At 35.1% G+C, this 40575-nt stretch carries 32 protein-coding genes and 2 tRNA genes; 15 read left to right on the forward strand and 19 right to left on the reverse strand.

Annotation, left to right across the window (positions count from 1 at the left end; all coding sequences use genetic code 11):
• Nucleotides 1-229: 229 nt before the first annotated feature.
• The 4 genes from RMO83_RS09795 to RMO83_RS09810 all read right to left on the reverse strand — a co-directional run bounded on the left by RMO83_RS09795 (nt 230) and on the right by RMO83_RS09810 (nt 7504).
• Nucleotides 230-1114 carry a glucan endo-1,3-beta-D-glucosidase gene (locus RMO83_RS09795; RefSeq protein ID WP_310559500.1) on the reverse strand — a complete coding sequence of 295 codons (885 nt, stop codon included), beginning with the start codon at nt 1112-1114 and terminating at the stop codon, nt 230-232.
• 17 nt (nt 1115-1131) lie between these two features.
• Nucleotides 1132-2748, reverse strand: coding sequence for a hypothetical protein (locus RMO83_RS09800; protein ID WP_310559501.1), 1617 nt, complete (start codon nt 2746-2748; stop codon nt 1132-1134).
• A 101-nt stretch (nt 2749-2849) separates the two neighbouring features.
• On the reverse strand, nt 2850-4160 hold the full coding sequence (locus tag RMO83_RS09805; RefSeq protein WP_409025009.1) for a RagB/SusD family nutrient uptake outer membrane protein: 1311 nt from the start codon (nt 4158-4160) through the stop codon (nt 2850-2852).
• A 221-nt stretch (nt 4161-4381) separates the two neighbouring features.
• Entirely contained in the window at nt 4382-7504 is a 3123-nt protein-coding gene (locus RMO83_RS09810; RefSeq protein ID WP_310559503.1) for a TonB-dependent receptor, read from the reverse strand.
• Nucleotides 7505-7686: 182 nt separating this feature from the next.
• On the opposite strand from RMO83_RS09810, the gene RMO83_RS09815 reads away from it, so the two are divergent.
• The 3 genes from RMO83_RS09815 to RMO83_RS09825 all read left to right on the forward strand — a co-directional run bounded on the left by RMO83_RS09815 (nt 7687) and on the right by RMO83_RS09825 (nt 9749).
• Nucleotides 7687-8559 (forward strand): AraC family transcriptional regulator, encoded by an 873-nt coding sequence (locus RMO83_RS09815; RefSeq protein WP_310559504.1) that lies wholly within the window; start codon nt 7687-7689, stop codon nt 8557-8559.
• Between the two features lie 104 nt (nt 8560-8663).
• Entirely contained in the window at nt 8664-9590 is a 927-nt protein-coding gene (locus RMO83_RS09820; RefSeq protein WP_310559505.1) for a DUF58 domain-containing protein, read from the forward strand.
• 85 nt (nt 9591-9675) lie between these two features.
• A tRNA-Asp gene (locus tag RMO83_RS09825) sits at nt 9676-9749 on the forward strand.
• A 285-nt stretch (nt 9750-10034) separates the two neighbouring features.
• Here the strand turns inward: RMO83_RS09825 and RMO83_RS09830 are convergent.
• Complete coding sequence (locus tag RMO83_RS09830; RefSeq protein ID WP_310559506.1) at nt 10035-10670, reverse strand: 4'-phosphopantetheinyl transferase superfamily protein; 636 nt, start codon at nt 10668-10670, stop codon at nt 10035-10037.
• 228 nt (nt 10671-10898) lie between these two features.
• On the opposite strand from RMO83_RS09830, the gene ahcY reads away from it, so the two are divergent.
• The 4 genes from ahcY (at nt 10899) to RMO83_RS09850 (ending at nt 13560) form a co-directional block, all read left to right on the forward strand.
• Complete coding sequence (ahcY, locus tag RMO83_RS09835; RefSeq protein ID WP_310559507.1) at nt 10899-12215, forward strand: adenosylhomocysteinase; 1317 nt, start codon at nt 10899-10901, stop codon at nt 12213-12215.
• Between the two features lie 127 nt (nt 12216-12342).
• On the forward strand, nt 12343-12552 hold the full coding sequence (locus RMO83_RS09840) for a hypothetical protein (protein WP_310559508.1): 210 nt from the start codon (nt 12343-12345) through the stop codon (nt 12550-12552).
• Nucleotides 12542-12874: a type II toxin-antitoxin system RelE/ParE family toxin gene (locus RMO83_RS09845; RefSeq protein WP_310559509.1), complete on the forward strand. Its 333-nt coding sequence runs from the start codon at nt 12542-12544 to the stop codon at nt 12872-12874. The genes RMO83_RS09840 and RMO83_RS09845 overlap by 11 nt, the downstream gene beginning before the upstream one ends.
• A gap of 164 nt (nt 12875-13038) precedes the next feature.
• Nucleotides 13039-13560 (forward strand): CIA30 family protein, encoded by a 522-nt coding sequence (locus RMO83_RS09850; RefSeq protein ID WP_310559510.1) that lies wholly within the window; start codon nt 13039-13041, stop codon nt 13558-13560.
• Between the two features lie 163 nt (nt 13561-13723).
• On the opposite strand, the gene RMO83_RS09855 is transcribed toward RMO83_RS09850, so the two are convergent.
• Complete coding sequence (locus RMO83_RS09855) at nt 13724-14167, reverse strand: nucleoside deaminase (protein WP_310559511.1); 444 nt, start codon at nt 14165-14167, stop codon at nt 13724-13726.
• 38 nt (nt 14168-14205) lie between these two features.
• On the opposite strand from RMO83_RS09855, the gene RMO83_RS09860 reads away from it, so the two are divergent.
• On the forward strand, nt 14206-15975 hold the full coding sequence (locus RMO83_RS09860) for a 1-deoxy-D-xylulose-5-phosphate synthase (protein ID WP_310559512.1): 1770 nt from the start codon (nt 14206-14208) through the stop codon (nt 15973-15975).
• A 3-nt stretch (nt 15976-15978) separates the two neighbouring features.
• Here the strand turns inward: RMO83_RS09860 and RMO83_RS09865 are convergent, their stop codons facing one another.
• The 7 genes from RMO83_RS09865 to rimP form a co-directional block, all read right to left on the reverse strand.
• Complete coding sequence (locus tag RMO83_RS09865) at nt 15979-17325, reverse strand: deoxyguanosinetriphosphate triphosphohydrolase (protein WP_310559513.1); 1347 nt, start codon at nt 17323-17325, stop codon at nt 15979-15981.
• A gap of 288 nt (nt 17326-17613) precedes the next feature.
• Nucleotides 17614-17949, reverse strand: coding sequence for a hypothetical protein (locus RMO83_RS09870; protein ID WP_310559514.1), 336 nt, complete (start codon nt 17947-17949; stop codon nt 17614-17616).
• Complete coding sequence (locus RMO83_RS09875) at nt 17939-18184, reverse strand: hypothetical protein (protein ID WP_310559515.1); 246 nt, start codon at nt 18182-18184, stop codon at nt 17939-17941. The genes RMO83_RS09870 and RMO83_RS09875 overlap by 11 nt, the downstream gene beginning before the upstream one ends.
• 158 nt (nt 18185-18342) lie before the next feature.
• Nucleotides 18343-18780 carry a hypothetical protein gene (locus RMO83_RS09880; protein WP_310559516.1) on the reverse strand — a complete coding sequence of 146 codons (438 nt, stop codon included), beginning with the start codon at nt 18778-18780 and terminating at the stop codon, nt 18343-18345.
• 170 nt (nt 18781-18950) lie between these two features.
• Nucleotides 18951-21830, reverse strand: coding sequence for a translation initiation factor IF-2 (infB, locus tag RMO83_RS09885; RefSeq protein ID WP_310559517.1), 2880 nt, complete (start codon nt 21828-21830; stop codon nt 18951-18953).
• A 96-nt stretch (nt 21831-21926) separates the two neighbouring features.
• On the reverse strand, nt 21927-23180 hold the full coding sequence (gene nusA, locus RMO83_RS09890) for a transcription termination factor NusA (protein ID WP_310559518.1): 1254 nt from the start codon (nt 23178-23180) through the stop codon (nt 21927-21929).
• A 14-nt stretch (nt 23181-23194) separates the two neighbouring features.
• The gene (rimP, locus tag RMO83_RS09895; RefSeq protein ID WP_310559519.1) at nt 23195-23659 is read right to left on the reverse strand and encodes a ribosome assembly cofactor RimP; all 465 of its coding nucleotides are present in this window, start codon (nt 23657-23659) and stop codon (nt 23195-23197) included.
• Nucleotides 23660-23837: 178 nt separating this feature from the next.
• On the opposite strand from rimP, the gene RMO83_RS09900 reads away from it, so the two are divergent.
• Nucleotides 23838-24662, forward strand: a complete 825-nt coding sequence (locus RMO83_RS09900; protein WP_310559520.1) for a universal stress protein — start codon at nt 23838-23840, stop codon at nt 24660-24662.
• Nucleotides 24663-24803: 141 nt separating this feature from the next.
• On the opposite strand, the gene RMO83_RS09905 is transcribed toward RMO83_RS09900, so the two are convergent.
• A tRNA-Gln gene (locus RMO83_RS09905) sits at nt 24804-24874 on the reverse strand.
• 232 nt (nt 24875-25106) lie between these two features.
• Between RMO83_RS09905 and RMO83_RS09910 the strand changes: the two genes are divergently transcribed.
• On the forward strand, nt 25107-28379 hold the full coding sequence (locus tag RMO83_RS09910; RefSeq protein ID WP_310559521.1) for a DUF2723 domain-containing protein: 3273 nt from the start codon (nt 25107-25109) through the stop codon (nt 28377-28379).
• A 109-nt stretch (nt 28380-28488) separates the two neighbouring features.
• Here RMO83_RS09910 and RMO83_RS09915 read toward each other — a convergent pair whose 3' ends face one another.
• The 5 genes from RMO83_RS09915 to RMO83_RS09935 form a co-directional block, all read right to left on the reverse strand.
• A complete protein-coding gene (locus RMO83_RS09915) occupies nt 28489-31059 on the reverse strand; it encodes a sodium-translocating pyrophosphatase (protein ID WP_310559522.1) in 2571 nt (856 codons plus the stop codon).
• Nucleotides 31060-31192: 133 nt separating this feature from the next.
• Nucleotides 31193-31720, reverse strand: a complete 528-nt coding sequence (locus RMO83_RS09920) for an inorganic diphosphatase (RefSeq protein ID WP_310559523.1) — start codon at nt 31718-31720, stop codon at nt 31193-31195.
• An 83-nt stretch (nt 31721-31803) separates the two neighbouring features.
• The gene (locus RMO83_RS09925; RefSeq protein ID WP_310559524.1) at nt 31804-32406 is read right to left on the reverse strand and encodes a DNA-3-methyladenine glycosylase 2 family protein; all 603 of its coding nucleotides are present in this window, start codon (nt 32404-32406) and stop codon (nt 31804-31806) included.
• Nucleotide 32407: 1 nt separating this feature from the next.
• Nucleotides 32408-34894, reverse strand: a complete 2487-nt coding sequence (locus RMO83_RS09930; protein ID WP_310559531.1) for a DUF5686 family protein — start codon at nt 34892-34894, stop codon at nt 32408-32410.
• Nucleotides 34895-35004: 110 nt separating this feature from the next.
• Nucleotides 35005-35982, reverse strand: coding sequence for a pyruvate dehydrogenase complex E1 component subunit beta (locus RMO83_RS09935; RefSeq protein WP_310559525.1), 978 nt, complete (start codon nt 35980-35982; stop codon nt 35005-35007).
• Nucleotides 35983-36222: 240 nt separating this feature from the next.
• On the opposite strand from RMO83_RS09935, the gene RMO83_RS09940 reads away from it, so the two are divergent.
• The 5 genes from RMO83_RS09940 (at nt 36223) to RMO83_RS09960 (ending at nt 40418) form a co-directional block, all read left to right on the forward strand.
• Entirely contained in the window at nt 36223-36969 is a 747-nt protein-coding gene (locus RMO83_RS09940; RefSeq protein ID WP_310559526.1) for an electron transfer flavoprotein subunit beta/FixA family protein, read from the forward strand.
• A 162-nt stretch (nt 36970-37131) separates the two neighbouring features.
• Nucleotides 37132-38097, forward strand: coding sequence for an electron transfer flavoprotein subunit alpha/FixB family protein (locus RMO83_RS09945; protein ID WP_310559527.1), 966 nt, complete (start codon nt 37132-37134; stop codon nt 38095-38097).
• A gap of 384 nt (nt 38098-38481) precedes the next feature.
• Complete coding sequence (locus RMO83_RS09950) at nt 38482-39105, forward strand: bifunctional nuclease family protein (RefSeq protein ID WP_310559528.1); 624 nt, start codon at nt 38482-38484, stop codon at nt 39103-39105.
• 54 nt (nt 39106-39159) lie between these two features.
• Nucleotides 39160-39519 (forward strand): four helix bundle protein, encoded by a 360-nt coding sequence (locus tag RMO83_RS09955; protein ID WP_310559529.1) that lies wholly within the window; start codon nt 39160-39162, stop codon nt 39517-39519.
• Nucleotides 39520-39593: 74 nt separating this feature from the next.
• A complete protein-coding gene (locus RMO83_RS09960; RefSeq protein ID WP_310559530.1) occupies nt 39594-40418 on the forward strand; it encodes a thymidylate synthase in 825 nt (274 codons plus the stop codon).
• Nucleotides 40419-40575 lie beyond the last annotated feature (157 nt).

Here is a 40575-nt window from a genome sequence, read left to right on the forward strand (position 1 = left end):
TATTTTGCCTAACATATTGCCACTTTTTTATACCGAAATATACACTTTTTGGCGATTTAAAAGTACTGTTTTCAACTGAATTTAATCACAAGTTATTAACAATCAAATTGTTAATTCATTTTTAAGGAATGACTATTTAAATCATTACCTGAAAACGATCGCGTCCCGATTAACATAAAAAGAGGAGTAAAATACATCACTCCTCCTTTTTTAAATTAAAGTATGTGATTTATTCAGGTACTATAATAAACCACCATTCAAAGCCATTGTTGCCATCTGCTGTACTTAAAATCAATTCGTTATTTTCTCTTTTGAATATTCTATATTGGTGGCTTCCTCCAGTATAATAACCAATAAAACCTTTTCCAGAAAGAGTAATAGTCTCTACTCCGTTTGGAGCTGATAATGTATATTTTCCAGAATTTGTAGCAAGCGGATACTGCAAAATATCATCACCGTCTGCAGTGCCGCCTGGTCCATTTAATTGTTCAATTAATACTTTACGACCAAAAACAGTTCCATCAGCTCCAGTATTGTGAGTAAAATCTAATGTTGATGTAAAAGTGTAGCGGTCATCATACATTCCTGAACTTGCTTTTCCTTGTGGAGGTGCGCCATACCATTCTGTTGGAGTATTACCACCAACAGGACCAAGTCCAAAATGGCCAACACCGTCCGCTTTTATTTTCCAAGTTTTTGAACTATTTCCAGTAAGAAGCGTTACCAATTCTGCGGGTGGTACATATACTACCTTTACCTCAAATTCAATAGTTTTAGTAGCGCTTGTACCGCCTTTTCCGCTGGCTACAACAGTAATCGTATATTTATTTGTACCTGTAGTTCCAAAACTATACTTCATCTGTCCTGAGGGTTGTACTTTTGGCTCACCATTATAAATAAACTTATACGACAATGCATTGTCTGCTTTTGCAGTCACATTTACCACACCAGATCCGTCTCCAAAAGGGTTAGTCGCATCTTTCCCCTTTAATTCGGGGGTTATTACCAAGTTTGTTGGAGCTGTTAAATCTCCCATTTTATAGTCCTCTGTTACACAACTACTAAAAAATAGTACTGTAACGAGAAAAGTTAAAAAACACTTTATAATTTTCATCTTTTATTTTTTTTAAATTAAATTCGTACTAATTTGTAGGACCAAAACACTCCTGAACCTGATTCAATAACAACGTTCATGGTGTTATTATTGTCTGTAAGCGTGACGTTGTAAGTTATTGAACTAGGCACCGGTGTTTTAGGCAACTCACCAGCATTATTAGCTTTTGGAATTCCTAAATAAGATCCCGAACCTGTAATTGTTAAAGTTTTTGCAACTGAATCGTACAGATAAGTTGCTCCTGCAGGCCCATTGTGAGGCGCTACAGGCGCTGCGCAAGCATCCTTTGTGACGCCCTGCCAACCTTCAATCCAAGTTTCAGTTCCCAAAACATTACTGAAAGATCCGTTTGAAGAAAAAATGTAGGTATCATCATAAAAACAAGCTCTTTCGGTTACTTGTTGCGCGCTAATTGAAAACCACTCACCACTTCCACTTGAAGGACCTACTTTTAACGAACCTGGTTCAGCAGCTACTTTCCAAGTACCAACTAATCCGCTTGAAGGAGCAGCCGCTCTGTAGAAATAAATATTATCAATAAAAACAGTACCCGCAGCCCAAGGTGTACCAACAAATTTCAATTGAAAAATATCAGCCACTTTAAATCCAGTTTGACTTGTAAATGCCGAAATGGGAATGTCTATGCTAGTCCATTCATTGGCAACAAGGTCTTTCACCACCGGTCTTTCACCGTTCGATTTGCTAATTAATGAGGTTTCGATTTTTTGTGCATCTGCAGTCCAAACATCCATGTGTATAAATTCCATTGCAGATACATCTACTGTTACATTATCGGCCAATGCAATTCCTTGGTAACTGAGCTTAATGTAGTTTAACATTTTATCTCCACTAAGGTCAAATTCACCCCAGCTACTTCCTTGTCCTCCTTGTCCCCAATCCGGGAAATAGTTTGTACCTGCTACATTGGTATATTTGGAACCATAAAGAGAAATTACATTAGCAGCTTGTCTTGTTGGTGGAATCGGAGCAGAAGCAACTGGCTGCACAATAGCTGTGACAGTAAAATCCGTTGAATATTCTGTAGTTTTTATGGCTGCGCTTTTTGCTACTACTTTTATTTTATATGTACCAGCTTTGGCGTATGTATATGAAGCGGTCTGATCAGCATTGGCCGACACTGGCGTATCTTTGCCTGGCTCACCAAAAAACACATCAAACATTGTTGCATAAGCTGCTTTTATTGTAACATTAACTTTTTTAGAAACAAGTAAGTCATTAGAAATTGTAGCAACCAAATTTTGCGGCGCTTTAAAGGACACCACCAGGTTTTGTGTTACTTCTGTTTTACTGCCATTTATACTTGTAGCCACAATTTTCACAGAAAAAGTCCCTTCTCTGTATGTATGGGATGTGTTGTTTCCTGGAGTAACGGTTGCCGGTGTCGATGTACCATCGCCATAGTATATAGCAAAGGATGTAGCGCCATCGCCATTTGGCGTTATGGTTACAAGACCTGTGTTGTCTTGGGTAATATTATACAATGCACTTATATTCGTTGGTGATCCAACTGAACTAACAAATGACGTATCATCATCAATTCCGTCAGGAACACTACATCGGATGGTAACAGCTAGTAGTAACACAAAGCTGAAAATTAATTTTATATTTTTCATATCTAGATATTTTTTGTTTTTAATCGTTCATAAGTAATTCGCATTTCAGTATTGGTGGTTTCCTTCCAATTTCAGAATATGCTCATTTCATATCTTTTAAATTAATTTGGATAATTAGGGTTCTGTTTGATTAAAGTATTTTGCAATTCTTGGAAAGGAATTGGGAATATTTCATTTTTACCAGCCTTAAATCCTCTACTTGCTAGAACAGTTGCTGCATCCCCCCATCGTACTAGGTCAAAGAAACGATGTCCTTCTCCTGCCAATTCAAGTCTTCTTTCTGCTTTAATAGCTGCTAATGAAACCGGTGTGCTTGCTAGTCCGACTCTTGCTCTTACAGCATCAAGTAGGGCTTGTGCTCTTGCTCCTGTACCGCCTAAAGCCTCAGCTTCTAGTAAATAAGTGTCGGCTAAACGCATTACGTAGGTGTTTTGTCTGTAATTTAATACAGGCTCACCTGTTCCTGTAGTAATATCGGCTGTACGTGGAACGAATTTGTTTAAGAAATACCCAGTATCTTGGTAACCACCAATATAGCTTATTTGTTTTGAATCACTTAATGCCTTTAAATCTAATACAGTTGCTCCAAAACGCGGGTCAGTCTTTATCACATCATAAAAAGCTTGTGTAATTACGTTAAAACTCCAGCCTGATGGCAATTCAGGAGCGGTGGCACCAATTTTTGTGTAATTTCTTGGGCCGCACATAATATTAACAACATTTCCCTCCGCATCGTCATTCTGCCAATTACCCCATCCTGTGCTAGATGCATTCGTGTGAGATACTTCAATAATAGATTCGGTATTAAATTTATTATCTATTACCCAAAGGTCAGTGTATTTGTCTAATAATTTATAACCATATTGACTTGTTCCACTTGGAGTTCCATTTACTGCAGCAAATTCAATTGCAGCAAGGGCTTTTTTGTCTCCGGCAGGGTCGTACATGTATACTTTTCCTAATAGAGCGCGTGCTGATCCTTGAGAAAATCTGCCTTTTTCTGCTGCAGTTGTTAAAATTGGTAAATCTGGGATCGCTTCCTTAAGATCTTTTTGAATCTGTGCATAAACAGCAGCTGGAGCAGCCTGTAATACTGTAAAATATTGCGAGGTAGCAAGAGGTTCGGTTATCAGTGGTACGTTTTTGAACATTCGTACCAAATTGAAATAATAATTAGCACGTAGTGCTTTACACTCAGCTGTAAATCTAGCTTTTAGATTTGCATTCATTGGTATAGCCGGTAACTTGGTAAGAAGTACATTAGCTCTAAAAATTCCTCGATAATGATCGCTCCAGAAACTGGCAGGCATAACCGATCCAGTTATTGAATAATTAGAAAAACCTTGAATACCAGCTCCGTCTGTTGCGCCACCGCCACCTGCATAATGGTCGTCAGAGCCAGCGTTCATCATTGTAATCATATTTTCAAAGCCTCCTGAATTTTTTCTCATTATATCATAAACGGCTACGACGCCAGCAAATGCTTCCTTGTCATCTTTGTAGTAGCCGGATTCAAGATTTGTACCTTTCGGTTCCACTTCTAAAAAATCTTGACTACAAGATCCCATTATAAATAGTATTGCAAGTGCAATCAATAGAAATTTGTTTTTTATTGTTTTCATATTTAATTAAATTAAAATTGTACGTTAGCTCCAAACATAAATGATCTAGCTTGAGGGTAAAACCCTCGATCTATTCCGAATACATCACCCCCAATTTCAGGATCAAATCCAGTATATTTAGTAAAAGTTAGTAAATTCTCCCCAGTAACATAAAATCTAATTTTAGAAGCTTTTATCGCTGCTGCAAGATCATTTGGTAATGAATACCCAAAAGAAACGATTTTTAGTCTCAAATAATCTCCATCCTCAAGGTAAAAATCAGACATTTTTCCAAAATTTTCATTTTTATCATCATTGGTAAGTCTTGGATAATCATCTGATGTTCCTGGACCGGTCCAACGGCTTAATGCCTCCGTTTGATAGTTGGCATTTATGATATCCAATCTACGTAATCCCTGGAATATTTTATTGCCAGCTGCTCCTTGCATAAAGGCCATAAAGTCAAAGCCCTTGTATTCTAAATTGAGAGTAAATCCAAAAGTATATTTAGGTAGTGGACTACCTAAAAACTGCTTGTCTGCGGTGGTAATACTTCCATCTCCATTGGTATCTGTCCATCTAAAATCTCCCGGAACTGCAAGGGGTTGAATTAAATCACCAGCACTGTTTTTGTAAGCATTTACCTCTTCCATGGTTTGAAAAATCCCTGCTGTTTTATAGCCGTAAAAAGAATTATAGGCTTGTCCTATTGCTGTTCTAGTAACTCCGCCTTCCATTGATTGAAATTGTTGGCCACCTTCAATAAAAGTTTTTCCTAGACCCAAAAATGTAACTTCATTTTTAAGGTAAGACACGTTTCCATTAGCAGAAACGTTAAATTCTCCAAACTTTCTGCGGTATCCTAGTTCAAATTCAACACCTGAATTTTGCATATCGGCAACATTACCAAATGGTTTTCCATTTGCGCCTATATAACCTGGTAAATCTACCTCTTGCAAAATCCCTGTGGTCTTTTTATCGTAATATTCAATTGTCAAATTAAAATCGTTGAATATTTTTGCGTCAAAACCAACGTTTAATTGGGATGTCTGTTCCCATTGTAAATCTGGGTTTGCAGGTGCATCCGGGCTATTACCTATAAAAATTATAGAACCATCAGCACCAAAAGTATAGTTTCTTCCTGAACCTATCAGTGCTAAAAATCCATTCTCTCTAATCCTATCATTACCTGTTACACCATAACCCGCTCTTAATTTGAAAGTATTTACAACTGAATTTTCTTTCCAAAAATTTTCTTTCGAAAGTACCCAACCGGTTGAAAATGAAGGGAAAATACCATATTTTTTGTTTGGGCCAAAATTGGTAGAGCCGTCTCTACGAACAATTCCAGTAAATAAATATTTCTCTTTATAATCATAGTTTAAACGGGAAAATAAAGATGCAACTTTACGTGGTTGAGCAGTGTATGCACCTCCTAATTTTTTTGCAGCTGGGATATTAAAGTTGAATGATGCATCTTGATAATTATTAGTTGGCAAATCTTGATAGACTACGCTAGTGCCACTAGTTAAATTATCGACATAACTACCTTGTCCTAATAACACAGTGAAATTATGATCTTTGATACTTTCAGTATACGAAACTGTGTTTTCAACATTCCAACTGAAAGTTTCATTAGTAGTTCTGCTCAAACTATTTTGAACGGTATTCCGAACACTAGCACTTAAATGGTATTTAGGAGTAAAAGCCTCATCTCCCCAAAAAGCTCTTTTCAATCCCACCGAAGTACGGAATTTCACCTTTTTGATAGGTGTAAAATCAAGAAAAGCATTTCCAACGAAATCATCAGACCAATTGTAGTTCCCTAGTCTCGTTTTCGCATAAGCAACGGGATTAGTCATTTCTTGTCCAACAGGTGTAGAAATACCATAAGGATTTCCATTTGCATCTCTAATTATATACGGATCACTATATAATGGGCTAGCTGCGACAACTGGATCAGTTACAATCACAGGAGTTAGTGGGTCTAAGTTTATTGCTGAGCTTAGTGGTCCACCAAATTCACTATTTGTATTGCCAAGACCTACTCCTTTTTGATGTGTAAAGCCAAATGTTTGCCCCACTGTAAAAAGTTTTGACAATTTATGACTAGAATTTAATCTAATATTTTTTCGGCCAAAATTAGATATTTCTTTAGAAACAATTCCTTGTTGGTCTTGAATTCCAAAGGAAGCGAAAAAGGTAGAAACATCATTTCCGCCAGTCAAACTAAACTCGTGGTTAGTTCTCAGCGCATTATTACTAAAAATTTGCTTTTGCCAATCTGTTCCTACTCCTAAGCCAGATAGGTTTGGATAAGGAATTGCTTGTCCCGCGGCTCCAGCTTTTTCATTCATGATGGTAGCATATTGACTAGCATTGAGCAGGCTTAAGGTTTTTGAAGGTGCAGAAACAGCAGTAAAGCCATTATAGCCAACAGTAAACTTACCTGATTTCCCTTTTTTGGTAGTAACTAAAATAACACCTGATGCAGCGCGCGCTCCATAAATCGCAAGAGAAGCAGCGTCTTTCAGAACCTCCATAGATTCAATATCAGATTGGTTCACAAAACCTATTCCTCCAGTATCTATAATTACACCATCAACAACCCAAAGCGGATTGTTTCCGCCATTAGTATCAAAAGTTGTTAAGCCCCTTACCCTAACTGTCGAAGCAGCGCCTGGCTGTCCTGATTGCGCAGCAACCACTACTCCAGAAACCCTTCCTTGTAACGCTTGTTCGATACGTCCATTAGGAACTTTTTCTAAATCTTTTGCTTTTACACTAGAGATAGCGCCAGTAGTCACACTTTTCTTTTGAGTACCATAACCTACAACTACGACTTCCTGCAACGATTGCGATTCCGATTTAAGAGAGACATTAATGTTAGCCCGTCCTTTTATGGCTTCTTGAACCGTGCCATAACCTACGAAGCTAAAAACTAAAGTGCCATTAGGATCGGCCTTCAATTGATAATTTCCATCCATGTCAGATGAAGTTGCCTTTGTCGTTCCTTTAATTAAAATGGAAGCGCCAGGAACGGGTAATCCGTTTTCGTCTATTATTTTCCCTTTTATGGAAAGATCTTGCGCTTGCGCATAAACGGAAAATAGAACGGATAAGAAACAAAAAATAAATACTTTTGTTAATTTCATTTTTCTAAAATTTTGGTTAGTTATTTGTTAATTATATTGTTTCTTTATAAGAAAAATCAATATATTTACAAAAGTAATTATATTCTAAATTTTATATTAATCAATTTTTGTCATTTATTAATTGATTTTTTACTAATTACAAAAATAAAAACGGTTTTAATTATCACATTCAAAATTTAATTATGATCAAAGATGCTTACAGAGAAATTACGAGACTAATCCCAGAAGATAGTTTTTTGGTAGAGCAGAGGGTTAAAGATGATTTTGATTTCCCTATACATTTTCATCCTGAGTACGAACTTAACTTTATTTATAGGGGAAAAGGAGTCAGGAGAATTGTAGGAGATCACACTGACGAAATTGATGATTTGGAATTAGTAATGGTGGGTCCAAATGTGGTTCACGGTTGGGAACTTCATAATTGTACTTGTAAAGAGATTTATGAAATCACGATTCATATTCACAATGATTTATTTGACGCAAAAATGTTATCGAGAAGAATCTTCAAGCCTATCCGTGACATGTTTAGCAGGGCTAAACATGGTATTCTATTTTCCCGTGAAACAACAAACTTACTAATGCCTAGAATTATGCTTTTGTCAAGAATTACTGGGCTGCAATATTATTTAGAGTTTATTTCTATTCTGAATGATCTTGCCCTTTCGGAAGGTCAAAAATTACTTTCTGTTTCTATTAATGAAAAAGAAGATTTTCATAATAGCGACAAGATAAAAAAAGTATATGACTACATTCAGGAAAATTTTTCACAAACAATCACATTAAGTGAGATTTCTACATTAGTGAATATGAGCACCGTTTCATTCAATAGGTTTATTAAGCAAAGAACAGGCAAGACGTTTGTACACTATTTAAACGATACTAGAATTAGTTTTGCATCACGGTGGTTATTGGAGAGTGAATTAAGCATTGGGGAAATAAGTTATAAATGTGGGTTTAACAACATTGCTAATTTTAATAGATTGTTCAAACAAGCAAAAAACACCACACCCAAGGAATTTAAAAAACAGTTTATAGGCGTAAAAAGAGTGTTGTAACATTTAGGCATATTTTTTCAATCAAATGTTAAGTATACTCATTTAATGCCGACCTCAAACATTTTTATGCGTTAAAATCTAAAATTTTTATCTATATTTGAAATATGAAAATTGAATCTCAAATAGAAAAAATTTCAAGTTTCCAGCATCTTGAGCTGTTGGCGAACCAAATTGTGGAAGGGTTTATTTCAGGAATGCACAAAAGTCCTTTTCACGGTTTTTCGGCTGAATTTGCGGAGCATAAAGTCTATAATGTGGGCGAAAGCACAAAACATCTCGACTGGAAACTATTTGCCAAAACAGACCGATTGTATACTAAAAGGTTCGAGGAAGATACCAATTTGCGTTGCCACATCATTATTGATAATTCGTCATCGATGCATTATCCGCAGTTGGAAGCAAAAGATGAGTTTTACCAAAATAAGATTGGATTTTCAGTTTTAGCTTCCGCAGTTTTGATGAATCTTTTAAAAAAGCAGCGCGATTCCATAGGGTTGAGCGTTTTTTCGGGTTCTTATGAATATTATTCGCCTGAAAAAGGAAGTGATCGCCATCACCGAATGATTTTGAATGCTCTCGAAAATCTCCTAGAAAAACCCAAGGTTCAAAAAACTACTGACACTATAAAATTTTTGCATCAAATAGCTGAGAAAATACACCGTCGCTCGATGATTATTCTTTTTACAGATATGTTTCAATCAGGCAATGAAGAAGCGCTGTTTACAGCCTTGCAGCATTTGAAACATAACAAGCATAAAGTAGTTTTATTTCACGTTAGAGATAACAAAACAGAAGTGAATTTTGACTTTGATAACGCTCCAAGGAAGTTTATTGATTTAGAAACGGGTGAGGAGATTACTGTTTTTGCCGATAATGTGAAGGAAGAATATGAAAAAGGAGTTAATACTTATTTCAAAAGGCTAGCTTTAACTTGTTCACAAAACAAAATTAAGTACGTTCCTGTTGGGGTTGCTGATAGTTTTGAGAAAGTATTGACAACATATTTAGTTGAAAAACAAAACTTTGGATAATAAGAGTAAATTTTATTATTATTTTTTGAATAAATTATTGTGAAAACGAAATTCTGTAGTATCTTTGCAACCGCAATTAAGCAGAGGTTTGGTAGTTCAGTTGGTTAGAATACATGCCTGTCACGCATGGGGTCGCGGGTTCGAGTCCCGTCCAGACCGCTAATATTGGGAGAAGCGATTCAGAGATGAATCGCTTTTTTGCCCCATAAAAGCATCTAAAATAGTTGTGTTGTTTTTGCTACGACTTTGTAACTCGTAGTGCGGTTTAGTAGTTAGACCAATGAAAAGCTTTCCCGATTCTCGGGATAGCTTTTTTGATTTTTGGGTGTTTCTGTTTTGAAATAAAGGAACAACCAAAATAGGTTTCAATAATTACTTTCGAATTTTTAAAGTTAGCTAAGCTGTTTTAAAAGAGATTATTTTAAATGCAATACTATTGAAAAGTCAAATTTCAAAAGCATAAACCAACATAAATTCTTCTATTGCTGTAAAATAGACTGAAAAATGTTGCTTGGTTTTTTCCATTTCAAGAATTGCGATTGCTTTTTGGTCTTGAATTTCAAATGGATTGACCTGAATGTGATCTTTGAAACTAATTCCTTTTTCGTTTCGAATTTTATAAATGGCTTCTTTAGCGCCCCATTTTACGGTTAGTTTTTTGATGTAATCTTCATTATTGAAACTTCTCAATCGATTCAATTCATTCTCGTTTATGAATTTATCGGCAATGCGGATGATTTTTTCTCTTTGCATTTCGATGTCAATTCCAACAGTCTCATCACTTATTATAATGGCGGAAAAATGATGTGAATGTGTGATCGAAATGTGTTTTCCATAATTAAAATAAGGTTTTCCAAATTCGTCATAATGCAATTCGGAATCCGTATAACCAGCTTCCTTCAAAAGCATCCTAACACTCAAGAATGCCCGTTGGTGCATTTCGGATTTCATTGCCTTTAACCTATTTTCGGTTTTGGGTTTTAAAACTACTTTTGAACGTAATTCCTCGAAGGTTTCGGTAATTTTCCAAATTAGGATTTGGGTTGTGGGGCTAAAGTTTATGATTTTGAATAAAGGCATTTTAGTAACGTGATTTTTAGCCCCGATAGCAGCGGCATCCTTTTTCTAAGCCCGTCAGGGTTAGAAAAAGATATAGCGAATAGCGGGATTAGCTTCTTAAAATAATTATTTCATTATAATTCAAAAGATTACGGAATTAAACAATTCATAAATGTTCAAGAATCCCTTTTTAATTATAAAGTTATTATGTAAATTTGCAAAAATTTTATAATTACAAATATACTATAAATGAGTACAACTACTATGCCTTATGTGGCTTTCAAAGTAAAAGACATTTCTCTAGCAGCTTGGGGAAGAAAAGAAATTGAATTAGCAGAAGCTGAAATGCCAGGTTTAATGGCGCTTCGTGCTGAATACAAAGACGAACAACCGCTGAAAGGTGCTCGTATTGCAGGATGTTTGCATATGACAATTCAAACTGCCGTTTTGATTGAAACTTTGATTGCTCTTGGCGCTGAAGTGACTTGGTCATCTTGCAACATTTTCTCTACTCAAGATCAGGCTGCTGCTGCGATTGCTGCTGCTGGAATTCAAGTTTATGCTTGGAAAGGTCTTGACGAAGAATCTTTTGATTGGTGTATTGAGCAAACTTTATTCTTTGGTGAAGACAGAAAACCATTGAATATGATTCTTGATGATGGTGGAGATTTAACGAATATGGTTATTGACCGTTTCCCAGAATTGGTTGCTGGAATCAAAGGATTGTCTGAAGAAACTACTACTGGTGTACACAGATTATACGAAAGAGTAAAAGCTGGAACGTTGCCAATGCCTGCTATAAACGTGAATGACTCGGTTACTAAATCGAAATTTGATAACAAATACGGTTGTAAAGAATCTGCTGTCGATGCGGTTCGTCGTGCTACCGATATTATGTTGGCTGGAAAAAGAGTAATCGTTTGTGGTTACGGTGATGTTGGAAAAGGAACTGCGGCTTCGTTTAGAGGTGCTGGATCTATTGTAACAGTAACTGAAATTGACCCAATTTGTGCGCTTCAAGCTGCAATGGACGGATTTGAAGTTAAAAAATTGGCTTCTGTTATTCCTACTGCTGATATTGTTATTACTACAACTGGAAATAAAGATATCGTATTGGAAAGTAATTTTCGTGCTATGAAAGATAAGACTATCGTTTGTAATATCGGGCATTTTGATAACGAAATTGATATGGCTTGGTTGAACGGTAACTACGGAAATACAAAAATTGAAATCAAACCACAAGTAGATAAATATACTATTGACGGTGTTGATATTCTTGTACTTGCCGAAGGTCGTTTGGTAAACCTTGGTTGTGCTACAGGTCACCCAAGTTTTGTAATGAGTAACTCCTTTACAAACCAAACGCTAGCTCAAATCGAATTGTGGAAAAACAGCGCGGCTTACAACAATGATGTGTATATGTTACCAAAACATTTGGACGAAAAAGTGGCAATGTTGCACTTGGCTAAACTGGGTGTTGAATTGGAAACTTTACGTAAAGACCAAGCAGATTATATTGGCGTAGCGGTTGAAGGACCTTTTAAACCAGAGTATTATAGGTATTAGTATTAAGACTTTAGTATTAAGACAGAACCCTTGCAGGAAACTGAACTAAATTCAGTTTGAATGTGAGGGTTTTTCGATTTCAAAATATTATTTTTCTTATATTTGTAACACCTTATAAAATAACACCATGCAAGTTTTAGTAGAAATCCCCGATAATAAAGCAGCCTTTGGACTTGAAGTGTTGCGTAGTCTTGCTTTTGTGAAAAAAGTAAATCCTATGACTCCTGAGAAAGCTAGCTTGTTTGCAGATTTAAAAGAAGCTGCTAGCGAAGTTAAATTGCACAAAGAAGGAAAAACTAAGTTGAAAACCGCTCGAGAGTTGCTTGATGAGTTATAGTATTTTACCAACCCATCGGTTTGAAAAAGAACTAAAACGATTGGTTAAAAAATTTCCATCGCTAAAAATTGAGTTTAAAGAACTCATCGAAGAAATCACGAAAAACCCACAATCTGGAACTTTTATTGGCAATAATTGTTATAAAATTCGATTGGCCATTGAAAGCAAAGGAAAAGGTAAAAGCGGCGGTGCTAGAACAATAACTTATGTATATGTTGAAAGTGAAACGGTTTATTTACTTACGATTTATGACAAAAGCGAAAAAGAAAACTTAAAACCCAATGAACTCAAAATGATGATTGCCAATTTGGAATTAGAATAGAACCCTTGCAGTCCCGAAGTTTCGGGATGTGAGGGTTTTTTTTGATTAAAACAGAGATTAATTTGCAATTATTAAACAACTGTTATATTCAATATCCAAATATGTTAAAGTTTTAATGTGTTAGCAAATAAAGGAATACCTTTAAATTGTAAAAATTTAAAACTATGTTTATTATTCTTTTATTTTCTTTAACTATGAATCCTATTGTGCTCTTTGATTTTGATGTAAAAAGCAATATTGATAATTGGAGAGTTGTTGATGACAGTGTAATGGGTGGCATTTCATCAAGTAAATTTTTTGTTGATGCGTCTGGTAATGGCGTGTTTGAAGGAAATATTTCTTTAGAAAACAATGGCGGCTTTTGTTCTGTGCAACATTATCCAAAACCTGTTTCGTTGAAAGAAAAAAAGATTTTCAGTATCCGATTGAAAGGAGATGGCAAAAAATATCAGTTCAGAGTGAAATCAGAACGAAGCAATTACTATTCCTATATTTACGAATTTCAAACTACTACGGATTGGCAAACCATAGAAATCCCAATCACCGAATTATACGCTTCGTTTAGGGGAAGAACAATTGATATTCCAAATTATGATGGCGTTAGTTTAGAGGAAATTGCCTTTTTGGTTGGAAATAAAAAAAAGGAAGATTTTCAATTACTAATTGATAAAATTGAAGTTAAATAGTTCAAGCTCCCAAAACCAATTTGGAGAATGATATTTGAAATTGATATGAATAATCCTGAAGCATATAAATCAAAAGCTTCCAAGCAAAATTTTGTTTCCACACTAATAAAATTTGCGCTGTCTTGAGGTAAATTAATGGTGAAACAGTTTCGGTCATTTATAGCTATTTCCTTTTCTCAGCAAAAAACCGTTTCATCAATTCCGACGCTTCATTCGCTAAAACTCCGCGAACTACTGTAGATTTTGGATGCAATTGTGTTCCCATTTTCTCGAAACCGCGATGTTCATCACTGGCTCCAAAAACAATTTTCGAAATCTGACTCCAATACAAAGCACCGGCGCACATTTGGCAAGGTTCAATCGTGACATATAACGTGCAACCCACTAAATATTTTCCACCAAGAAAATTGGCGGCGGCTGTGATGGCTTGCATTTCGGCGTGAGCAGTAACATCATTGAGCATTTCGGTAAGGTTATGACCTCTGGCAATGACTTTATTATCAATGACAATGACGGCACCAACAGGAATTTCGTCTTTCTCAAAAGCCATTTCTGCCTCTTGCAAGGCCTTCTTCATAAAATATTCGTCGGTGAAAGGATTTTCCATAATTACAAAAATAAGAATTCAATTCGTACATTTGCTTTATGTCAGACAATTTACTTAAAAACATCAACAATCCAACCGATTTACGCTTACTTGACGAAGCTCAACTTCCTCAAGTTGCCCAAGAATTGCGCGATTTTATTATTGATATTGTTTCGGTAAAAGAAGGACATTTGGGCGCAAGCCTTGGTGTTGTCGAACTTACGATTGCTTTGCATTATGTATTTGATACTCCTAATGATTTATTAATTTGGGACGTGGGACATCAAGCGTATGGTCACAAAATACTGACCGGAAGAAAAGAAATTTTCCACACTAATCGGCAACTAAACGGCATTTCTGGTTTCCCAAAAAGAAGCGAAAGTATTTACGATGCTTTTGGAGTCGGACATTCTTCGACTTCTATTTCGGCAGCTTTGGGAATGGCGATTGCTTCGAATTTAAAAGGCGATTTCGAAAAACAGCATATTGCGGTCATTGGCGACGCTTCCATCGCATCAGGAATGGCTTTTGAAGGATTGAATCACGCTGGAGTTACCGACGCTAATTTGTTGGTAATCCTCAACGACAATGCTATTGGGATTGATCCGAGTGTTGGTGCCTTAAAAAAGTATCTCACTGCCGTGAAAGAAGGTAAAAATCCGAAGCAAAATAATATGATTAAATCCCTGAATTTTGATTATTCAGGACCAATTGACGGCAACGATATTTTTGCAGTTATCAGGGAATTGAAAAGGCTGAAAAAAGTAAAAGGCCCAAAATTCCTTCACATCATTACCAAAAAAGGAAAAGGTTTACAACAAGCTGAAGAAGATCAAGTAAAGTACCACGCACCGGGAAAATTTGATGCCTTGACTGGTGAAATAATTCCAAAGTTAGAAGAAAATATACCTCCAAAATATCAGGATGTTTTTGGATTAACGGTATTGGATTTGGCGAAAGCCAATGAAAAAATTGTTGGAATCACACCCGCAATGCCATCGGGAAGTTCATTAAAATTGATGATGGACGCTTTCCCAAAACGCGCTTTCGATGTGGGAATTGCTGAGCAACACGCAGTCACACTTTCTGCAGGAATGGCGACACAAGGAATGGTAGTTTTTTGCAATATTTATTCCACATTTTTGCAGCGCGCGTACGACCAAGTCATACACGACGTGGCTTTACAAAATTTGCCAGTAATTTTTTGTTTGGACAGAGCAGGATTGGTTGGCGAAGATGGCGCAACCCATCACGGCGTTTTCGATTTGGCTTATTTGCGTTGTATTCCCAATATGATTGTGTATTCACCTTTGAATGAAATCGCCTTGCGAAACATTTTATATACGGCTCAATTGGGTTTGAATCATCCTATTGCGATTCGCTATCCTCGTGGTCGTGGTCATATTGTGGATTGGCAAAAGCCTTACGAGAAAATAGAAATCGGTAAAGCAAATTGTCTCCAAAAAGGAACGAAAGTGGCCGTTCTTTCCAATGGAATAATCGGGAATAATGTGACATTGGCTCTAGCTAAATTGAATAATCCAGAAACTATTGCTCATTATGATTTTGCCTTTGTTAAACCATTGGACGAAAAATTATTGCATAACATTTTCAAGGAATTTGAAACTATAATTACCATTGAAGATGGTGCAATCAAAGGTGGTTTTGGAACTGCAATTCTTGAGTTTTCAGCACAAAATAATTACACTTCAAACATAAAAACACTTGGTATTCCTGATGAATTTATTGAACAAGGATCTGTTGAAGAACTACAACACTATTGTAAAATAGATATGGAGAGTTTAGTGACTCTCTTTTCAGTTTATTAATACTTAATTCGTTTTTCTGCCATTGATAGTTTCATATAGTTCCAAAGCATTTCCATCGGTCAAAAGGGAAACGTAATGGCAAATATGCAAAAGCCTTTTATACAAATCATCCTTCTCCTCCAAGAATTTTTCGGGTAACATTTTCAACAATAATTTGTCGTAATTGGACGCATTATCGTTGAATTTATTGTTGAAAGCGGTGATAAATTTATCCAATAAGGTTTGAATAATTTGGTAACCAACAATTTCTTTTTCAATTACTTCTCGACTTTGATAAATATTTTTGACGCTCAATTTAATGATATCATCCATTTGAACTTTATACTTGCTTTTGTCCATCAAAGCATAAGGAAATCTTCCTTGCAAAATTGCTTCTTCGTTTTCGATAAAAACTTTCACGGCATCATTGATTAAACTTCCAATTGCCAACGCTCTCAAATAACTTATTCGGTCTTCTTTTGTGGTTAAAGAATTGTATTTAGCCGAATCTATGCTGTCTTTTACTAATTTTATTAAATATTCTAAGGCGAAATCTTCAGCAACTAATCCTAGATTTATACCGTCTTCAAAGTCGATAATCGTATAGCAAATATCATCGGCAGCTTCGACCAAATAAGCCAAAGGATGTCTTTCGAAACCAATGTCATTTCCGTTTTTGTTTGGAATCATTCCTAATTCCGCTGCTACTTCTTGAAAAAATGCCGCGTCCGATTGAAAGAATCCGTATTTTTTATCGGCGATGTTTTGTGTTGGTTTTTTGGGTAAACTTTCCTTAGGATATTTCATAAAAGCACCTAGAGTGGCATACGAAATTCGTAATCCTCCTTCAATTCCAGGACGACTTGCGGTAAGCACTGAAAATCCATTGGCATTACCTTCAAAATCAATTAAATCTTGCCATTCTTTGTCGGAAAGTTGGTCTTTGAATTTTTGTCCTTTTCCAATACAAAAATATTCTCCAATGGCTTTTTCTCCAGAATGTCCAAAAGGTGGATTTCCGATGTCGTGTGCCAAAGAAGCCGCAGCCACAATTGCTCCAAAATCGTTGGCTTGAAAACCGTGAATTGCCGCCAAATGCGGGTATTTTTCGATTATTTTTTTGCCAACCAATCGCCCAATAGAACGCCCAACAACCGAAACTTCCAAACTGTGCGTCAATCGGGTGTGAACAAAATCAGTTTTCGAAAGCGGAATAACCTGTGTTTTATCCTGCAAACTCCTGAAAGCCGACGAGAATATAATACGATCATAATCTACTTCAAAGCCCAAACGGGTATCGTCTTGTTCAATTCGTAAACGTTTGCTCGTGTCGCCTTGGCGTTTTAGTGATAAAAGTTGTTCCCAGTTCATTGAAGGGTTAGAAGTTAAAAGTTAGCGGTAATAAGCGTACAGATTGTTTTATTTGTGGTTCAAATTTATTAAAAACAAAATTAGAATAATTTCGTAAACAATTTCGTAATTCAGAATAATTTAAAAAGGAAATAGTTTGCATCGAATTATGGTTTTTAAAGTAGTTCGGCAAAAAAAATGATTGAACAATACGTAAAAATAAGAAATCCCGAGCAATCGGGATTTCTTATAAATTATATTGAAATTTTATTTCAATTTCTTTTTGATAGCTACTTCATACAACGTTCGTTAAAAATACTTTTGAATTATTTTAATTATTTCTGATTTCTTTATTGAACTCTCTTCCGATTTATCGTAAATGAGCAATAAATTTATTTCAACTCCATTTTCCTTTTCATCAATCAAATAAGTAATTACTCTAAATCCACCGCTTTTACCAGAATTCTTGTCAGAACTTGCTAATCTTATTTTGTATGCATTTGCAGTAATTAGTATGCCACTTTTTGGATTTTCTAATAATAGCGCTTTCAATGCTAACAATTCATTTTCTAAGGAAGGAAATTTTTTAGAAAATCTTTTATAACGAACATCAAAAATGGGTAAGGTTACAATCTTATTTTTCATTTAACAATTCATCTAAAGTCTTACGTTTTGAATTACTTTGCTTTGACTCTTTTAATTGTTTAAAAGCTAAATCTAAATCTTGTAAAACTTTTGGAGAAGGAATTTTCTTTGCAACAGACTCTTTTTTCAAATTGTTTAACTCTGTTGGGACAACTTCTACAAATGAAAATGTTTTTAGCATTTCTAAGACTATTTTTGCCTGTTTCGAATTTTCTTTTAATTTGATTGTTACCATAACTGCTTTGTTTATAAATGCAAATATACGAAAATCATTAACACGTTGAAAATAACACTTTTCTTTTGGTTACTTTTATAGATAATAGAAGCCAACATTCGTTTTGAAATTCTTAGTATGCATAAGTGCGACGGGTGTCAGCGTTGGGGATTAAGTACCTATCGACTTTTAAAAACAATTTTCTTATTAGTATATATAAATGTATTATTACATTCATCCCCAATATAAATCTTTTCTTTCCCTAAATTAATACTGTCATATTTTTTTTCAAAAACATAATTATTTGTATGTGTATCAAATTTTATCACCCTTAAAAAATAGAATGTATAAAAAGTTTCGTCTTTAGATAAATAGTAATATCCCTCAGCTCTTGATAAAGTATCTAATCTTATACTATTCCTTTTTAAATATTTAAAACGAGGGTCAAGATAAGATTTTTCTGAAATTAAAATTTTTAAAGAATCCGTGGTTTTTATTGAAGAAAAAACGATGTTCCTTTCTGACTTATTATCAAAAACAATATTTACAGGTTTTTCTGCACATTTTGTACTCATCAATGATATTGCTAAAGCAACAATAATTATTATTTTTCTCATTTCCTAAGTAATTTTTTTTGCGAAATAGCAGATTTGCAATCCGCAATACTCTAAATATGACCAAAACAAATTTACTAAATATTCTAATCATTACAGAAAAACAATCAGCCACCATCTACAACAAAAAAAATCCCGAGTAATCGGGATTTCTTATAAATTATATTGAAATTTTATTTCAATTTCTTTTTGATAGCAACTTCGTGATACGATTCGATAATATCTCTTTCTTCGATATCATTGTATCCTTTTATTTGAATACCACAATCATAACCTTTGGCTACATCTTTCACATCATCTTTGAATCGTTTCAAGGCTAAAAGTTCACCAGTAAAGACAACAACGCCGTCTCTAATAATTCTCATTTTAGCATTTTTAACAATTTTACCATCCACAACCATACTTCCAGCAATAGAGCCTACTTTAGATATTTTGAATATCTCACGAATTTCTGCAGTACCAAGCACTTCTTCTTTCATTTCCGGTGCCAACATTCCTTCCATTGCGTCTTTCAAGTCGTCGATAGCGGCGTAAATGATAGAATAATAACGGATATCGATTTCTTCTTTGTCTGCCAATTGTCTCGCATTTCCAGCAGGACGAACATTAAATCCGATGATGATCGCATCTGAAGCAGAAGCCAGCATTACGTCAGTTTCCGTAATCGCTCCAACACCTTTATGAATTATATTGATTTGAATTTCTTCGGTAGATAATTTAGAGAACGAATCCGACAAGGCTTCAACCGAACCATCCACGTCACCTTTAAGGATGATGTTCAATTCTTTAAATTGGCCTAAGGCAATTCTACGTCCAATTTCATCCAAGGTAATATGGCGTTGTGTACGAACCGATTGTTCACGCATCAATTGAGAACGTTTTGAAGCAATTTGTTTCGCTTCTTTTTCGTCTTCAAAAACGTTGAACTTATCACCAGCAGTCGCCGCACCGTCTAATCCTAAAACAGAAACCGGAGTTGATGGACCTGCAACAGTCACAATATTTCCTCGTTCATCGTGCATGGCTTTAATTTTACCGTGGTGTTTTCCAGCCAACATATAATCCCCAATTTTCAAGGTTCCGTGTTGTACTAATATGGTAGAAACGTACCCTTTTCCTTTATCCAAAAAGGCTTCTACAACAGTTCCCTGCGCAGCTTTGTTTGGATTTGATTTTAAATCTAAAAGTTCGGCTTCTAATAAAACTTTTTCTAATAATTCTTTAACCCCTGTTCCAAATTTAGCCGAAATATCGTGTGATTGAATTTTTCCACCCCAATCTTCAACAAGTAAATTCATACCTGCTAATTTTTCTTTGATTTTCTCGACATTGGCATTTGGCTTATCAATTTTATTGATAGCAAATATAATTGGAACATTTGCAGCCTGAGCGTGAGAAATGGCCTCTTTGGTTTGTGGCATAATGTCGTCATCGGCAGCCACTACAATAATAGCAATATCGGTAACTTGAGCACCACGAGCACGCATTGCAGTAAACGCTTCGTGACCGGGTGTATCAAGGAAAGCTATTTTTTGACCGTCTTCTAAAGTCACACCATAAGCACCAATATGCTGTGTAATTCCTCCAGATTCGCCAGCGATAACATTTTCTTTACGGATGTAATCTAGTAAAGAGGTTTTACCGTGATCGACGTGACCCATTACGGTTACGATTGGCGCTCTGAAAACTAAATCTTCTTCTTTGTCTGGAACAATTTGAATAGCTTCTTCGATATCTACGGTGATAAATTCGACTTCGTATCCAAATTCGTCTGCAACAATGGTCAAAGTCTCTGCATCAAGACGCTGATTTTGAGTAACCATAATACCTAATGACATACAGGTTCCAATCACTTTAGTAATTGGCACATCCATCATAATTGCGATTTCACCAACGGTTACAAACTCGGTAACTTTGATAGTTTTGCTGCCTTCGTCTAAAGCTCTTTGCTCGTCATCCGATTTTTGACGATGCGTATCTCTTTTGTCTCTTCTGTATTTAGCCGCTTTCGATTTACCTCCTTTTCCTTGCAGTTTCTCTAAAGTCTCTCTAATTTGATTTTTAACTTCTTCTTCGGTAGGCTCAACTTTGGCAGTAATTGCAGGTCTAGCCCCTTTTACGAAACCTGGTCTTGCACCTCTGTTAGCATTGAATCCTCCACCTCCAGCATTAGGAGTAATTTTATTTGGATTTGGCGCACCCGGAACTCCAGGAGTTGCAGGCGGTCTTGGCGCACCAGGTTTTGGTGCAATCCTTTTTCGTTTGTTTTTATTGGCATTATTAGCCGCACTTCCAGGTGCTGAAGGAGTTCCGGGTTTGTTTGGCGTGATTTTAGGTTCTTCTTTTTTCTTTTTAGGCTTATTAAACTGAGACAAATCGATGGTTTGACCCGTCAATGTAGCTCCAGATAATTTAGTGTATTTTGTTGTGATTGATTCCTCAACAGGAACTTCTGGAACTTCTTTTTTAGAAGGCGTCACTTCTTTTTTGGTCTCTTTTATCTCACGTACAGGTTTAATGTCATCGTTATCTGAAATAATTTTTTCGGATAAAGGTTCTTTTGGAAGTGAGTCTTTTTTAGTGGCTTCCTTGAGATTTGGTTTTTCTTCAGAAATTTTAGCAACTGGAGTTTCAATTTTTTCAACAGATGGCTCCGATGTCGGTAGAGGAGTTGTAGCAGTTTTTTTAGGATTCAGATCAATGTTTCCAATGTGAACCGGACCAGAGATAGTACCTTTAGCTTTGATAACTTCTTGGTTTTTTAACCTTTCTTCATCGTGTTTACGCTTGTCTTCAATTTCTTTTTCTCGTTCAATGCGCAAAGCTTCTTTTTCTTTTCTTTTCTCTTCTCCAACTTCTTTTGAAGCTTCCTTATTTCCCTTATCGCCTGCAAATTGATTTTGCAGGATATTAAATTCCGCCTCAGAAATTTTTGTGTTCGGGTTTGATTCCACAACGATCCCCTTATCTTTTAGATAATCCACAGCTCTTTCTAAAGAAATATTCAATTCCCTTAAAACTTTGTTTATTCTAATAACTTTCTCTTCAGACATAAAACCTTTTTAATATTACCTTCTTTATTGTTCCTCACACTAACTCTCAGTAGGAGAGGAAAAATAAGGTTTAAAATTTATTTTTTGAAGAATTGACTAGCTATCAAATTCTTCTTTTAGTATTCTCATTACATCTAAAATCGTTTCCTCTTCTAGGTCAGTTCTTCTCACCAAATCATTTACATCTTGTTTCAAAATACTTTTTGCAGTATCCAAACCAATTTTAGCAAACTCTTCGATAACCCATTCTTCAATTTCATCTGAAAACTCCGTCAATTCAACATCGTCTTCATCTGCGACAGCACCAGCAACATCTCCTTCACGAATAACGTCAAGTTCATAACCGGTTAATTGACCTGCCAATTTAATATTGTGCCCACCTCTACCAATTGCTTTAGAAACTTCTTCTAATTTCAAGAAAACTTCTGCTCTTTTTGTATCTTCATTTATTTTGATAGATGAAACTTTTGCAGGGCTTAATGCTCTTGTAATATACAATTGAATATTGCTAGTATAATTGATAACGTCAATGTTTTCGTTTCCTAATTCGCGAACAATACCGTGAATACGAGAACCTTTCATTCCTACACAAGCACCAACTGGGTCAATTCTGTCATCATATGAGTCTACGGCTACTTTTGCTTTTTCTCCTGGAATTCTCACTACGTTTTTCACCATAATCAATCCGTCGAAAACTTCTGGAATTTCTTGTTCGAATAATTTTTCTAAGAACTTTTCAGAAGTTCTCGACATAATTATTTGAGGTTTATTTCCTTTCAATTCTACACTTTCAATGATCCCACGAACATTGTCTCCTTTACGGAAAAAGTCAGATGGTATTTGTTTTTCTTTTGGCAAAACAATTTCGTTTCCATCATCGTCAATCAAAATAACAACTCTTGGACGTACGTGATGTACTTCGGCAGTGTAAATTTCGCCAATTAAATCTTTAAATTGTTTGTAAAGATTGGTGTTGTCGTGCTCATGAATCTTAGAAATCAAATTTTGGCGCAAAGCCAAAATGGCTCTTCTTCCTAAATCGATTAACTTAACTTCTTCTGAAACTTCTTCCCCAATTTCGAAATCGGGCTCAATTTTTCGAGCATCTGTAAGCGAAATTTCCAAATGGTCTAAATCTACATCATCATCGGCAACGATAACCCTTCTTTGCCATATCTCCATATCGCCTTTATCTGGATTGATAATAATATCAAAATTATCATCTGAACCAAATTTTTTCTTCAATGCATTTCTAAACACATCTTCTAATATCGCCATAAGCGTCACACGATCAATAAGTTTATCGTCTTTAAACTCTGAAAATGAATCGATTAATGCTAAATTTTCCATGCCAACTAAATTAATTAAAATGTTACTGTAACAATTGCTTCTTTTATTTCTGTATAAGGTATTTCTTGTCTTTTTTGAACCGTTTCTTTCCCTTTTCCTACTTTTTTAGGTTCCCTAGCTTTCCACGACAAAATTATAAAATTATCGTTAGCTTCAACTAATTCTGCTTCAATAGTTTCTGTTGCTAATTTTACTATTAAGGTTCTACCAACGTTTTTTTTGTATTGTCTTCTGTATTTTAATGGTGATCCAACTCCCACTGATGCTACTTCTAAAGAAAAATCCTGCTCTTCTCTGTCTAAATTATTCTCGATTGCACGGCTGATATCAATGCAATCCTGCAAAGCTACGCCATTATCGCCATCTAAATTCACGATAATTTTAAAACTATCGTTTATTGTCAAATCAATCAGAAAAACAGAAGGTTTTTCTAATAATGCGTCAATTATCAGACCATTTACTTTGTCTTTAAATGTCATATTTTATAAAAAGAGGGAAGCATTGCTTCCCTCATTATCTAGTTTATTAATAAATAACTGTGCAAATATAGTGTTTTTTTTATAAATTAAAAATGATTGTTTTTATGTTAAAATAATTTTGTACTTTTCGTTATCCAAATACAACGCTCAATTTATCTAATAATTTAATAATTTTTTTATGAAAAGAATTTTAGTACCCGTTGATTTTTCTGAATTTTCAGTAGAAGCACTAAAAGTAGCCGCACAAATTGCGCGGAAAAACAATTATGAAATCGTCGTTTTGCATCTCTTAGAATTACCCCATCACGGCGGTGATGGCTTTGGACACGGCAATACTATTCCAGAGATTATTTTTTTTAAAAACAAGGCTATCGAGAGGCTTGAGGAATTATTGGATGCTGAATTTTTAGATGGTATTGAGGTATTTGAAAGTATCGAGTTTAAAAAAGTTGATCAAGGTGTTATTGATGTAAGTATAAAAAATGATATTGATTTAATTGTAATGGGTTCTCATGGCACATCAGGTTTCAATGAAATGATAGTGGGTTCGAATACTGAAAAAATCGTAAGGTCTTCTAAAATCCCGGTTCTAGTTATCAAAAAAGGAATGAAAGAATTTGAACCCACCAATTTTGTTTTTGCCTCTGATTTTTCAAATGAAAGTCAAAAGCCGTTCCGAAAAATGCTTGAATATGCAAAAATCTTCAACTCAAAATTATTTTTAGTAACCATTTGTACTCCTGCCAGTTTTAAAGCGACCGCTACCACTGAAAAAAATATGGCAGATTTTGTAGCCAATTTTGATTTAGATAATTATTCAACTCACATCTATAATGACTCTAACATAGAAAAAGGAATTATAAATTTTTCGAATAGTGTACAAGCAGATTTAATAGGCATTTGCACTCACGGAAGAACAGGGCTGGCACATTTTTATAGTGGAAGTATAGGCGAAGACTTGGTAAACCACGCAATGAAACCAGTTATAACTTTCAAGATTTGAGGTTATTACAAAGAAAGTAATTTCAAAGTAGATCAACTGTAGCGCTATTTAGTCTCTAAATTCCATATATTATTGACAAAAATGTATTCGCTACTTATTTTTCATAAAAAAGCCTCTCATTTTTCAGAGAGGCTTTTTTTGTTGGTCTACAAGGACTCGAACCTTGAAAGACTGCACCAAAAACAGTTGTGTTACCATTACACCATAGACCAAAATGGTTGCTGTTAAGCGAGTGCAAATTTAGTACAAATTTTAATTTTTACAAATTTTTAATATGGTTTTATCAAAAAACTTTTAGTTGCAGATTTATTTGTTGAAAATGTTCACAAGCAAAACTTCTGACAGACCATATTTGTTTTTTAGAAATTATTGTTAATGCACGTGTCATTACGTAAAAAAGCATTTTCTTTGTGTCTGAAAAAAAATAAATTTTAGTATCTAAATATGGCAACATTTAATTTCAATAAATGGAATACAATTACAGGCTGGTGTGCGTTTACAGTCGCTTTAATAACTTATACACTAACGGTTGAACCCACAATGAGTTTTTGGGATTGTGGAGAATACATTGCTACATCGGCAAAACTTCAGGTAGGACATCCTCCTGGGGCACCATTATTTCAAATGATTGGCGCTTTTTTTGCCATGTTCGCGATAGATGACAAACATATTGCATTGACGGTAAATATGATGTCGGTATTTTCAAGTGCTTTTACCATTCTATTTATGTTTTGGTCATCTTCGATGATTTTGAAAAAAATAATTTCACAATATTCGGAAGTAAATAAAAATAATGCTATCGTAATTCTTGGAAGTTCATTTGTAGGTGCATTGGCTTTCACTTTTTCGGATAGTTTTTGGGCAAGTGCAGTAGAAGCGGAGGTTTACGCTATGGCTTCCTTGTTTATCGCTTTACTTTTTTGGCTAGGATTACGTTGGGAGCAAGATATGGATTCGCCAAAAGGCAATAAATGGTTATTGGTTATTTCACTGGTGGTCGGACTTACTTTTGGAGTCCATTTTATGGCATTATTAACCATTCCCGCTATCGGTTTTCTTTATTATTTCAAACATTATAAAGAAGTTACAATCAAAAACTTTATAATTGCGAACATTGTAGTTGTTGCTGTTTTATTATTTATTTTCAAATTGTTATTGCCTTTAACTATGGCTTTCTTTGGTAAAACCGAAGTTTTTATGATCAACGAATTGGGAATGCCATTTGATTCGGGAACTATTTTTGTGGTTTTGCTCCTTATTGCTTTCTTTTATTTTAGTCTTAAATACACTCGTGCTAAAGGACTAATAAAATTCAACACACTCATATTGTGTATTCTTTTCATCTTAATAGGATTTTCAACTTGGATGATGTTGCCTATTCGTGCTAATGCTAATACGGTAATTAACGAAAATAAACCATCTGATGCTCGTGAAGTTTTGGCTTATTATAACAGAGAACAATACGGAACAAATCCTTTGTTTTACGGACCGCAATACACCGAAGCTTTTGCAGGTTTGGACAATTACAATCCTTATTTAGACAAAGCTCCCAATTATGAAAGAGATTATAGAACAGGAAAGTATGTTATTGTAAATAATTTTAAAAATGCCGAGCAAAATACTGATGATAATCAAAAGACTTTCTTACCAAGATTGTGGAGCGGCGAAAACATTGTGAGTTACATCAGCTTTACACATCCACCAGAGTTTAAACTTAATCCAGAATATCCTTATGAAGAGGATTTGTCAAAGTATGGTGTAGATCCGAACCAACTTTCAGAAGAAGATTTGTCTAAAGCTACCGCTCAGTTAAGAAATGAAATCGAAAAGGCAGTTGTTGATTTTAGAAAAGCGTATGCTCAAAAACAATTGGACACCGAAGATTATGTCAAATTTTTGAAAACTTACAGTGATTACTTAATCGTAGAAAAACCTTCGACAATTGATAATTTGAGGTTTATGGTTGAATATCAATTTGGTTATATGTATTTTCGGTATTTGATGTGGAATTTTGTTGGACGCCAAAATGATGTTCAAGGAAAATATGATTACCAAGACGGAAACTGGCTGAGCGGCATTCCGTTTATAGACGAATTGCATTTAGGCTCACAACAAAACTTACCTTCGGATGTTGTGAATAATAAAGGGCGCAATGTATATTTCTTTTTGCCTCTAATACTAGGACTAATTGGTATAATGTATCACGCTAGCAGAGACAGGAAAAGTTTCTATGTGCTATTAGTTTTATTCCTTTTTATGGGGATTGCTCTAAAAATTTACCTAAACGAAAGACCTTTTGAACCTCGTGAAAGAGACTATGCTTTGGTAGGTTCGTTTTATGTTTTTGGAATTTGGATAGGTTTTGGAGTATATGCTTTATATGAAAGCTTACAGAAATATTTAGCCCCAAAAATAGCTGGGCCACTAATTATTGGAGCAAGTTTGCTGGCAGTTCCAGTGCTAATGGGATTCCAAAACTGGGACGACCACGACCGTTCGGACAAATATACCGCAACAGCATTGGCAAAATCATATTTAGAATCTTGCGATCCGAACGCTATTTTGTTTACCATTGGCGACAATGACACTTTCCCGCTTTGGTACGCTCAAGAAATTGAACACGTCCGAACCGACGTAAAAATTGTAAACACAAGTCTGTTTATGACGGATTGGTACATTGATCAAATGAAAACCAAATCTTATGAATCAAATCCGTTGCCTATTTCATTTGTGCACGATGAATATGTCGGTGATAAATTAGATTATACAGCACATATTCCAAAAGTGGAAAGCCGTTGGGAAATCAAAGATTTTATCGATTTTATTAAAAATCCTAAATCGACGGTTGAAATGCAAAACGGACAAACCATTCATTTTTATCCAACCAATAAAATTAGGATTCCTGTTGACAAAAACGACATCATCAAAAATAAAGTTGTGGCTGCAAAATACAACGACTCTATTGTTTCTTATATTGACATTGACATTAAAGGAAATGCATTATACAAAAACCGATTGATGATGCTTGATCTTATTGCCAATAACAATTGGAAAAGACCTATTTATTTTAGTCCAGGTGCGTTTGAAGACGAAGATTATTTGTGGATGAAAAGCTACCTTCAATTGGAAGGGATGATTTATAAATTGGTTCCTTTAAAAACCAAAGTGGACAAAGACACCAGCCCAATGGATATGGGCGGACTCGATACTGACAAAATGTATTCTATTGTAATGAAATGGGATTGGGGAAACAGTGCTGGTGCTATTTATCACGATCCTGAAACCAGAAAAAACAGTATTTCTTATCGATCAGTCCTATCTCGATTAATGGATAAACTCATTGCCGAAGGTCAAGTTGACAAAGCAAAAAAAGTAATCGAATTGTCTTTGGCAGAAATGCCAGTAGAAAAATTTGGTTATTATTCCATGGTAGAGCCTTTTGCTAAAGGCTATTATGAAGTAGGTGAAACAGTAAAAGCACAGCAACTTCTCGAAAAATTGATTGGCAAATACAAAGAAAACTTAAATTATTATGGCACTTTAAGCTCTTCTGATCAAGTGGATTTGGCTATTGATATCATAACTGATATCGAACGATACAGAAGTTTACTGACTGTAATGAAAGAACGCGGCGATGTTCAATTTTACAATAAAAGCAGACCCGCATTCAATACTTACATCAAAATGTTTGAGCGTTTTGGACGTGACAGAGAATAATGATTTCGATTGAATAATTAAACAAACCGATTTAATTTAAAAGCAAATAGTATAAAAAAATGTCCCGAAATTTTCGGGACATTTTTATTTAATGTAAAAACTAAAATTACTATTTCAAAGCTTCGACTTTAGATTTTACATCTTCTAGTGAACCTTCAAAAACCTGAACGGTTGAAGTTCCGTTTTCAGAAGTGGTCACCGTTGCTTTTGCTTTTCCGTTCGCATTGATTAATTCAACTTTAATATTTTTATCAGCAGTACCTTTTTCAGTACAACACGCTTTTTTACCTTCTTCAGCAATGTACTTTCCATTGGCATCATAATGTGACATGCACATCTCTTTTTGCTCTGGCGAACATCCATTGGTTTCACACATTTTAGCACATTCATCTTTGGTCATTGTGGCACATTTAGACATATCGCAATTACCCATCATTGTACCTGATTTCATTTCCATCGTACAGTTCATCATTTTATTTTCAGAAGCGCTTCCGCTGCCTAAAATTGGAGCAATTACTAGTCCAATTAAGCAAGTTAATTTAATCAAAATATTCATTGATGGCCCAGAAGTATCTTTGAATGGATCTCCAACAGTATCTCCAGTCACTGCAGCTTTATGAGCATCAGAACCCTTGAAACTCATTTCTCCATCCACTAAAACGCCAGCTTCAAAAGATTTTTTTGCATTATCCCAAGCTCCACCAGCATTGTTTTGGAAAATTGCCCAAACCACACCTGAAACGGTAACTCCGGCCATATAGCCACCTAACATTTCAGCAACCATTGAGTTTGCATTGGCAACATCCATATAAACCAATTTACCTAGTAACACTATTGCAATAGGGAAACCAATAGTTAAAATCCCTGGCAACAACATTTCTTGTAGTGCCGCTTTAGTAGAAATATCAACACATTTTGCATATTCTGGTTTTCCGGTTCCTTCCATAATTCCTGGAATTTCCCTGAACTGACGACGCACTTCATTTACCATATCCATAGCTGCTTTCCCCACAGAATTCATTACCAATGCGGAGAAAACTACGGGTATCATTGCACCTATAAACAACATTGATAAAACGGGTGCTTTGAAAATATTGATTCCGTCTATTCCTGTGAAAGTGACATAAGCAGCAAACAAACCTAGTGAGGTCAATGCAGCTGAAGCGATTGCAAATCCTTTTCCAGTAGCAGCAGTGGTATTTCCAACAGAATCCAAAATATCGGTTCTTGTACGAACTTCTTTTGGTAATTCACTCATTTCGGCAATTCCACCTGCATTGTCAGATATTGGCCCAAAAGCATCAATTGCTAATTGCATCGCGGTTGTAGCCATCATTGCAGATGCAGCAAGTGCAACTCCATAAAAACCTGCAAAAGAATAAGAGATCCAAATCGCCGCAGCTAATACAATAACTTTAGGAAAAGTAGAAATCATACCAGTTGATAAGCCAGCAATAATATTAGTTCCTGCTCCAGTTGAAGATTTTGCAACAATTGCCAATACCGGTTTTGTACCTAAACCAGTGTAATATTCAGTAACCGATGAGATAATCGCACCAACTACCAATCCTACAATGGAGGCATAGAAAACTCTCATTGAAGAAATTTCTTTTAATCCTTCGCCAAAGAAATTCATTTTCATTGTTGAAGGCAACATGTATTTAATTAGCAAGAAACAAGCGATAGCTGTTAATATAATAGAAACCCAGTTTCCAATATTTAGGGCTCTTTGTACTTGTGCTTCTTTGGCATCATTATCCGTGATTTTAACTAACATTGTTCCAATGATAGAAGATAATATTCCAAAACCAGCGATTGCCATAGGCAATAAAACAGGTCCAATTCCTCCAAAGGCATCTTGAATGTTTCCACCCATATCTTTAATTACGTAGTTCCCAAGAACCATTGTAGCAAGAACTGTTGCAACATAAGAACCAAATAAATCAGCACCCATTCCTGCAACGTCACCTACGTTATCTCCAACATTATCTGCAATTGTAGCAGGATTTCTTGGGTCGTCTTCCGGGATTCCGGCTTCAACTTTACCTACGAACTCAGCTCCAACATCGGCAGCTTTGGTATAAATTCCTCCTCCAACACGTGCAAACAAAGCAATAGATTCAGCTCCAAGAGAAAAACCAGCTAATGTTTCTAGCACCGTAGTCATATCTTCTGTCCCATTTGAAGTCCAAACACCTCCCATAAAATATTGGTAGAATACAATAAAGAAACCTGTCAAACCAAGTACAGCAAGTCCTGCAACACCTAAACCCATAACTGTTCCTCCACCAAATGAAACTTTTAAAGCTTGAGGCAAGCTTGTACGTGCCGCTTGAGTAGTCCTAACATTTGTTTTTGTTGCGATTTTCATTCCCAAATTTCCAGCTAATGCCGAGAAAATGGCTCCAAAAACAAAAGCAACCACTATTAATAAATGAGTTGAAGCGCCGGGAATAAAAGTAATTCCAGCGAGAACAACACTTGCCAAAACAACAAATATTGTCAATAATCTGTATTCTGCTTTTAGAAAAGCTAAAGCACCTTCATAGATATACTCTGAAATTTCTTTCATTTTTCCATCTCCAGCGTCTTGTTTTAACACCCAAGCTCTTTTAAAGCCCATAAAAATTAATCCTACTATTGCCAATATGATAGGCACATAAATCATTATTGTGTTCATAAAAATAAATTTATATTAAATTTTTGGTTACTAGATACAAAATCCGGTTGCAAACGTACTATTTTGAAACTAAAAAAGCAATATTCAAACCAATGAATATTGCTTTATAGAAAAAAAATTGTGATAGAATTTATTAAATCTTAAATAAATCCTCAGGTTTATTCTCAATATTATTAAATCGTTCCGTGCATTCATCAATAATAGCTAAGGCTTGAGTGAGGTCTCCCCAACCTTCGACATCAACCACTTTGTTTTCAAGATCTTTATAAACTTGAAAGAAATGTTCAATTTCTTTTAATAAATGTGGATTAATATCTGATAAATCGCTCAAAGAATTCCAAATAGGATCAGAGACAGGCACACATATTATTTTTTCGTCTGGTCCTTTATCATCGGCCATGTGAAAAACCCCTATTGGCTTTACTTCCATTACACAGCCCGGAAAAGTTGGCTCATTAATTAAAACCAAAACATCTAGTGGATCTCCGTCCAACGCTAATGTCTGTGGAATAAAACCGTAATCAGCAGGATACATCATCGATGAAAATAACATTCTGTCAAATCGAATTCTTTTCAATTCGAAGTCATATTCATACTTATTTCTACTACCTCTTGGTATCTCAATGAGTACATCAAAAGTTTTGTATTTTTCTCTAACCATTTTTTTGTTTTTAGTATGGCAAAAATAAGCAAACAATATTCTATTTCAATATAAAATTAGGTATATTCACCAGACAGACAGATTTAAAAAACCACTTTCCTATTCCTTTTACTTAAATAATAATGCCACAAAAGGTAAGTCGCTAGAGATTTGTGCGGACTCCATTTTGATACATAATTCTCCATTTCCTGTTTGTCGTGAATGTTGAGCATTTCTTTGATGGTGTTTACCACAGCAATATCTCCAAGCGGAATGATGTCTGGCGCTTGAAGCGAAAACATCAAATAAATATCGATTGTCCAGTGACCAATGCCTTTGATTTTGATTAATTCCCCTCGAACTTGTTCGGACGATTTCGTTGCAAGACTAACTAAATCAATGTGCTTGATAATAATCGAATGCGATAAAGCTTTTATATACGACGTTTTTTGTCGGCTTACGCCACTATTTCGAAACTCCTCATCCGAAAAAGAAAGCATCGATTCTGGATTAAAAAGGGTGTGTTTTGCTTTTAATTTTAAAAAAGTGGCTTTGGCTGAATCTATAGAAACTTGTTGTTCAAGAATTAATAACACTAAGGTTTCAAAACCTTGTGGGCGTTTGGGAATTGTTGGCAATCCATATTTTTCAATAATAAGATTGAAAATGCTGTCTTTTTCTGAAAGATATTTAATTACTTCTTGCATATTAGAAATAAAAACCAAAAGATATTTTCGTTGCAAATTTATTAGCATCGGGCATATTGAGATAATTGCCTCTCCAAGAAAAATCTATACGCCAAAATTTGAAAATGTTACCCACACCTGCACTGTATTCCCAATACACTTTGTCGGGAGCATTATACACTAACCCTGAAGCATTTATGGTTCTGTTTTCGTCCGAAACGGTTCCGAAAACCGATTTTACTCCAATATTTTCACGCCAATTTAGTTTTCGCATAAAGGGAATTCTAGCAAAAAATCGCCCTTGAAAGTCATGATCCCAATTCAAAGTTACGTATTGATCAGCAACAAACTCGTAAAATTGAAGATTGTTGAAGGTGTTCGAAATGCGGAAAAGGGATTGATTTCCGGGAACAATACTCATCAAACCTAGTGGAATATAGCCGAATGTCTTTCCCATCTCAACAGTAATATTGGTTCTTCCCAATGGCCCAATTATAATGGGTTGTTTGTAATATAATTGTAATTTTTTGTAGTTGAAATCACTCGAAAACAAGTTTTTGAATCCCTGACTGTAAGTGACTAAAAGACTTGTAAAAGGACTGTCTGTATTATAACGTTCGACACCAAAAGCTATTGGAATCCTTTTTGGAGTATATTCGACTTGGAAATTCACTTCAGATTGTTTTACTTGACTTTGGATTGTTGTTTGGGATAAATCAGTATAATAATCAAGGCTAAATTCAGGCGAGGCCGATAGCAAGGTGCGATAGGAAACACCAGTAGAAAAAGTTAGGTTTTTTACAGGTTCAATTTCTACTTGAACATTACTCAAATTAACATTCGTTAGTTTGTTATTAGTACCAAAAGTCAATAGTCCTGAAGATGCATAATTTCGTCCTCCAATATCATTTGTTGTGGTGAGTGAAGCGCCAATTTGCTCAATATCTCTTCGATTTCCTGCGGAAAAAATCAAACGTTTTTTGGGTTCTACCATCCATTTTCCAGTAACACCATATTTGAATTTGTCGTCTTTAAATCCGTAGGCTATATAACCTTGCAATCGCCACGGGTCATTCGAGTCAGTATAAGTTCTAACTCCTGCTCTCAATCGCATACCTTCGACAGAATTTTGTCCGATCATAGAATAAATAGGACCATAATCTAAATCTCCTAAATGAATGAAGCCACTATCAACTATTTCGACTAAACTATAGATTTGCTGGAATTTCCTGACCGTTTGCAAAGTATCTAGCATTGTATAGACGCCTTTTTCATCTTTGGTAAGATTTTCAAATCGGTTTTCTTCCCAATAGTCGTCTGATTTAGTATAGACTTCTTTGTCTAAATAATTGACTTCCTCTTTATAAAATTTCTCTGGTTTTTCGGTATTGAATTTATGATTTCTGTACAACGAAGTTCGTTTGCCGTAAACACCTTTGGAATTCTCTTTCTTGCTTAAAGCAAAATCAGTCATCATATAATCCTTGGTCATCAAGAAAACCGAATCATTCATAACTTCAAATTCCTGTTCGATATAAATGTCTTTTACCCAGTTAATATTGGCACTTCTGGTGGCTGCCAAATTAATTTTTTTAATAGCAAAAGTCGTATCACTCACCCAAAAATCGCCTTTAAATGTCAATTCGTTTTTGCGTCTTGGATAGAAAACGATGTTGAAGCACTTTTTGTTATCGATAAATGCACTGTCTCTCAAGATATAATTATAAACATCAACTCCTGTTTGCGATAAAGGACTTGTGAAGCTTTTGTCAAAGAAAGTGAGGTGATTGTCATATATGTCAAAATCGGTATATAAATCGTTCACAAAAGCTAAAATTTGCTGATTCCCATTGAAACCTGAGGTTTTATTGGCTTTGGTTTTTGTCTTTACTTTCTTTAACTTATTATCACCATAAACGTCTGACAAGGCTTCATTAATAAAAATAGGCAAGTACGTTTTTCCTGTAATCTTTGAGGTATCAACCTGTTTGAAAATGAATTCCATTCCTTTGAACAGCTTATTTTTCATGTAAGCACTATCAATAGTATTCATATCAAATTCTATTTTTTCGTACTTTTCCATTTGGTATTGGTCAAAAAGATGCAAACCATTTTTACGTCTTCTTTCCCATATTTTTCTAAGAATATCTAATGCTGGATTGTTTTTTTTCGAGGTTTTGCCTCTATAAATAACTACTTCATTTAAAGTCTCTATTTCATTTAATTGAATCTTAAAATTATAATTGATTGCTTTTTCTAAATCAATTTCCCTGTCAGAATAACCCACCGAAGTGACAATGATGGTTTTATAGGTTTTTGGAGATTCCAAATAAAAAACGCCTACTTCACTAGAAACAACGCCTTCGCTTGAATTTTTGAAAGCAATAGTAGCAAAAGGTATGGGTTTATTTTGCTTGTCTAGAACGACACCGCTAACTTTTGTTTGAGAGGAAACGGAAGTTGTAAAGGCAAATAAAAAGAGCAGGTATTGCAAAAAATTTTTTATCATCATAATCAAAAAAAACTCCATCAAATTTAGATTCTGATGAAGTTTCAAATTTAGTTGATTTCTGATAGTAGTTATTGTAAAGTTACTAATATTCAGAAAAGTTTAACAGCTTATTTATTCATAACTTTTTTAACTGCTTTGACTACATCATCAGCATTTGGCAACCACTCTTTAAGCAATACTGGGGAATAGGGTGCAGGTGTATCGGCTGTAGTGATGCGTTGAATTGGAGCATCAAGAAAATCAAAAGCTTGTTCTTGAACGATATAAGTGATTTCAGAAGAAACACTGGCAAAAGGCCAAGCTTCTTCAAGAATTACTAGTCTATTTGTTTTTTTAACTGAAGTTAAAATAGCAGCATTGTCCATAGGACGAACGGTTCTCAAATCGATAATTTCACAGGAAATTCCTTCTTTGGCTAAAGCATCAGCAGCGATATAGGCTTCTTTGATGATTTTCCCAAAAGATACTATCGTAACGTCTGTTCCTACTCGTTTTACATCGGCAACGCCAATTGGAATAGTATATTCACCATCAGGAACTTCACCTTTGTCACCATACATTTGTTCTGATTCCATAAAAATTACAGGATCGTTATCACGAATAGCCGATTTCAAAAGCCCTTTTGCATCATAAACATTCGATGGAACTACTACTTTAAGACCAGGAGTATTGGCAAACCAATTTTCTAAAGCTTGAGAGTGTGTTGCTCCAAGTTGTCCAGCAGAAGCTGTTGGCCCACGAAAAACGATAGGTACATTAAATTGTCCACCGGTCATTTGACGTATTTTGGCAGCATTATTTATAATTTGGTCAATTCCAACTAAGCAAAAATTGAAAGTCATATATTCCACGATGGGTCTACAACCATTCATAGCTGAACCAACCGCAATGCCTGTAAAACCAAGCTCTGCAATTGGGGTATCAATAACTCTTTTCTCGCCAAATTCGGCAAGCATTCCCTTTGATGCTTTATAGGCACCATTATATTCGGCAACTTCTTCACCCATTAAGTATATTGATTCATCGCGTCGCATTTCTTCGCTCATCGCCTCACAAATGGCTTCTCTAAATTGTATCGTTCTCATAATTTTGGGTTGTTCTATAAATTTTGAAAAGCAAAAATAAATATTTTAAACCATTTAAAGGCATAAATTTTCTTTAAAGTACCAACAGAAATATTATAAAAATTACAAATCTTATTTTTTTTAAGCAAATAGGGTAACGAAAACGATATAATTCTTAAAAAATATTATGCACGCATAGTATATTATTCAAATTATTATTATAATTTTGTCCAAGAATTTTAGAAAATTAAATAGCAACATATGAAAATAGTAGTCTGTATAAGTCACGTTCCCGATACAACTTCGAAAATTAATTTCACCAATGATGACTCACAATTTGACACTAATGGAGTTCAGTTTGTGATTAATCCAAATGATGAATTTGGCTTGACTCGCGCCATTTGGTTTCAAGAACAGCAAGGCGCAACGGTTACCGTTGTCAATGTGGGCGGAGCCGAAACGGAACCTACTTTAAGAAAAGCTTTGGCTATTGGGGCTAACGATGCTATCAGAGTAAACGCCAATCCAACAGACAGTTTCTTTGTGGCCAAACAGCTTGCTGAAGTCATAAAAAATGGGGGGTATGATATTGTCATTGCAGGGAAAGAATCATTAGACTATAATGGTGGAATGGTTCCAGGAATGATTGCTGGAATTTTAGGATTAAATTTTATAAACTCTTGCACTAATTTAGTTGTTGATGGTACAAATGCGAAAGCCATTCGCGAAATAGATGGAGGAAAGGAAACCTTATCAACCTCTTTACCAATAATTATTGGTGCACAAAAAGGATTGGTCGAAGAAAAAGATTTGCGCATCCCGAATATGAGAGGAATTATGACCGCAAGAACAAAAACCTTAACGGTTGTTGAGCCTGTAGATGCTTCAATAAACACCAAAGCGGTAAAATTTGAAAAACCAGCGCCAAAATCGGCTGTGAAATTAATTGCTGCAGATAACATAGATGAATTAATCAATTTATTGCACAACGAAGCCAAGGTAATCTAGTATTCAGTAATCAGTTTTTAGTGTTCAGATTCAAAAATCTAAAATCTAAAACCCACCTTACTTCAATAACCAAAAATCGTTAATTTGAAACACAATATAAATCAAGTTTTTAGTTTCCAGATTCTGAAATCTGCAATCTAAAATCTGCAATCTAAAATCATTATGTCAATATTAATACACGCAGAATCCGCAGAAGGAAAATTCCGAAAAGTAGCTTTCGAAGTAGTCTCCTATGCAAAAAAAGTAGCTGAATCATTAGGAACTACAGTAACCGCAGTGACTATAAATACAATAGATGTTTCGGAATTGTCAAAATATGGTGTCGATAAAGTCTTGAAAGTTACCAATGATAAATTAGCTGGTTTTTCGGCAAAAGCCTATGCTGATGTTATCAAACAAGCTGCACAAAAAGAAAGCGCAAAACTTGTCGTATTATCTTCAACTACCGACAGCATTTACCTAGCACCATTTGTTGCCGTTTCGCTTGAAGCTGGATTTGCTTCAAATGTTGTAGGATTGCCTGTAAATACAGCACCATTTCAAGTTCGACGAAGCGCTTTTTCGAATAAAGCATTCAATATAACTGAAATTAGCAGTGATGTAAAAATAATTGGCTTAGCCAAAAACTCTTTTGGGATTTTCGAAAATGCATCCAATATGTCTGAAGAAGATTTTAATCCAACTATTGGCGATACTGATTTTGGAATTAAAGTAGAATCAGTAGAAAAAGGTTCGGGAAAAGTATCTATTGCCGATGCAGATGTAGTAGTTTCTGCAGGTCGTGGATTGAAAGGTCCTGAAAATTGGGGAATGATTGAAGAATTAGCCGAAGTTTTGGGTGCAGCAACTGCTTGTTCAAAACCGGTATCCGATTTAGATTGGAGACCTCATTCTGAACACGTGGGGCAAACGGGAAAACCTGTTGCTGCCAATTTATATATTGCTGTTGGAATTTCAGGAGCCATTCAACATATTGCAGGAATAAACTCTTCAAAAGTAAAAGTAGTGATCAATACCGATCCTGAAGCGCCATTTTTTAAAGTCGCCGATTATGGAATTGTAGGCGATGCCTTTGAAGTTGTTCCTAAATTAATCGAAAAATTGAAAGTTTTTAAAGCACAAAATTAAAATATTTAGAATTCTAACTCTAAAACAGCTGCCTAAAAATAAGATAATCGTATCTTTGCTTTAGGTAGCTTTTTTGTTCCGCATTTTTTGATTAAAATTGCAAACAATTTAAATTAAGATTCAACTCAAAAAGTTATCAAGTTTTAAACCACATAGTTTTTTAGTATGATCATAAATGTAGTTATAGAACGCTTCACTTTTGCATAGTTTTTATAGTTGCTATGTGCAAAAAGTATTTTCTATGTTTTCCTTTTTAAATAATTTCAAAGTAGTTTCTATGTGGTTTAAATTTATTTTTAAGTTTTCTTTCAGAGAAAAACCTTATTTACCTTAATAAAAACAACATTATATAAACAAGCACAATGTGCTTTTTCTCTTAAAAAAATGAGTTTAGTCAAATTATCCATAAAAGGAATATCCTACAGTCAAACCCAAAATGGAGCGTATGCCCTGATACTGAATGAAGTCGATGGAGATAGAAAATTGCCAATCGTTATAGGTGCTTTTGAAGCTCAGTCTATAGCTATTGCTTTGGAAAAAGAAATTAAACCACCGCGTCCTTTGACCCACGATTTATTCAAGAATTTTGCTGACCGTTTCGATATTGTTGTTAAACAAATCATTATTCACAAATTAGTCGATGGCGTATTTTACTCTAGTATCATTTGTGAAAGAGATAAAATTGAAGAAATAATAGACTCCAGGACTTCAGATGCAATTGCATTGGCTTTGAGATTCAACGCACCCATTTTTACCTACAAAAACATCTTAGATAAAGCAGGGATTTTCTTAAAATCAAATCCTTTGAATCCTGAAAAAGATGCACAAGAAATAGACGATGTGCTTTCAAATCCTGAAACTTTCAAACAAAATGAAGAAAGCAATAAATCGGGCTCAACCTATGCAAGTCATACTTTGGACCAATTGAACGAACTTTTGGAACAGGCTGTTGAAAATGAAGATTATGAAAAAGCTGCCAAAATCAGAGACGAGATTTCTAAAAGATAGTCGTAAAAGGTTTAAGGTTTTGGGTGTGAGGGATTGGGCAAAAAAACATAATTAATGAGAAATTTTAAGGAACTAGGAGTATGGCAAGAGTCAAGAGTTCTCACAAAAGAGATTTATTTATTGACTAATTCTTTACCTCACGATGAGAAATTTGGATTAATTTCTCAAATTAGAAGATGTGTAATTTCAATTCCATCAAATATTGCCGAAGGTGCCGCGAAAGATTCCCAAAAAGATTTTTTAAGATATTTACAAATAAGTCTAGGCTCAAGTTTTGAGTTAGAAATTCATTTAATCCTATGTGCAGATTTAGAATTGTTAAGCAAAGAAAAAATGGGAAATCATATTGAAAATATCGAACGAATACAAAAAAGAATTTCTTCTTTAATAAAATTTGTAAAAACTCAAATTTAATCTAACCCCAAAACCAAAACCCAAGACCCAAGACCCAAGACCCAAGACCAAACACCCAAAACCTAATACCCAAAATGAAACAATACCTAGACTTAGTAAAACACGTTTTAGAGAACGGAAATCAAAAAGGAGATCGAACAGGAACTGGAACAAAAAGCGTTTTTGGTTACCAGATGCGGTTTGATTTAGCAGAAGGTTTCCCGATGGTGACTACCAAAAAGTTGCATTTACCCTCAATCATACACGAATTGCTTTGGTTCTTAAAAGGCGAAACCAATATAAAATATTTAAAAGATAATGGCGTAAAAATCTGGAATGCTTGGGCTGATGAGAATGGAGATTTAGGTCCAGTTTACGGGCATCAATGGCGCAATTGGAACAGTGAAGAGATAGATCAAATTGCGGATTTAATCAAAGAATTAAAAACCAATCCGAACAGTCGCAGAATGCTAGTTTCTGCTTGGAATCCAAGTGTTTTGCCAGATACTACTAAATCATTTGCTGAGAATGTGGCCAACAATAAAGCGGCTTTGCCTCCCTGTCACGCTTTCTTTCAATTTTATGTTGCCGATGGTAAATTGTCTTGCCAATTGTATCAAAGAAGTGCCGATATTTTTCTAGGTGTGCCTTTTAATATTGCTTCTTATGCTTTGCTGACGATGATGATTGCGCAAGTTTGCGATTTGCAAGTGGGCGAATTCATTCATACTTTTGGCGATGCTCATATTTACAACAACCATTTTGAGCAACTTGAATTGCAATTGTCGCGCAAACCAAAACCATTGCCAAAAATGATTCTAAATCCTGCCATAAAAGATATTTTCGAATTTACTTATGAGGATTTCACATTAGAAAATTACGAACCACACGATGCTATAAAAGGAAGTGTTGCGGTATAATTTTCTTAAAAACTACATAGTCAACCCTTAAAAAGAGCTATTTTTAATTTCCACAAAAATAGGAATATTATTTTCAGGATAGAAGTTGAACAAATAATTAAGCCAAAAAACAATTTGTTCCTTGATTTGGTTGAATCGGAGCTTAAAATTGTACCCG

The sequence above is a fragment of the Flavobacterium sp. genome (genome assembly GCF_031423415.1).
Taxonomy (GTDB): Bacteria; Bacteroidota; Bacteroidia; order Flavobacteriales; family Flavobacteriaceae; genus Flavobacterium.

What these genes read in the sequence shown, in the direction of transcription:
- ahcY (WP_310559507.1), top strand. Translation starts at nt 10,899, where the DNA reads ATGAGTACAACTACTATGCCTTATGTGGCTTTCAAAGTAAAAGACATT.
- nusA (WP_310559518.1), bottom strand. Translation starts at nt 23,180, where the DNA reads ATGGAAAATTTAGCATTAATCGATTCATTTTCAGAGTTTAAAGACGAT.
- RMO83_RS09860 (WP_310559512.1), top strand. Translation starts at nt 14,206, where the DNA reads ATGTCAGACAATTTACTTAAAAACATCAACAATCCAACCGATTTACGC.
- RMO83_RS09920 (WP_310559523.1), bottom strand. Translation starts at nt 31,720, where the DNA reads ATGGTTAGAGAAAAATACAAAACTTTTGATGTACTCATTGAGATACCA.
- RMO83_RS09940 (WP_310559526.1), top strand. Translation starts at nt 36,223, where the DNA reads ATGAAAATAGTAGTCTGTATAAGTCACGTTCCCGATACAACTTCGAAA.
- RMO83_RS09865 (WP_310559513.1), bottom strand. Translation starts at nt 17,325, where the DNA reads ATGAACTGGGAACAACTTTTATCACTAAAACGCCAAGGCGACACGAGC.
- RMO83_RS09955 (WP_310559529.1), top strand. Translation starts at nt 39,160, where the DNA reads ATGAGAAATTTTAAGGAACTAGGAGTATGGCAAGAGTCAAGAGTTCTC.
- RMO83_RS09795 (WP_310559500.1), bottom strand. Translation starts at nt 1,114, where the DNA reads ATGAAAATTATAAAGTGTTTTTTAACTTTTCTCGTTACAGTACTATTT.
- RMO83_RS09875 (WP_310559515.1), bottom strand. Translation starts at nt 18,184, where the DNA reads ATGGTAACAATCAAATTAAAAGAAAATTCGAAACAGGCAAAAATAGTC.
- RMO83_RS09960 (WP_310559530.1), top strand. Translation starts at nt 39,594, where the DNA reads ATGAAACAATACCTAGACTTAGTAAAACACGTTTTAGAGAACGGAAAT.
- RMO83_RS09850 (WP_310559510.1), top strand. Translation starts at nt 13,039, where the DNA reads ATGTTTATTATTCTTTTATTTTCTTTAACTATGAATCCTATTGTGCTC.
- RMO83_RS09805 (WP_409025009.1), bottom strand. Translation starts at nt 4,160, where the DNA reads ATGATGAACGCTGGCTCTGACGACCATTATGCAGGTGGCGGTGGCGCA.
- RMO83_RS09830 (WP_310559506.1), bottom strand. Translation starts at nt 10,670, where the DNA reads ATGCCTTTATTCAAAATCATAAACTTTAGCCCCACAACCCAAATCCTA.
- RMO83_RS09915 (WP_310559522.1), bottom strand. Translation starts at nt 31,059, where the DNA reads ATGAACACAATAATGATTTATGTGCCTATCATATTGGCAATAGTAGGA.
- RMO83_RS09950 (WP_310559528.1), top strand. Translation starts at nt 38,482, where the DNA reads ATGAGTTTAGTCAAATTATCCATAAAAGGAATATCCTACAGTCAAACC.
- infB (WP_310559517.1), bottom strand. Translation starts at nt 21,830, where the DNA reads ATGTCTGAAGAGAAAGTTATTAGAATAAACAAAGTTTTAAGGGAATTG.
- RMO83_RS09910 (WP_310559521.1), top strand. Translation starts at nt 25,107, where the DNA reads ATGGCAACATTTAATTTCAATAAATGGAATACAATTACAGGCTGGTGT.
- RMO83_RS09935 (WP_310559525.1), bottom strand. Translation starts at nt 35,982, where the DNA reads ATGAGAACGATACAATTTAGAGAAGCCATTTGTGAGGCGATGAGCGAA.
- RMO83_RS09855 (WP_310559511.1), bottom strand. Translation starts at nt 14,167, where the DNA reads ATGGAAAATCCTTTCACCGACGAATATTTTATGAAGAAGGCCTTGCAA.
- RMO83_RS09880 (WP_310559516.1), bottom strand. Translation starts at nt 18,780, where the DNA reads ATGAGAAAAATAATAATTATTGTTGCTTTAGCAATATCATTGATGAGT.
- RMO83_RS09870 (WP_310559514.1), bottom strand. Translation starts at nt 17,949, where the DNA reads ATGAAAAATAAGATTGTAACCTTACCCATTTTTGATGTTCGTTATAAA.
- RMO83_RS09925 (WP_310559524.1), bottom strand. Translation starts at nt 32,406, where the DNA reads ATGCAAGAAGTAATTAAATATCTTTCAGAAAAAGACAGCATTTTCAAT.
- RMO83_RS09900 (WP_310559520.1), top strand. Translation starts at nt 23,838, where the DNA reads ATGAAAAGAATTTTAGTACCCGTTGATTTTTCTGAATTTTCAGTAGAA.
- RMO83_RS09840 (WP_310559508.1), top strand. Translation starts at nt 12,343, where the DNA reads ATGCAAGTTTTAGTAGAAATCCCCGATAATAAAGCAGCCTTTGGACTT.
- RMO83_RS09945 (WP_310559527.1), top strand. Translation starts at nt 37,132, where the DNA reads ATGTCAATATTAATACACGCAGAATCCGCAGAAGGAAAATTCCGAAAA.
- RMO83_RS09810 (WP_310559503.1), bottom strand. Translation starts at nt 7,504, where the DNA reads ATGAAATTAACAAAAGTATTTATTTTTTGTTTCTTATCCGTTCTATTT.
- RMO83_RS09820 (WP_310559505.1), top strand. Translation starts at nt 8,664, where the DNA reads ATGAAAATTGAATCTCAAATAGAAAAAATTTCAAGTTTCCAGCATCTT.
- RMO83_RS09800 (WP_310559501.1), bottom strand. Translation starts at nt 2,748, where the DNA reads ATGAAAAATATAAAATTAATTTTCAGCTTTGTGTTACTACTAGCTGTT.
- RMO83_RS09815 (WP_310559504.1), top strand. Translation starts at nt 7,687, where the DNA reads ATGATCAAAGATGCTTACAGAGAAATTACGAGACTAATCCCAGAAGAT.
- rimP (WP_310559519.1), bottom strand. Translation starts at nt 23,659, where the DNA reads ATGACATTTAAAGACAAAGTAAATGGTCTGATAATTGACGCATTATTA.
- RMO83_RS09930 (WP_310559531.1), bottom strand. Translation starts at nt 34,894, where the DNA reads ATGATAAAAAATTTTTTGCAATACCTGCTCTTTTTATTTGCCTTTACA.
- RMO83_RS09845 (WP_310559509.1), top strand. Translation starts at nt 12,542, where the DNA reads ATGAGTTATAGTATTTTACCAACCCATCGGTTTGAAAAAGAACTAAAA.